51 protein-coding genes, 1 tRNA gene and 1 pseudogene (2 of these 53 cut by a window edge) are annotated in these 56151 nt (G+C 69.4%); 30 read left to right on the top strand and 23 right to left on the bottom strand.

All coding sequences use genetic code 11. The annotated features are described in order from the left end of the window. Nucleotides 1–165, top strand: the end of a protein-coding gene (gene grxD, locus AL346_RS12110) for a Grx4 family monothiol glutaredoxin (protein ID WP_026015135.1). It extends 177 nt beyond the left edge of the window; 165 of the gene's 342 nt are visible here — the last part of the coding sequence; its start codon lies off the left edge, out of view; its stop codon occupies nt 163–165. A gap of 94 nt (nt 166–259) precedes the next feature. After that, on the top strand, nt 260–673 hold the full coding sequence (locus AL346_RS25375) for a hypothetical protein (RefSeq protein WP_019402200.1): 414 nt from the start codon (nt 260–262) through the stop codon (nt 671–673). On the opposite strand, the gene AL346_RS12100 is transcribed toward AL346_RS25375, so the two are convergent. Next, complete coding sequence (locus AL346_RS12100) at nt 670–1320, bottom strand: TlpA disulfide reductase family protein (RefSeq protein ID WP_019402201.1); 651 nt, start codon at nt 1318–1320, stop codon at nt 670–672. The genes AL346_RS25375 and AL346_RS12100 overlap by 4 nt on opposite strands. Here AL346_RS12100 and AL346_RS25045 point away from each other — a divergent pair. The 11 genes from AL346_RS25045 to AL346_RS12045 all read left to right on the top strand — a co-directional run bounded on the left by AL346_RS25045 (nt 1298) and on the right by AL346_RS12045 (nt 11802). Next, nucleotides 1298–1774 carry a lipoprotein gene (locus AL346_RS25045; protein WP_245303200.1) on the top strand — a complete coding sequence of 159 codons (477 nt, stop codon included), beginning with the start codon at nt 1298–1300 and terminating at the stop codon, nt 1772–1774. The genes AL346_RS12100 and AL346_RS25045 overlap by 23 nt on opposite strands. A gap of 31 nt (nt 1775–1805) precedes the next feature. Beyond that, entirely contained in the window at nt 1806–3083 is a 1278-nt protein-coding gene (gene lysA, locus AL346_RS12090; protein ID WP_019402204.1) for a diaminopimelate decarboxylase, read from the top strand. A 125-nt stretch (nt 3084–3208) separates the two neighbouring features. Continuing rightward, a complete protein-coding gene (locus AL346_RS12085; protein WP_019402205.1) occupies nt 3209–5722 on the top strand; it encodes a TIGR02302 family protein in 2514 nt (837 codons plus the stop codon). A 103-nt stretch (nt 5723–5825) separates the two neighbouring features. Beyond that, nucleotides 5826–6011, top strand: a complete 186-nt coding sequence (locus tag AL346_RS12080; RefSeq protein ID WP_019402206.1) for a twin transmembrane helix small protein — start codon at nt 5826–5828, stop codon at nt 6009–6011. 203 nt (nt 6012–6214) lie between these two features. Continuing rightward, nucleotides 6215–6826 (top strand): acyloxyacyl hydrolase, encoded by a 612-nt coding sequence (locus AL346_RS12075; RefSeq protein WP_019402207.1) that lies wholly within the window; start codon nt 6215–6217, stop codon nt 6824–6826. Nucleotides 6827–6832: 6 nt separating this feature from the next. Further along, the gene (locus AL346_RS12070; protein ID WP_019402208.1) at nt 6833–7411 is read left to right on the top strand and encodes a cob(I)yrinic acid a,c-diamide adenosyltransferase; all 579 of its coding nucleotides are present in this window, start codon (nt 6833–6835) and stop codon (nt 7409–7411) included. Nucleotides 7412–7463: 52 nt separating this feature from the next. Beyond that, complete coding sequence (locus AL346_RS12065; RefSeq protein WP_019402209.1) at nt 7464–8177, top strand: rhomboid family intramembrane serine protease; 714 nt, start codon at nt 7464–7466, stop codon at nt 8175–8177. A gap of 156 nt (nt 8178–8333) precedes the next feature. Then, nucleotides 8334–9083: an electron transfer flavoprotein subunit beta/FixA family protein gene (locus AL346_RS12060; RefSeq protein WP_019402210.1), complete on the top strand. Its 750-nt coding sequence runs from the start codon at nt 8334–8336 to the stop codon at nt 9081–9083. Nucleotide 9084: 1 nt separating this feature from the next. Continuing rightward, nucleotides 9085–10029 (top strand): electron transfer flavoprotein subunit alpha/FixB family protein, encoded by a 945-nt coding sequence (locus AL346_RS12055; RefSeq protein ID WP_019402211.1) that lies wholly within the window; start codon nt 9085–9087, stop codon nt 10027–10029. 171 nt (nt 10030–10200) lie between these two features. After that, nucleotides 10201–11082, top strand: a complete 882-nt coding sequence (locus tag AL346_RS12050; RefSeq protein WP_026015138.1) for a 3-hydroxybutyryl-CoA dehydrogenase — start codon at nt 10201–10203, stop codon at nt 11080–11082. Nucleotides 11083–11229: 147 nt separating this feature from the next. Then, nucleotides 11230–11802: an HNH endonuclease gene (locus AL346_RS12045; protein WP_019402213.1), complete on the top strand. Its 573-nt coding sequence runs from the start codon at nt 11230–11232 to the stop codon at nt 11800–11802. On the opposite strand, the gene AL346_RS12040 is transcribed toward AL346_RS12045, so the two are convergent. Together AL346_RS12040 and AL346_RS12035 are read right to left on the bottom strand one after the other, a co-directional pair. Further along, complete coding sequence (locus tag AL346_RS12040) at nt 11803–12324, bottom strand: disulfide bond formation protein B (protein ID WP_019402214.1); 522 nt, start codon at nt 12322–12324, stop codon at nt 11803–11805. A 110-nt stretch (nt 12325–12434) separates the two neighbouring features. After that, nucleotides 12435–13016, bottom strand: a complete 582-nt coding sequence (locus tag AL346_RS12035; RefSeq protein ID WP_019402215.1) for a YqaA family protein — start codon at nt 13014–13016, stop codon at nt 12435–12437. Nucleotides 13017–13177: 161 nt separating this feature from the next. On the opposite strand from AL346_RS12035, the gene AL346_RS12030 reads away from it, so the two are divergent. Then, a tRNA-Leu gene (locus AL346_RS12030) sits at nt 13178–13262 on the top strand. Between the two features lie 50 nt (nt 13263–13312). Here AL346_RS12030 and AL346_RS12025 read toward each other — a convergent pair. The 3 genes and pseudogenes from AL346_RS12025 to AL346_RS12015 all read right to left on the bottom strand — a co-directional run bounded on the left by AL346_RS12025 (nt 13313) and on the right by AL346_RS12015 (nt 14889). Then, the gene (locus AL346_RS12025) at nt 13313–13588 is read right to left on the bottom strand and encodes an Atu4866 domain-containing protein (RefSeq protein ID WP_085953009.1); all 276 of its coding nucleotides are present in this window, start codon (nt 13586–13588) and stop codon (nt 13313–13315) included. A gap of 85 nt (nt 13589–13673) precedes the next feature. Further along, a pseudogene (locus tag AL346_RS12020) lies at nt 13674–14152 on the bottom strand (carboxymuconolactone decarboxylase family protein). 11 nt (nt 14153–14163) lie between these two features. Then, complete coding sequence (locus tag AL346_RS12015) at nt 14164–14889, bottom strand: SDR family oxidoreductase (protein ID WP_019402218.1); 726 nt, start codon at nt 14887–14889, stop codon at nt 14164–14166. Nucleotides 14890–15009: 120 nt separating this feature from the next. Here AL346_RS12015 and AL346_RS12010 point away from each other — a divergent pair, with 120 nt between their 5' ends. Continuing rightward, nucleotides 15010–15900 (top strand): LysR family transcriptional regulator, encoded by an 891-nt coding sequence (locus tag AL346_RS12010; protein ID WP_019402219.1) that lies wholly within the window; start codon nt 15010–15012, stop codon nt 15898–15900. 7 nt (nt 15901–15907) lie between these two features. Here the strand turns inward: AL346_RS12010 and AL346_RS12005 are convergent, their stop codons facing one another. Further along, on the bottom strand, nt 15908–16384 hold the full coding sequence (locus tag AL346_RS12005) for an Lrp/AsnC family transcriptional regulator (RefSeq protein WP_019402220.1): 477 nt from the start codon (nt 16382–16384) through the stop codon (nt 15908–15910). 137 nt (nt 16385–16521) lie between these two features. Here AL346_RS12005 and AL346_RS12000 point away from each other — a divergent pair, with 137 nt between their 5' ends. Continuing rightward, complete coding sequence (locus AL346_RS12000; protein WP_019402221.1) at nt 16522–18930, top strand: transketolase; 2409 nt, start codon at nt 16522–16524, stop codon at nt 18928–18930. A 90-nt stretch (nt 18931–19020) separates the two neighbouring features. Here AL346_RS12000 and AL346_RS11995 read toward each other — a convergent pair whose 3' ends face one another. The 6 genes from AL346_RS11995 to AL346_RS11970 all read right to left on the bottom strand — a co-directional run bounded on the left by AL346_RS11995 (nt 19021) and on the right by AL346_RS11970 (nt 26346). Beyond that, nucleotides 19021–19218 carry a hypothetical protein gene (locus AL346_RS11995; RefSeq protein WP_019402222.1) on the bottom strand — a complete coding sequence of 66 codons (198 nt, stop codon included), beginning with the start codon at nt 19216–19218 and terminating at the stop codon, nt 19021–19023. Nucleotides 19219–19332: 114 nt separating this feature from the next. Next, entirely contained in the window at nt 19333–20256 is a 924-nt protein-coding gene (locus AL346_RS11990) for a 3-keto-5-aminohexanoate cleavage protein (protein ID WP_019402223.1), read from the bottom strand. Between the two features lie 32 nt (nt 20257–20288). Beyond that, nucleotides 20289–21224: a 3-hydroxyacyl-CoA dehydrogenase gene (locus AL346_RS11985; protein WP_019402224.1), complete on the bottom strand. Its 936-nt coding sequence runs from the start codon at nt 21222–21224 to the stop codon at nt 20289–20291. 183 nt (nt 21225–21407) lie between these two features. Next, the gene (locus AL346_RS11980) at nt 21408–23921 is read right to left on the bottom strand and encodes a branched-chain amino acid ABC transporter ATP-binding protein/permease (protein ID WP_019402225.1); all 2514 of its coding nucleotides are present in this window, start codon (nt 23919–23921) and stop codon (nt 21408–21410) included. A gap of 11 nt (nt 23922–23932) precedes the next feature. Then, complete coding sequence (locus tag AL346_RS11975) at nt 23933–24811, bottom strand: branched-chain amino acid ABC transporter permease (RefSeq protein WP_019402226.1); 879 nt, start codon at nt 24809–24811, stop codon at nt 23933–23935. Nucleotides 24812–25092: 281 nt separating this feature from the next. Beyond that, nucleotides 25093–26346 (bottom strand): ABC transporter substrate-binding protein, encoded by a 1254-nt coding sequence (locus tag AL346_RS11970; protein ID WP_019402227.1) that lies wholly within the window; start codon nt 26344–26346, stop codon nt 25093–25095. Between the two features lie 233 nt (nt 26347–26579). On the opposite strand from AL346_RS11970, the gene AL346_RS11965 reads away from it, so the two are divergent. The 3 genes from AL346_RS11965 (at nt 26580) to AL346_RS11955 (ending at nt 29609) form a co-directional block, all read left to right on the top strand. Continuing rightward, entirely contained in the window at nt 26580–27278 is a 699-nt protein-coding gene (locus AL346_RS11965) for a GntR family transcriptional regulator (protein ID WP_019402228.1), read from the top strand. Nucleotides 27279–27307: 29 nt separating this feature from the next. Then, entirely contained in the window at nt 27308–28084 is a 777-nt protein-coding gene (locus AL346_RS11960; RefSeq protein WP_019402229.1) for an SDR family oxidoreductase, read from the top strand. A 397-nt stretch (nt 28085–28481) separates the two neighbouring features. Next, nucleotides 28482–29609, top strand: a complete 1128-nt coding sequence (locus AL346_RS11955; RefSeq protein WP_019402230.1) for a PLP-dependent cysteine synthase family protein — start codon at nt 28482–28484, stop codon at nt 29607–29609. 124 nt (nt 29610–29733) lie between these two features. Here the strand turns inward: AL346_RS11955 and AL346_RS11950 are convergent, their stop codons facing one another. From AL346_RS11950 to pabB, 5 genes are all read right to left on the bottom strand, one after another. Continuing rightward, a complete protein-coding gene (locus AL346_RS11950) occupies nt 29734–31977 on the bottom strand; it encodes a heavy metal translocating P-type ATPase (protein ID WP_019402231.1) in 2244 nt (747 codons plus the stop codon). A 117-nt stretch (nt 31978–32094) separates the two neighbouring features. Next, on the bottom strand, nt 32095–32883 hold the full coding sequence (locus tag AL346_RS11945; protein WP_019402232.1) for a DUF2189 domain-containing protein: 789 nt from the start codon (nt 32881–32883) through the stop codon (nt 32095–32097). Between the two features lie 118 nt (nt 32884–33001). Beyond that, a complete protein-coding gene (locus tag AL346_RS11940) occupies nt 33002–33871 on the bottom strand; it encodes an aminotransferase class IV (RefSeq protein WP_019402233.1) in 870 nt (289 codons plus the stop codon). After that, complete coding sequence (locus tag AL346_RS11935) at nt 33859–34464, bottom strand: aminodeoxychorismate/anthranilate synthase component II (RefSeq protein ID WP_019402234.1); 606 nt, start codon at nt 34462–34464, stop codon at nt 33859–33861. Before AL346_RS11935 ends, AL346_RS11940 begins: the two co-directional genes overlap by 13 nt. A 3-nt stretch (nt 34465–34467) precedes the next feature. Next, the gene (gene pabB / locus AL346_RS11930) at nt 34468–35865 is read right to left on the bottom strand and encodes an aminodeoxychorismate synthase component I (RefSeq protein ID WP_019402235.1); all 1398 of its coding nucleotides are present in this window, start codon (nt 35863–35865) and stop codon (nt 34468–34470) included. A gap of 547 nt (nt 35866–36412) precedes the next feature. On the opposite strand from pabB, the gene AL346_RS11925 reads away from it, so the two are divergent. The 6 genes from AL346_RS11925 (at nt 36413) to AL346_RS11900 (ending at nt 44321) form a co-directional block, all read left to right on the top strand. After that, nucleotides 36413–38116, top strand: a complete 1704-nt coding sequence (locus AL346_RS11925; protein ID WP_019402236.1) for an NAD(P)H-dependent oxidoreductase subunit E — start codon at nt 36413–36415, stop codon at nt 38114–38116. Continuing rightward, nucleotides 38113–41133 (top strand): formate dehydrogenase subunit alpha, encoded by a 3021-nt coding sequence (gene fdhF, locus AL346_RS11920; RefSeq protein ID WP_053193698.1) that lies wholly within the window; start codon nt 38113–38115, stop codon nt 41131–41133. Before AL346_RS11925 ends, fdhF begins: the two co-directional genes overlap by 4 nt. A 309-nt stretch (nt 41134–41442) precedes the next feature. After that, nucleotides 41443–41919, top strand: coding sequence for an iron response transcriptional regulator IrrA (gene irrA / locus AL346_RS11915; RefSeq protein ID WP_156332862.1), 477 nt, complete (start codon nt 41443–41445; stop codon nt 41917–41919). A 74-nt stretch (nt 41920–41993) separates the two neighbouring features. Further along, entirely contained in the window at nt 41994–42908 is a 915-nt protein-coding gene (locus AL346_RS11910) for a LysR family transcriptional regulator (RefSeq protein WP_019401749.1), read from the top strand. Nucleotides 42909–43072: 164 nt separating this feature from the next. After that, nucleotides 43073–43795, top strand: a complete 723-nt coding sequence (locus AL346_RS11905; protein WP_019401750.1) for a haloacid dehalogenase type II — start codon at nt 43073–43075, stop codon at nt 43793–43795. A gap of 31 nt (nt 43796–43826) precedes the next feature. Beyond that, a complete protein-coding gene (locus tag AL346_RS11900) occupies nt 43827–44321 on the top strand; it encodes an Lrp/AsnC family transcriptional regulator (RefSeq protein ID WP_019401751.1) in 495 nt (164 codons plus the stop codon). A 28-nt stretch (nt 44322–44349) separates the two neighbouring features. Here the strand turns inward: AL346_RS11900 and AL346_RS11895 are convergent, their stop codons facing one another. The 5 genes from AL346_RS11895 to AL346_RS11875 form a co-directional block, all read right to left on the bottom strand. Continuing rightward, on the bottom strand, nt 44350–45201 hold the full coding sequence (locus tag AL346_RS11895; protein WP_019401752.1) for an amidohydrolase: 852 nt from the start codon (nt 45199–45201) through the stop codon (nt 44350–44352). A 69-nt stretch (nt 45202–45270) separates the two neighbouring features. Continuing rightward, nucleotides 45271–47301, bottom strand: coding sequence for a BCCT family transporter (locus tag AL346_RS11890; RefSeq protein WP_053193695.1), 2031 nt, complete (start codon nt 47299–47301; stop codon nt 45271–45273). A gap of 156 nt (nt 47302–47457) precedes the next feature. Continuing rightward, nucleotides 47458–48207, bottom strand: coding sequence for a fumarylacetoacetate hydrolase family protein (locus AL346_RS11885; RefSeq protein ID WP_053193692.1), 750 nt, complete (start codon nt 48205–48207; stop codon nt 47458–47460). Between the two features lie 8 nt (nt 48208–48215). Further along, on the bottom strand, nt 48216–48974 hold the full coding sequence (locus AL346_RS11880) for an SDR family NAD(P)-dependent oxidoreductase (protein WP_019400078.1): 759 nt from the start codon (nt 48972–48974) through the stop codon (nt 48216–48218). Further along, nucleotides 48971–49672 (bottom strand): hypothetical protein, encoded by a 702-nt coding sequence (locus tag AL346_RS11875; protein ID WP_019400077.1) that lies wholly within the window; start codon nt 49670–49672, stop codon nt 48971–48973. Before AL346_RS11875 ends, AL346_RS11880 begins: the two co-directional genes overlap by 4 nt. A gap of 173 nt (nt 49673–49845) precedes the next feature. On the opposite strand from AL346_RS11875, the gene AL346_RS11870 reads away from it, so the two are divergent. The 5 genes from AL346_RS11870 to AL346_RS11850 all read left to right on the top strand — a co-directional run. Further along, nucleotides 49846–50697 (top strand): IclR family transcriptional regulator, encoded by an 852-nt coding sequence (locus AL346_RS11870; protein ID WP_019400076.1) that lies wholly within the window; start codon nt 49846–49848, stop codon nt 50695–50697. Continuing rightward, entirely contained in the window at nt 50694–51515 is an 822-nt protein-coding gene (locus AL346_RS11865) for an ABC transporter permease (protein WP_019400075.1), read from the top strand. Before AL346_RS11870 ends, AL346_RS11865 begins: the two co-directional genes overlap by 4 nt. A gap of 98 nt (nt 51516–51613) precedes the next feature. Beyond that, nucleotides 51614–52612: an ABC transporter substrate-binding protein gene (locus AL346_RS11860; protein ID WP_019400074.1), complete on the top strand. Its 999-nt coding sequence runs from the start codon at nt 51614–51616 to the stop codon at nt 52610–52612. A gap of 29 nt (nt 52613–52641) precedes the next feature. Further along, nucleotides 52642–53439, top strand: coding sequence for an ABC transporter ATP-binding protein (locus AL346_RS11855; protein WP_019400073.1), 798 nt, complete (start codon nt 52642–52644; stop codon nt 53437–53439). Nucleotides 53440–53563: 124 nt separating this feature from the next. Then, on the top strand, nt 53564–56151 hold the 5' portion of the coding sequence (locus AL346_RS11850) for a DNA translocase FtsK (RefSeq protein WP_082312503.1). Its footprint extends 46 nt past the window's final position; the window shows 2588 of its 2634 coding nt (coding positions 1–2588); it begins with the start codon at nt 53564–53566; its stop codon lies beyond the right edge, outside the window.

The raw sequence follows: 56151 nt of genomic DNA, 5'->3' as shown, positions 1-56151 counted from the left end.
CAGGGCATCAAGGACTATTCCAGCTGGCCGACGATCCCGCAGCTCTACGTGAAGGGCGAGTTCGTCGGCGGCTGCGACATCGTGCGCGAGATGTTCCAGTCGGGCGAGCTGCAGGGCCACTTCAGCGACAAGGGCATCGCGGTGCGCGTGCCCGAGAAGGGCTGACGCGCGGCATAGCGAAACGCAACGGGGCACGTCGCACAGCGGCGTGCCCTTTTTCATGTGCCTTTTCCCTGGCTACGACGCGACGGAGGTGCAAATGCCGAAAAGTGCAGCGCTTCCTGCGGCCCTTCTGCTGGCCTTGGCCGCCGCGCCGGGAAGCCTCGCCCGGGACAAGGGCGAGAGCCCCTTCGCCGCGGCCGATGCGCCGCCGGCGAAACCGGCCGCTTGCCACGAGATCCGCGACCTCATCCGCGACGCGCCCGATCCGGAGGAGACGGCCCGCATCGACTTCGGAGCCGTCGGGCCGCTGTCGCTCGTCGAGCATGACGGGGCGCTGGCCTATCTCGGCATCTGCACGGAGCCGGACGTCCGGGTGCTCTGCGTCACCTATTCCACCAACGGCATGCAGCCGGGCGAGGTCGTCGCCGTGACGGGCGGCTACCAGCGGGCGGACGAGGACCTCGTCATCCTCGATCCCTGCCTCGCGGCACGCCCCGGCGAAGGCGGCTAGCGGCCGAGCGCCGCCTTGATGAAGGCCACCGCGTCGTCCGAATGCCACTCGGCCGGGCCGGCGAGCTCGGCGACGGCACAGCCCTCCGGCCCGACGACGAGCGTCGTCGGCATGCCGAAGGCCTTGCCGGCGGACTTGAGCTCCTGGAAGATCTTCGCTTCCGGGTCCCGATAATGGGCGAGGCGCGTGATGCCGGCGTCCTTCAGCCAGGCCTGCGGCTTCTCAGGGTCGCGCGTGTCGATATTGACGGCGACGACCTCGAAATCCGCGCCGCCGAGGTCCGCCTCGAGGGCGTCGAGCGCCGGCATCTCCTGGCGGCACGGCGCGCACCAGGTGGCCCAGAGATTGAGAAGGACGGTGCGGCCCTTGAAATCGGCCAGCGTCAGGCGCTTGCCGTCCGGCCCGTCGAAGGCGAGTGCCGGCAGGGCCTGCGGGGTCGACGGCACCTTCACGGCCGCCACTTCGCCCTTGGCGAGCGGGCGCAGCCGGTCGAGCGTCGCCTGCGCCATCTCGCACTGGGCGGTTGCACCGTCGTTGCCGCCGACGAGCCGGCCCGTCGTGAGGGCAAGCCCCACCCCGAGGACCGCGGCCCCGAGGACGGCTACGACGAACAGCGGCCGGCGGATGAGCGGCGTGGTCTCGGCCATGGGTCTGTCACCTCTCCTCAATCATCTCATGGGCGCATTAGTGCGCGCCGGCGGCGAAATCCAGACCGTCGCCGCTCACGAAGACGTGGCCGATGGGCGCAGGTGGCGGATCGCGCCTTCGGCCGCGCGACAGTACCATCGCCGGCGTTTGGGGCTCGCGCTTCGCGATCCTTCCGCTATAGTGCGCGCCGTTTTCCCGGAGAATGCCTTCGTGCCGTCACCGCTGCCCACCGTCCGTTCCCTTGCCGTCGTCCTCGCCGTCGCGCTTGCGCTTGCCGCCTGCGGCCGACGCGGCGCGCTCGAACTGCCGCCGGACCCGAACGCCCCGGCGCAGGAGGAGAAGACCTCGACCGGCGGTGCGAGCCTGACGCCCTCACCCGTCGGCACGCCGAGGAAACAGCCGGTCGCGCAGCCGCGTCCCAACGAGCCCTTCTTCCTCGACGCCATCCTTTGAAAGAGCGGCCGCTCCGGCGGCCCGTCCGGCCATGCACCACTTCTCCTACCGTGACGACGTTCTCCATGCCGAGGACGTCGACCTCACCCGTCTCGCCGCCGAGGTCGGGACGCCGTTCTACTGCTATTCCACCGAGACGCTGAGCCGGCACTACCGCGTCTTCGCGGAGGCTTTCGCCGGCGAGAAGGCACTCGTCTGCTACGCCGTGAAGGCCAATTCGAATCAGGCGGTGCTCAGGACGCTCGCCGATCTCGGCGCCGGCATGGACATCGTTTCGGCCGGCGAACTCGCCCGCGCGCTCGCGGCCGGCGTGCCGGCGCACAAGATCGTCTTCTCCGGCGTCGCGAAGACGAAGGAGGAGATGGCGACGGCGCTCGACGCCGGCATCCTGTGCTTCAACCTCGAATCGGAGCCGGAGCTCGAGGCCCTGTCCGAAGTGGCGCAGTCGCGCGGCCAGGTCGCGCCCGTCTCGGTGCGCGTCAATCCGGACGTCGACGCGAAGACCCACGCCAAGATCTCGACCGGCAAGTCCGAGAACAAGTTCGGCATCCCGATCTCCCGCGCACGGGAAGTCTATGCCCATGCCGCCACCCTGCCCGGCATCGCCGTGCGCGGGGTGGACATGCATATCGGCAGCCAGATCACCGATCTTGCCCCGTTCGACAACGCAGCAGCCCTGCTCGCCGAGCTGGCGCGCGACCTGATGGCGGCGGGCCACAAGCTGCACCACATCGACTTCGGCGGCGGCCTCGGCATTCCCTATCGCCACGACGATCCGCCGCCGCCGGATCCGAAGGCCTATGCCGAGGTCATCACCCGCCACACCAGGGGCCTCGGCCTCGAGCTCGTCTTCGAGATCGGCCGCATGATCGCCGGCAACGCCGGCATCCTCGTGACGCGCGTGGTCTACGTGAAGCACGGCGAGGGCAAGACCTTCGTCATCGTCGACGCCGGCATGAACGACCTCATCCGGCCGACCCTCTACGAGGCGCACCACGACATCATCCCGGTGGTGCAGGCCCCACATGCGGGACAGATCAAGGCCGACGTCGTCGGGCCGGTGTGCGAGAGCGGCGACTACCTCGCCCTCGGGCGCCGGATGCCGGAGGTGAAGGCGGGCGACCTCATCGCCGTCATGACGGCGGGGGCCTACGGGGCGGTGCAGGCCACCACCTACAATACCCGCCCGCTGGTGCCGGAGGTGCTGGTGCGGGGTGGCGATGCCGCCGTCGTGCGGCCGCGCCCGAGCGTCGCGGAGATGATCGCCCTCGACCGAATCCCCGGCTGGCTCAACCACAAATCGGCGTGAGACGGGGTTCTCGTCGCGCCCGGGCATGTTAACCTTCGTGCCGGTGGGGGCATTGTGCCGGAGACGGCGCGTGGAGAACCCGCATGAGCGAAAGCCCGGCACGAGTGCCCGCACGTGCACGGCCCATGATCGATGAACGGCTCCGCGCGCTGACGACGCGCGCCCGGCTGGTCCTGTGGTGGGAAGCGCTGTGGCCCGCCCTGTGGTGGCCGCTCGGCACCGTCATCGTCTTCCTCATCCTGTCGCTCCTCGGCCTCTGGGACATGCTGCCCACGGGCGCGCGGCCCTACGGGGTCGGCCTTGCCGCCCTGGTGCTGCTTGCCTCGCTCGTCCCGCTCTTGCGCATCTCCCCGCCGACGCGGCAGCGCGCGCTCGCCCGCATCGACCGCGATTCGCCGGCGCCGCACCGGCCCGCCGCAGCGCTCGCCGACAGCCTCGCCGGCACGCCGAGCGACCCCGGCACCCTCGCCCTGTGGGACGCGCACCGGCAGCGCGCCGCTGCGGCGATCGATTCGATGCGCGTCGCGCCGCCGCGCCCGGGCATGGCGGCGCGCGACCCCTTCGCCGTGCGCGGCAGCCTCATCGTCGTGCTCGCGGCGGCGCTCATCGCCGCAGGCTCGGACGTCGTGCCGCGCCTGACGACCGCCTTCGACTGGCAGACGCCGCAGGGTACCGGCCCGGCCTTCCGCATCGACGGCTGGATCGACCCGCCGCACTACACGCGCCTGCCGCCGCTGTTGCTCGACCTGCGCGGCGGCGACGTGCGCCAGGCCAAGGCGCCCGTCGGCAGCACGGTCGTGGTGCGGGCGGCCGGCAGTGCCGACCTTTCCGTCTCCGCCGGCCGTGGCCTGGCGAGCGTCGAGAAGCCGGCCGGGGGCGCACCCGCCGGGCTCACCGAGCATCGCTTCACGGTAAAGGCGGACGACGAACTCGTGGTCTCGTCGCAGGCGGGCACCAGCCGGGTGGTCATCGAGGCGACGCCGGACATGGTGCCGACGGTCGCCTTCTCCGGCGAGCCGCAGAACAATTCGCGCGGCAGCATCACCCTCACCTACCGCATGCGCGACGACTACGGCATCGACACCGCCGAGGCGCTCGTCGCGCCGCTCGGACGCGAGGGCGCACGTACGCTGGTGCCGCCGCCGCGCATCCCGCTCGCCCTGCCGATCGACCCGGCGGCGGACGAGGACACGCGCACCACGAACGATCTGTCCGCGAGCCCCTGGGCCGGCGCCACCGTGGCCATGACGCTGGTCGCCCGCGACCACGCGGGCCAGGAAGGACGCAGCGAGACGAAGACCGTCGTGCTACCGCAGCGGCCCTTCACCAAGCCGCTCGCCAAGGCGCTCGTCGAGCAGCGCCGCAACCTCGTGCTCGCGCCGGACGAGCGCAACCGGGTGCAGACGGCGCTCGATGCATTGCTCATCGCCCCGGAAGACTTCACGCCGGAGCTCGGGATCTATGTCGGCCTCGGCCTCGCCTCCACGCGCCTTGCTGCCGCCAAGAGCGACGAAGAGCTCCTCGACGTCGCCGAACTGCTGTGGGCAATGGCGCTGCAGATCGAGGACGGCGGCATGTCGCAGGCCGAGCGCGATCTTCGCGCCGCCCAAGAGGCGCTGCGCCAGGCGCTGGAGCGCGGGGCGGACGAGGAGGAGATCAGGCGCCTGACGGACGAACTGCGCCAGGCGATGAACAACTTCCTGCGCGAATTCGCCCAGCGCATGCAGCAGAATCCCGGACAGACCAACCAGGCGCGGCCGGACGCCAATGCGCGCACCGTGACGCCGCAGGACCTCGACAACCTCCTCAACCGGCTCGAGGAACTGGCCCGGCAGGGCGCCACGGCGGACGCGCAGCGCCTGCTCGACGAACTGCGCAATATCCTGGAGAACCTGCAGACCGCGCGGCCCAACCAGGGCGGCGACCAGTTCTCGCAGGAAATGAACCGCTCCCTCAACGAGCTCGACGAGATGATGCGCGACCAGCGCAACCTGCGCGACGACACCTATCGCCAGAGCGCGCCGTGGTCGCAGCAGAACAGAGGCGGACAGCGCCAGCGCGGCCAGCAGGGCCAGCGGGGCGAGAATCAGGGCCAGCAGGCGCAGCCGGGACAGGACGGCCAGCGGGGCGAGGACGGCCAGGGGCTCACCGACCGGCAGCAGGCGTTGCGCGAGCGGCTCGAGGAGTTGCGGCGCCGGATGCGCGACTTCGGCCTTGAGGACGAGCCCGGCTTCGGCGAGGCCGAGGAGGCGATGCGCGAGGCCGAAGGCCAGCTCGGCCAGGGGCAGAGCGGCGATGCCGTCGATGCCCAAGGACGGGCGCTCGATGCCCTGCAGCGCGGCGCGCAGGGCCTCGCCCAGCAGATGCAGGGCAACGGCCAGCCGCAGCAGGCCGACGGCTCCGACGGGCCGCCCCAGCAGGGCGCGACGGGCCCCGGCGGGCCGCGCAACGAGGATCCCCTCGGCCGGCCGACGCGCAATCGCGACTGGTCGGACGGCCGCGTGCGCATTCCGGGCGCGGACGAATCAGCGGCGGTGCGGGCACGGCGCATCCTCGACGAGCTGCGCCGGCGGCTCGGCGATCCCACGCGGCCGAGCGAGGAAATCGACTATCTGGAGCGCCTCCTGCGACGCAATTGACCGACGAAGGCCGATCCCGGACGCAGCGGCGAGACGATCGGTCGCTGCGCCTCGCCGCGCGGGCGGGGTTGGAGGCGGCGCAAGGGAGCTCTAAAGCACAGACATGACCGCCAATACACTCGTCTCCGTGGCCGTCGGCATCGTCGCCGTGGTCCTCGTCCTCGGGCTCTTCAACATGCTGCGCGGGGGCAGCCCCGAGCGCTCGCAGCGCCTGATGCGCCTGCGGGTGCTGCTGCAGTTTCTCGCCATCATCATCATCATGCTCGTCGTGTGGATGCGCGGCTTCTGACGGCGACCGCAGCAGATCTGCAACACTGGCGTAAGACTTTGCTAACCATGTCCGGTTCAGGGTTGCCCGGCGATCAGCTCCGCTTTATGCCATTTCATCACGATCAGGCATGCCTCTGAGCGGGAGGGGTGCTGGTTCGCTCCTCGCTGGCAGGCTCCGTCCCGGGTCGCCTGTCATTTCTGGCATTCGCGACGTTGGTGCCGATGATCCTGCTCCGCTCCATTCGGGCTGCTCTTCTCCTGCCGGCCGTGTTCCTCTGGGGCCTTCCGGCGCAGGCCGCCGATCTCCTCGAGCCGCCCGCCCCGGCCATCTACCAAGCTCCGGATACGTCCCACAGCCTGTCGAGCTTCGTCTCGCAGCTGCGGCTCGGCGTGCTCGCGCACGACCCGGGCGGCAAGGAGGACGGCTCGGTCGACATCATGGGCGAGATCGTCTTTGCCAAGCCCTGGTCGAATCCCGATCCGCTCATCGACATGCTGCTGCCCGCCTTCAACGCCGGCGTCAGCGTCAACACCGGCGGCAAGACGAGCTATGTCTTCGCCGGCCTCAACTGGCATGCCGACATCACGGACGCGCTGTTCATCGAACTCGATTTCGGCGGCGCCGTGCACAACGGCAAGGTGGGCGACGTGGTGCCGGACGGGCGCGACGCCCTCGGCTGCCGGTTCCTGTTCCGCGAGGCGGCGTCCATCGGCTATCGCTTCGACGCCAACTGGAGCGTGCTGGCCACCGTGGAGCATCTTTCCAACGGCGGGCTGTGCGACGACAATCGCGGCCTCACCAATGTCGGTGCGAAGCTGAGCTACCATTTCTGAGGGGCCATGGTCCGCCTCAACCGCATCTATACCCGCACCGGTGACGACGGCACCACGGGCCTCGCCACGGGCGCGCGGCGGCCGAAGTACGACCTCAGGGTCGAGGCCTACGGCACGGTGGACGAGGCGAACGCCTGCATCGGGCTCGCCCGCCTGCACACGGGCGCGGATGCCGAGCTCGATGCCATGCTCGCGCGCATCCAGAACGACCTGTTCGATCTCGGGGCCGATCTCTCGACGCCGGACGACGGCAAGCCGCTGCCCTACGAGCCGCTGCGCATCCTCGACGCGCAGGTGGCGCGGCTCGAAGGTGAGATCGACCAGCTGAACGCGCATCTGTCGCCGCTGCGCTCCTTCGTCCTGCCCGGCGGCAGCCCGGCGGCGGCGGCGCTGCACCTTGCCCGCACCGTCTGCCGGCGGGCCGAGCGCCAGGCGACCGCGCTCGCCGCGCGCGCGGACGAGCCGGTGACGCCGGCGGTCGTCAAATATCTCAACCGCCTGTCGGATTTCCTCTTCGTCGCCGCACGCTACGCCAACGACAAGGGCGCGGCGGACGTGCTATGGATACCCGGGCAGAACCGCTGAGCGTACCGGGAGCGGCGCTGCCGCCGATCGTCCCCGGGCCGGAGCGCTCCACATGTTTGTGCCGCTGCACGATGGCGTGCCGATGCGCAATCTCAGGGCGCCTTACGCCACCTATGCGCTCCTCGTCATCTGCATCCTCGGCTACCTGCTGATTCTCGCCGATCCTGACATCCTGCCGGCGGACTGGGCGATCGCCGGGCTCGGCGTCATTCCGGGCGTGCTCTTCGGCGCCCTTTCCCTGCCGGAGGGGCTGCCGCTGGTGCCGGAGCCGGCGACGCTGCTGACGAGTCTCTTCCTGCACGTCTCCTTCCTGCACCTCGCCGGCAACATGCTGTTCCTCTGGGTCTTCGGCGACAACGTCGAGGACGCGATGGGGCACGCCCGCTTCATCCTGTTCTTCCTCCTGTGCGGCACCGCGGCGGGCCTAGCGCATGCCTTCGCCGTCCCCGGCTCGGAACGGCCGCTCGTCGGCGCCTCGGGCGCGGTCTCGGGCGTCGTCGCGGCCTATCTCATCCTGCATCCGCGCGTCCGGCTGTGGGGCCTCTTCTTCGCGCGCATCCCGCTTCGGCTGCGGGCCTACTGGGCCATCGGCGTGTGGTTTGCCTTCCAGCTCTTCCAGGCCCTCACCGCGTCGGACGATTCGGTCGGCTGGTACGCGCATATCGGCGGCTTTGCGATGGGGGCCGTGCTGGTCGTCATGTTGCGCCGCCGCGACCAGCCGCTGCTCGGCATCGCCGACGGGCCGCGCGAGACCGGAGACGCCTAGCCGCTCGTCGGCGTTGACAAGCCCGAACGGCGCTCGTTACGGTCCCCCGCCACGCAAGTTGCCTGTTGATGCGGCAGGCGGTCGCGCAGCTTTGCTGCACCGCCACATGACGGCAGGGCGTCCCATGTCGGTCCTCGGTCGAAAGGACTCAAGTCGATGAAGATCCTGGTGCCCGTGAAGCGGGTCGTAGACTACAACGTCAAGATCCGCGTCAAGGCGGACGGCTCGGGTGTCGAGCTCGCCAATGTGAAGATGTCGATGAACCCCTTCGACGAGATCGCCGTCGAGGAGGCCATCCGCCTCAAGGAGGCGGGCAAGGCGAGCGAGATCGTCGTCGTGTCGATCGGCCCGCAGCAGGCGGCCGAGACCATCCGCACCGGCCTTGCCATGGGCGCCGACCGCGGCATCCTCGTCAAGACCGACGTCGCCACCGAGCCGCTCGGCGTCGCCAAGGTGCTGAAGAAGGTGATCGAGCAGGAAGCGCCCGGCCTCGTCATCATGGGCAAGCAGGCGATCGACGACGACGCCAACCAGACCGGCCAGATGCTCGCCGCCCTCCTCGGCTGGTCACAGGGCACCTTCGCCTCCAAGGTCGTGATCGGCGACGGCTCCGTGGACGTGACGCGCGAGATCGACGGCGGCCTGCAGACGCTGACGCTGAAGCTGCCGGCCATCGTGACGACGGACCTGCGCCTCAACGAGCCGCGCTACGCTTCGCTGCCGAACATCATGAAGGCGAAGAAGAAGCCGATCGACGAGACGAGCCCCGAGACGCTCGGCGTCGACGTGTCGCCGCGCCTCAAGGTGCTGAAGACGGCGGAGCCGCCCGTGCGCCAGGCCGGCGTCAAGGTGGGCTCGGTCGCCGAGCTCGTGCAGAAACTCAAGGACGAGGCGGGAGTTCTCTAAGATGACGACGCTGCTTCTCGCCAAGCACGACAACAAGACCCTCAACGACGCCACCGCCAAGGCGCTCACCGCGGCCAAGGCGCTCGGCGCGCCGGTGCACGTCCTCGTCGCCGGCGCCGGCTGCGGCGCCGTGGCCGAGGCTGCCGCCAAGCTCGAAGGCGTCGAGAAGGTGCTTCTCGCCGATGCGCCGCTCTACGAGCACCGCCTCGCCGAGCCGCTCGCCGACCTCATCGTGTCGCTCGCGGGCGGCTATGACGCCCTCGTCGCGCCCGGCACGACGACGGGCAAGAACGTCATGCCCCGCGTCGCGGCCCTCCTCGACGTCATGCAGGTGTCGGAGATCACCAAGGTCGTCTCGCCGAACACGTTCGAGCGGCCGATCTATGCCGGCAACGCCATCCAGACGGTCGAGACGAGCGAGGCCAAGAAGGTCATCACCGTGCGCACCGCCGCCTTCCAGGCCGCCGGCCAGGGCGGCTCGGCGCCGGTCGAGCAGGTCGCCGCCGGGCAGGATCCGGCCCTCTCCTCGTTCAAGGGCGAGGAACTGTCGAAGTCCGACCGCCCCGAACTCGCCTCCGCCAAGATCATCATCTCCGGCGGGCGCGCCCTCGGCTCGGCCGAGAACTTCACCAAGGTGATCGAGCCCATCGCCGACAAGCTGGGCGCCGCCATGGGCGCCTCGCGCGCGGCGGTCGACGCCGGCTACGCGCCGAACGACTGGCAGGTGGGCCAGACCGGCAAGGTGGTGGCGCCAGAGCTCTACATCGCCGTCGGCATCTCGGGGGCCATCCAGCACCTCGCCGGCATGAAGGATTCCAAGGTCATCGTCGCCATCAACAAGGACGAGGAAGCGCCCATCTTCCAGGTGGCGGACTACGGCCTCGTCGCCGACCTCTTCACCGCCCTGCCCGAACTCGGCGAGGAGCTTGCGAAGATCGGCCGCTGACGCGCGCGCCACGGCAACCGCCGCGAGCGGTTTCCGTGGCGTTCGCCCCGGAGAGTGATTAAAACAGAGCGCGGGACAGCCCCCGGCTGCCGCGCTTGACGGCTTTGGAGAGCCGCCACGCGCGCCGGCCGGCGAAAGTCGGCAGGTATCGACAGGGATGGATTGGACTTCATGTCTCAGCGGATCCGGACAGTAGGCATCATCGGCGCAGGGCAGATGGGCAACGGCATCGCCCATGTCTGCGCGCTCGCCGGTTACGACGTCGCGCTCAACGACTTGAGCGAGGAGCGCATCAACGCCGGGCTTGCGACCATCAACGGCAATCTCTCCCGCCAGGAATCGAAAGGCCAGATCACCGAGGCCGAGAAGCAGAAGGCGCTGGCGCACATCACGCCGGCCCTCACCTACGAGGCCCTCGCCCGCTGCGACATCGTCATCGAGGCGGCGACGGAGAACGAGGAGACGAAGCGCAAGATCTTCGAGGCGCTCTGTCCCGCCCTGCCGCCTGAAACCATCATCGGCACCAACACCTCGTCCATCTCCATCACCCGCCTCGCCTCCACGACCGACCGGCCGGAGCGCTTCATCGGCATTCACTTCATGAATCCCGTGCCGGTGATGCAACTCGTCGAGATCATCCGCGGCATCGCCACCGAGGACCCGACCTTCGAGGCCACGAAGGCGTTCGTCGCCAATCTCGGCAAGACGGCGACGCTGGCCGAGGATTTCCCGGCCTTCATCGTCAACAGGATCCTTTTGCCGATGATCAACGAGGCGATCTACACCCTCTACGAGGGCGTGGGCTCGGTCGAATCGATCGACACCGCCATGCGCCTCGGCGCCAATCATCCGATGGGGCCGCTGCAGCTCGCCGACTTCATCGGCCTCGACACCTGCCTGTCGATCATGCAGGTGCTCTACGACGGCCTGGCCGATTCGAAGTACCGCCCCTGCCCGCTCCTCGTGAAATATGTCGAGGCCGGCTGGCTCGGCCGCAAGACGAAGCGCGGCTTCTACGACTATCGGGGCGAACACCCGGTTCCGACCCGCTGAGGGTGGCCCGCCAAGGCGCGGCTGCGGCAATGACGCAGCCCCTCGCCTCCATCTTGGCGCTTCACAAGCCCGTCACACGGTTTATAGACTATCTCTGCTGACGGATTCGCACGTCACGTGCGAGGTCCCCAACCAGCGGAGGCCCCCGTGACGGTGCACGTGCCTCAATCGACGGTGTCGCCGGATGCCTGTCCGGCCCTGGTGCTCAACGCCGATTACAGGCCGTTGAGCTACTACCCGCTTTCGCTCTGGGGCTGGCAGGACACCATCAAGGCGGTCTTCCTCGAGCGGGTCAACATCCTCTCGCACTACGACCGAACGGTCCGAAGTCCGAGCTTCGAGATGCGCCTGCCCTCGGTCGTCTGCCTCAAGACCTACGTCAAACCGTCACGACAACCCGCCTTCACCCGGTTCAACGTTTTCCTGCGCGATCGTTTCACCTGCCAATATTGCGGCTCCCGCGAAGACCTCACATTCGACCATCTCATTCCCCGGTCGAAGGGCGGGCAGACCACCTGGGACAACGTCGTCACCGCCTGTTCCCCGTGCAACCTGCAGAAGAGCGACCGCCTGCCCGAGGATGTCGGGATGTGGCCCGGCCAGCTGCCCTACGCCCCGAGCGTGCAGGACCTGCACCACAACGGCCGCCAGTTCCCGCCCAACTACCTGCACGACAGCTGGCTAGACTATCTCTACTGGGATACCGAACTCGAGCCTTGATCAGCCGCGCGTCAGCGCCGCCTTCGCGCCGAGCGCCGCCACGGCCGCAATGGCGAGCGAGATCAGCACGTTCCAGCCCGCCAGCGACAGCCCCAGAAAGCGCCAGGCCGCCTCCGTGCAGCTGACGACGCGCACGCCCTGCAGGCTCTGCAGGAAGTCGCCGACCGCCTCGGGGCTCGCCCCGCCCGTGCCGGCGCAGTCGCTCGGCCCGAGCCACCAGCCCCATTCGACGCCCGCGTGATAAGCGCCGAGGCCCGCGCTGACGAGGAAGACGACGGCGAGCAGCAGCAGGCCGACGCCGCTCGCCCGCTCCAGTGCCGGCCGGGGCGGCAGCAGGGCGAGGCCGAGGGCGATGGGCATCGCCACATAATAGGGATTGCGCTGCATGAGGCAGAGCGGGCACGGCCACAGGCCGAAGCCGTGTTCGAAGACGAGCGCGCCGCCGATGGTCGCGGCCGCGGCGAGGAGGACGGCGAGCGCGACGCGCCGCGGGCTCGCCAGAAACTCGGCCAGTGCGTTCATCCGCCTTGTCCTCCGTCGGGCGCCGTCCCGGACGCCTTGTCCTTCCATGTGGCGCAGATGGCCACAGGTCACATCGGGTTGCATCTCACGATCGGCTGAAGCCACCGGCGTCAGAAGAGAAGGACCGCGGCGGCGAAGCCGCCGACGATGCCCACGATGACGATGGACGCCACCAGCGTCAGGTGCTCGTCGAGCAGGCGCCGGATGGGGCCGCCGAAGCGGTGCATCACCCCGGCGACGAGGTAGAAGCGGGCGCCGCGCGTCACGATGGACAGGAGCATGAACCAGAAGAGGTCGTAGCCGGCGAAACCCGAGGTGATGGTGACGAGCTTGTAGGGGATCGGTGTGAGCCCCTTCAGCAGGATGACCCAGTGCCCGTATTCCGCATAGGCGCTGCGGAAGGTCTCCACCTTGTCGCCGTAGCCGTAGAGCTGGATGAGCCACAGCCCGAGCGAATCGTACAGCAAGGCCCCGATCGCATAGCCGAGGAGGCCGCCGGCGACCGAGGTGACCGTGCAGACCATGGCGTAGAACCAGGCCCGGTCCGGCCGCGCCAGCGCCATCGGCACCAGGACGACGTCCGGCGGCACGGGAAAGAACGAGCTCTCCGAAAAGGAAACCGCGCCGAGGGCCCAGGTGGCGCGGGGCCGGCCGGCGAGTGAGAGCGTCCAGTCGTAGAGGCGTCGGAACATCGGCTTCGCTTACCGGGCGGGCGGGCGCTTGTCCATCGGCCAACGAGCCGCACCGGCACAAGCCCCTCATCGATATGTCGTGGCAATCCTTTCTAATCCATTGACCGGTGTTGCGCCGCCGCTATGATCCGCCGCGCCCCGGCTCACGCCGGCGGAAATGTGCGGGCGTGGCGGAATTGGTAGACGCAGCGGACTCAAAATCCGCCGGAGCAATCCTTGTCGGTTCGAGTCCGACCGCCCGCACCAGCTTTCCCTTTCACGCTTTCAGACGGTCGAGCCGGGCGCCGCGTCGGACGCTACTCCTTCCGGTAGAAGATCATCCCGCCGTGATGGAGGACGCCGTCGATGAACTCGCCGTCGGCGGTGAAGCCGGTATCGTCCCAATAGTCGATGTGGTTGCCGCGCACCTCGTAGCGGCCCTGATAGGCGCTCTCGCGGGTGCCGCGCGCCTCGTCATAGCGGCCGTTCGGCAGCAGGTTGTGGCGAATGTGGCCGTCGGCGGTGACCCACATGCCGACGTAAGGGTGGCTCTCGGCCGGCGGGGCCACTGGCTGCTCCGGTTGCGGGGTCATCTGGGCAAGGCCTTTCTGGGCTGGGAGGAGTGCCGCGCCTGCGAGCAGCGCGGCGGCGAAAAGCGTCAGGCGATGGTTCATGGCATCACTCCTCGGGGCTGCGGCCGGAAGCGGCGCGCTCGGCGAACAGCTCCGCCAGGGCCCGGGAGGCGGCGATCGCCCGGGGAAAGCCGGCCGGCACGGTCACCATGTAGATGATCTCCTTCAGCTCTTCCTCGGAGACGCCGATGTTGAGCGCGTAGCCGGCATGGACCTTTATGAAGCCAGGCTCACCCATGGCGGCGAAGGCTGCGACGGCGGCGAGCTGGCGCGTGCGGTTGTCGAGGCCGGGCCGGGACCAGACGTCGCCCAGCGCATAGCCCTCCGTCGCTTCGGCGAGGAACGGGAACTCCCGCCGCATGCCCTCCAGCACGGCCTGCGGGGCACCGTTGTTCAGGCCCTGACGACGGCATCGCCGCGCCGCAGGCGCTCCTGCGTCGTCTCGGCAATCGCAGCCCCCGGGGCCGCGGCGAGCAGGAACGCCGCGGCGACCGGCCCATACGTCGAACGTGCAGCAAAGGTCATTCTCGCCTCCCTCACCTGGTCGCCGTCGGGCGGACGACGATCTCGTTGACGTCGACATCGTCCGGCTGCTCGATTGCGTAGCGGACGGCCCGGCCGATGGCGTCGGGCTTGAGGGCGATGGCGCGATAGGTCCTCATCGCCTCGGCCGCCACGGGGTCGGTGATCGAATCGGCGAGTTCGCTCTCGACGACGCCCGGATGGATGCAGGTGACGCGGATGCTGTCGTGCTCCTGCCTGAGGCCGTCCGAGATGGCCCGCACGGCATATTTCGTGGCACAATAGACGGCGGCCGTGGGCGAGACGGCGAGCGCGCCGATGGAGGCGATGTTGATGATGTGGCCGGAGCCGCGGCCGGTCATCTCGGGCAGCACGGCGGCGATGCCGTAGAGCACGCCCTTGATGTTGACGTCGACCATGCGGTCCCACTCGTCGACCTTCAGCGAAGCCATCAGCGAGAGCGGCATGACGCCGGCGTTGTTGACGATGACGTCGACGCGGCCGAAGGTCTCGCGCGCGGCCTCGGCAAAGGCGGCGACATCGGCGCGGTCGGTGACGTCGAGGCGGCGCACCATCGCCGCCCCGCCCGTCGACCGGATCTCTTCGGCGAGGGCCTCCATCCGGTCGGTGCGGCGGGCGCCCAGCGCGACCTTGGCGCCGGCAGCGCCGAGCTCCCGGGCAATGGCGGCACCGATGCCGCTCGATGCGCCGGTGATGAGGACGACCTTGTCGAGGGACATGCAAATCTCCCGTTTCCGTTGGTGTTCGGCCGCCATGCGGCGGTTGCCACCAAGGTAGGACTGCCCCATTGTTGCGATAACATGCTCATTCGTTGCCATTGCGGAAAGAAATTCTAACCAATGCAGCCGGACCTCAATGCCCTCGCCGTCTTCGCGCTCGTGGCGGAGGAGCGCAGTTTTCGGGCTGCGGCGGACCGCCTGGGCGTCACCCGCTCGGCGGTCAGCCAGACCATCCGGCGGCTCGAGGAGACGCTCGGCATCGCCCTCGTGCAGCGCACGACGCGCAGCGTCAGCCTGACGGAGGCGGGCGAGCGCCTCCATGCGCAGGTGGCCCCGGCGATCGCCGACATGCGCTCGGCCGTCGAGGCGACCGGGAACCTGCGAGCGGGGCCGCGCGGCCAGTTGCGGCTCGCCGTCTCCTCGATCGCGGAGCGCTTCCTGTCCGGGCCCTTCCTGGCGCGCTTCGCCGAGGACAATCCCGAGATCCAGCTCGACATCACGGTGACGGATGAGGAGTTCGACATCGTCGCCGAGGGCTACGACGCCGGTGTCAGGCTGGGCGAGGTGATCGAGCAGGACATGATCGCCGTGTCGATCGCCGGGGACGAGCGGCAGCTAGCGGTCTGCGCGCCGGCCTATCGCGACCGCTTCGGCCTGCCGTCGCATCCGGCCGCGCTCGCCCGCCACCGCTGCATCGGCTGGCGCCCGGCCCCGCGGGTCGTGCCCTACCGGTGGGAGTTCGCGGAGGACGGCAAGGAGTTCAGCGTCGCGGTCGCGCCGGAGATCACGACGAACGACATGGCGCTGATGATCAAGCTCGCCCTCGCCGGCGCCGGGATCACCTTCGGCATGGAAGAGAGCTTCCGCCCCTTCATCGAGCGGGGCGAGCTCGTCCCGGTCCTCGAAGGCTTCTGCCCACGCTTCGCCGGCTTCTATCTGTACTACCCGAGCCGCCGCAACGTCGCCCCGAAGCTGCGCGCGCTCATCGAGCACGTGCAGCGCTTCCGGTGAGCGGCCATCAGCGCAGCGGCAGCACGTGGGTGTGCTTGACCTGCTCCAGCGCAAAGCTCGACTCGATGGAGGCAACCCCGTCGAGGCGCGTCAGCTTCTCCTTGAGGAAGCGCTCGTAGGCCGGCAGGTCGGCGCAGACCACGCGCATCAGGTAATCGCGCTGGCCGGTCATGAGGTAGCATTCCATCACCTCGGGCCAGCGGGACACGGTGGCGGCGAAGCGGTCGAGCTCCTCCTCGCGCTGGCGCTCGAGCTTGATGGAGATGAAGACGCTCACCGGCAGGTCGACGGCTGCCTGGTCGACCACCGCCACATAGCCACGGATGACGCCGGCCTCCTCGAGCAGGCGCACGCGGCGCAGGCAGGGCGAGGTGGTGAGGCCGACCCGCTCCGCCAGCGCCTGGATGGTCGTGCGCCCGTCCGCCTGCAGGGCGGCGAGAATGCGCCGGTCGATGTCATCGAGGACGACGTGGCGTTTTTTCATCGCAGAAGCCAGTTCTTCTCTCTATAATTGCCATGATTTGAACGTGCGCTGGCAAATTTGGCAAGTTATGCCACGTTGCGCGCCCTAGGCTAACCCTGTCGCGGCCGCTGCCGCCCAGAACGACAGAGGGACTGCCCATGACGGACGAGCGCCTCGCCCATCTCTCCGCGCTGGAGAAGAAGGTGCTGTGGCTGGCGACGTGGACCATTCACAACGCCAACCACCTGCGGGACAACGAGGACGGGCTCAAGATCGGCGGGCACCAGGCCTCCTCCGCCTCGCTCGCCACCATCATGACGGCGCTCTACTTCTCGGCCTTGAGGCCGCAAGACCGGGTGGCGGTGAAGCCGCACGCGAGCCCCATCTTCCACGCCATCCAGTATCTCCTCGGCCACCAGAGCAAGGAGAAGCTCGCCGATTTCCGCGCCTACAAGGGCGCGCAGTCCTACCCCTCGCGCACCAAGGACATCGACGACGTCGACTTCTCCACGGGCTCGGTCGGGCTCGGCGTGGCGCAGACGCTGTTCGCCTCGCTGGTGCAGGACTACGTCAAGGCGCACGGCTGGGCGAAGGACTGGCCGGAGGGGCGCATGGTCGCCCTCATCGGCGACGCCGAGATGGACGAGGGCAACATCTTCGAGGCCTTGCTCGAGGGCTGGAAACAGGGCCTCCGCAACTGCTGGTGGATCATCGACTACAACCGCCAGAGCCTCGATGCCGTCATCCGCGAGGGGCTGTTCTCGCGTTTCGAGGCGCTATTCTCGGCCTTCGGCTGGGAGGTGGTGACGCTGAAATACGGCTCGCTGCTGGAGGAGGCCTTTCGCGAGAAGGGCGGCGAGGCGCTGCGGCGCTGGATCGACACCTGCCCCAACCAGCTCTATTCGGCGCTGACCTTCCAGGGCGGCGCGGCCTGGCGCAAGCGCCTCCTCGACGACATCGGCGACCAGGGGCCGGTCACCGCGCTCATCGAGCGGCGCAGCGACGAGGCGCTGGCACGGCTGATGACGAACCTCGCCGGCCATGACCTGCCCTCGCTCATCGCGGCCTTCGAGGCGGCGAAGGCGCACGACAAGCCGGTCGTCTTCATCGCCTATACGATCAAGGGCTTCGGCCTGCCGCTCGCCGGGCACAAGGACAACCATTCCGGGCTGATGACGCCGGCCCAGATGGAGGGCTTCCGCAAGGCGATGAACATCCGCCCGGGGCACGAGTGGGACCACTTCGAGGGCCTCGGCGTCGATGCGCGCAAGCTGCAGGCCTTCCTCGACGCCGTGCCGTTCAACGCCCGCGGGGCGCGGCGGCTCACCGCTCCGCGCGTGCCCGTGCCGGCGGAGCTGCCAGCGCCGAAGCAGGCGGAGATATCGACCCAGCAGGGCTTCGGCCTCGTGCTCAACGAGCTCGCCCGCTCGGACACGGCGCTCGCCGAGCGCATCGTCACCACCTCCCCGGACGTGACCGTGTCGACCAATCTCGGGCCGTGGGTCAACCGGCGCGGGCTCTTCGCGCGCGAGGCGATGGCCGACACCTTCCGGCAGGAGCGCATTCCCTCGACCTTCAACTGGGACTTCTCGCCCAAGGGCCAGCACATGGAGCTCGGCATCGCCGAGATGAACCTGTTCATCATGCTCTCGGCGCTCGGCCTGTCGCACAGCCTGTTCGGCGAGCGGCTCCTGCCCGTCGGCACGCTCTACGACCCCTTCATCGCCCGCGGGCTCGATGCGCTGAACTATGCCTGCTACCAGGATGCGCGCTTCCTGCTCACGGCGACGCCCGCGGGCATCACGCTGGCGCCGGAAGGCGGGGCGCACCAGTCGATCGCGACGCCGCTCATCGGCATGGCGCAGGACGGGCTCGCGGCCTTCGAGCCCGCCTTCGTCGACGAGCTTTCCGTCATCATGCGCTTTGCCTTCGACTACATGCAGCGCAGCGGCGAAGCCGCGGACGAGGACGGCAGCGCCGCCCGCTCATGGCTGCGCGACGAGACCGGCGGCTCAGTCTACCTGCGCCTGTCAACGCGGCCTCTCGCCCAGCCGCAGCGCACGATGAGCGCGGATCTTGCCCGCGACATCATCGACGGGGCCTACTGGCTGCGCGAGCCGGGGCCGAATGCGGAGATCGTCGTCGCCTATGCCGGCGCCATCGCGCCGGAAGCCATCGCCGCGGTGGGCCTGATGGCGGAGGACCGGCGCGACGTCGGCCTGCTCGCCGTCACCTCGGCCGACCGGCTCAATGCCGGCTGGACGGCGGCCAGCCGGGCCCGGGAGCGCGGCCTCGTGCACGCGCGGAGCCATGTCGAGCGGCTGTTCGAGAAGCTGCCGCCGCATTGCGGCATCGTCAGCGTGCTCGACGGCCACCCGGCGACGCTCGCCTGGCTGGGCGCCGTCGGCGGCCATCGCACCCGCTCGCTCGGGGTGGAGCATTTCGGCCAGACAGGCAGCCTCGCCGATCTTTACCGGCACTACGGCATCGACACGCAGGCCATCGTCGCGGCCGCCGAGACGCTGGCACCCGGCCGGCCGATCCGGCACCTCAGGGCGCTCGGCTGAAACGAAAGAACCCGGAGGTCGGCGCGACCCCCGGGTTCTCGAATCTCGAATATTGCCGACGGTGGATCGGCCTTCCAGCCGCGCGCGGGATCAGTAGCCGCGGCCGTTGCCCAGCACGTCACCGCCGAAGCGATCGTCACGTGGCAGCGGCGTTTGCATCAACTGATCCTCGACATATTTCGGCGTGCCGGACGGGATGTCTCCATCCACGCCCGAGCGTGACAGATTGCAGGCGGCGAGCGTGAGGGCAAAGCCCGTAGCAGCAAGCGCCACAACGAAGCGCGGCATGGAACCTCCTTGAGTCTTAGGTGGCGCCATTCGACATGAGCGCCCTGCCGGGCGCAAGCAAGAAGAGGCAGGCCGCACAACTTCGCCACAGCCATAAGGCTTTGCTGCAACACTTCAGAAGCCGACCTGATCGCCGCCCTTGAGGTCGAGGATCTGGCGCGCCTCGTCCGGCGTCGCGATCTCGAGGCCGAGGCCCTCGACGATCTGGCGGGCAAGGCGCACCTGTTCGGCATTCGATTCAGCGAGCCTGCCGGGCCCGGCCCAGAGGGAATCCTCGAGCCCCACGCGCACGTTGCCGCCCATGGCGGCGGCCATCGCTGCGATCGGCAGCTGGTTGCGGCCGGCGCCGAGCACGGACCACTGGTACCTGTCGCCGAAGAGCCTGTCGGCCGTGCGCTTCATGTGCTGCACGTCCTCCGGATGGGCGCCGATGCCGCCGAGGAGGCCGAAGACCGTCTGGACGAAGAGCGGCGGCTTGACGAGGCCGGCGTCGAGGAAATGCGCCAGGTTGTAGAGATGGGCCGTGTCGTAGCACTCGAACTCGAAGCGTGTGCCGGCATCCGACAGCGTGCGCAGCACGTATTCGATGTCCTGGAAGGTATTGCGGAAGACGATGTCCTTGTTGCCGAGGTGCTTCTCCTCCCACTCGTGCCTGAAGTCCTTGAAGCGGTTCAGCATGCCGAAGAGGCCGAAGTTCATGGAGCCCATGTTGAGCGAGGCGACCTCGGGCTTCCACGTCGCGGCGGGCTTCACGCGCTCCTGGACGGTCATGTAGGGCGCGCCGCCGGTCGTGAGGTTCACGACGCAGTCGGAGCGCTGCTTGATGATCTTGAGGAAGGGCTCGAAGGCCTCGGCCGACTGGTCGGGCTGGCCGGTTTCAGGGTTGCGGGCGTGCAGGTGGACGATGGCCGCCCCCGCCTCGGCGGCGCCGATGGCGGCGTCCGCGATCTCCTCCGGCGTCACCGGCAAGGCGGGCGACATGGAGGGCGTGTGGATGGCGCCGGTGACGGCGCAGGTGATGATGACTTTGCGGGCCATGATGGACACTCCGACTGGTCGGGAAAAAAGGATCAGGGGTCGCCGGGCTGGCTCTTCTTGTGGGCGGCGAGCGCGGCCAGGCGCCGGTTGCGCCATTCGCTGCGCGCGGCGATGCGGGACGGATCGCCCGAGCCGTGCCAGGCGGCGAGGACCTTCTCGACGTTCTCCGGGTCGTAGACCTCCGGGCGGGCCGGGTCAGCCGCGAGGCGCTTGTAGAAGCCGGTGTAGCGTGCGCAGTAATCGGCCATGCCGCCGGGAGCATTCAATTCGATGGTCTCGAACGGGCCGATGAAGGACCAGCGCAGGCCGAGCCCATCCTTCACCGTGTGGTCGAGGTCCTGCGGCGAGACATAGCCCTCCTCGACCAGGCGGAAGGCCTCGGCCAGCAGCGCGCCCTGAAGGCGGTTGAGGATGAAGCCGTCGATCTCGTTCCTGACCGTGACCGGCACCTGGCCGACGGCCTCATAGATGGCGCGGGCACGTTCCATCGTCTCGGACGCCGTCCAGGGCGCGCCGCACAATTCCACCACCGGCACGAGATGCGGCGGATTGACGGGATGGGCGACGAGGCAGCGCGCCCGGCCGGGCAGATCCTCGGTGAAGAGCGAGGCGACGATGGCCGAGGTCGAGGAGGCGAGAATGGCATCGGGCCGCGCCAGCCGGTCGAGATCGGCATAGATGGCGCGCTTGGCTTCCACCTTCTCCGGCCCGTTCTCCTGCACGATGTCCGCCTCGCCCACCGCTTCGGCAAGGGAGGCGGCGACGTGCGCCCGGGCGGCAACCGCCGCCGCATCGTCGACGAGCCCGTGGCGGGCAAGCTCCCCGCATTCCCGGGCGATGAGCGCCGGCGCCTCGGCGAGGGTCGGCCGATGCGGATCCCACAGGCGCACGTCCCAGCCGGCACGAGCAAAGACGATGGCCCAGGCCCGGCCGATGAGGCCTGCTCCCACGATGGCGGCGGTCGGCATGTGTCAGGTTCTCCCAAACGTCTGTTCTTTCAGGCGGAACGCCGCAGCGAGGCGCCGTCTCTTCGCTCCCCCTTGCGGGGAGAGGCAGGGATGGGGGGTCGTGACGAAAGAGCTCCGTTCTGCATGCTACCCCCCTCCCTACCCTCCCCCACAAGGGGGGAGGGAATAGCGGCACGCTCCCCTCTACAGCCACAGCACCTTGCGGCGCAGGTCGAGGTCCTCGCGCAGCGCCTTCGACGGGCCGGCGTGGATGACCTCGCCGCGCTCCAGCGCCACCGTCTGGTCGGACAAGGCGAGCGCCAGATCGAGGTGATGGTCGACGATGATGATGGCCACCTCCTTGCGCAGGCGATCGAAGCTCTCGAAGAGCTGCTCGACCACCGCCGGGGCGAGGCCCTCGAAGGGTTCGTCGAGCAGGAGCACGCGCACGTCGCCCGATAGCGCCCGCGCCACCGCGACCATCTGCTGCTCGCCGCCGGAGAGGTAGTCCGCCGGCGTGTCGAGCCGCTCGCGGATGCGCGGGAAATAGTCGTAGATGCGCTCGAGATCCCAGTGGATGCCGTTGCCGGTGCGGCGCTTGAGGCGGCCGAGCTCCAGGTTCTCTGCCACCGTCATGCCGGCGAAGAGCCCCCGCCCCTGCGGCACATAGCCGATGCCGAGGCGCGCCACCTCCGCCGAGGGGCGGCCGAGGAGTTCCTCGCCCGCGAGGCTGATGGAGCCGCGCGCAGCCGGGGCGATGCCGACGAGGGACTTCAGCAGCGTCGACTTGCCGGCCCCGTTGCGGCCGAGCAGCGCCACGATCTCGTTCTCGTGCACGGTAAAGCCGACGCCGTTCAGGATATGGCTCTTGCCGTAATAGGTGTGGACGTCGTCGAGCGTCAGGATCGGCTCAGGGCGCGCCGCCGTCTCGCGGGGCCTGGCCGCGACATGGGCGGCGCCGGAGCCGATATAGACCTCCTGCACCCTCGGGCTCGAACGCGCGTCCTCCACCGTGCCGTCGAGCAGCACGCGCCCGTCGTTCATCACCGTCACATGGTCGGCGAGCTTGAAGACGCGGTCGATGTCGTGCTCGACGAGCAGCACCGGGACGTCCGCCGAGAGGCGCTTGATGATGTTGCCGATGCGCTCGCGCTCGGCCGTCGCGAGGCCGGCGAGCGGCTCGTCGAGGAGCAGCATGCGCGGGCGCGTCGCGAGCGCCAGCCCCATGTCGAGCAGGCGCTGGCCGCCGTAGGAGAGCGAGCCGGCTTCGGCGCGCTCGATGCCGGCGACGCCGAGATAGCGCACGACCTCGGTCGTCTCGCCGTTGATCTCCGCGATGGCGCGCGCCTCCCGGAAGACGTTGAAGCGCTCGTGATGGCGCGCCTGAACCGCAAGGCGGATGTTCTCCTCGACGCTGAGCGCCGGGAAGAGATTGGTGATCTGGAACGAGCGGCCGATGCCGGCCCGGCAGATGGCCTCCGGCGCCATGCCCGCAATCGAGCGGCCGGCGAGCGTGATCGTGCCTTCGTCCGGCACGTACATGCCGGACAGGAGGTTGAAGGCCGTCGTCTTGCCGGCGCCGTTGGGGCCGATGAGGGCGTGCAGCGTGCGGTCCTCGACGGCGATGTCGAAGCCCTGGACCGCCTTGATGCCGCCGAAGTGCTTGACGACGCCGCGCGCCTCAAGAAGCGCACTGTTGAAATGCTCGGCCGGCTTCAGGAACTCCGGCAGCGGCAGGTTCTCCACCTTGCGCGCCGCCATTGCCGCGGCCTCCTCCGTCTTCTTGCGGAAGGGCGCGAGAAGGCGCTCGCCGATACCGACGAGGCCGGTGGGCGAGAAGACGATGAAGGCGACGAAGATGAGGCCGAACCAGAACAGCCAGTTCTCGGTGTAGATCGACAGGAACTCGCGGAAGAGGATGAAGAACAGCGCCCCGAGCGCCGGCCCGAGGAAGCTGCGCATGCCGCCGATGACGACCATGGCGAGCAATTCGCCGGAGAAGGCCACCGAGATCGGCTCGGCCGAGGTCATCCGGTTCTTGTAGAGCAGCAGCATGCCGGCAAGACCGGTGATGACGGCCGAGGCGACGAAGGCGATGAGCTTGTAGCGGTTCGTCGCATAGCCGAGGAAGCGCGCGCGCTGCTCGTTCTCGCGGATGGCGACGAGGACGGTGCCGACGGGCGAGTTGTGGAAGCGCCACAGCAGCAAGACGACGAGGAAGCCGACGGCGGCTACGAACCAGTACCAGGCGGTCGAGCTCTCGAAATCGATGCCGAACCATTGTGGGCGCGTGATGCCGCCGAGGCCGTTCTCGCCGCCGGTCACCTCCGTCCAGCGGAAGGCAACCACGTGCAGCATGGCGGCGAGCGCCAGGGTCATCAGCGAGAAATAGACGCCGCGCCGGCGCAGGATGAGATAGCCGAATACCGTCGAGACGACGAGGACGGCGCCGAGGCCGAGGAGGACGGGCGCCACGAACGAGCCCGGAAAGAGCTCGCGCTGGGCGATGCCGGCGACATAGGCCGCCATGCCGAACCAGGCGCCGTGGCCGAAGGAGATGAGCCCCGTGTGGCCGGCGAGGATGTTGAGCGCCATGCAGGCGATGGCGAAGATGACGACCTCCGCCGCTGACGTCATGGTGAGGCCGAGCGCGAGCAGCACGGAGGGCAGGACGATGAGCCCGACGGCCGCGATGGCGAGCGAGGAATACTTCTGCATTGTGCTGCGCCTCACTCGAAGCGGGTGATGCGCTCGCCGAACAGGCCGCGCGGCCTGAACAGGAGGACGAGGAACATGAGGAGGTAGATGGCGGCCGTGGAGCCGGCGGAATAGCCGACCGCCACCATCAGCCCCTTGACGAGGCCGACGAGCACCGCCGCGACGACGACGCCCCAGAAGGAGCCGAGGCCGCCGATGACGACGACGACGAAGGCCGGCGTGATGATCTCCGCACCCATGGCGGGATGGACGGAATAGATCGGCGCGAGCAGCACGCCCGCAAGGCCCGCAAGGCCGATGCCGAGCGCGGCAACCGCCGACATGTAGGGCTGCAGCGAGATGCCGAGCGCGCCGACCATGTCCGGGTTCTGCACGCCGGCCCGCACTACGCGGCCGAAGGCGGTCTTCTGCAGGAGGAACCAGAGCCCGGCGATGCAGGCCACCGCGACGACGAGCAGCATCGAGCGGTAGTAGGAATAGATGAAGTCGCCGATGAACACCTGCCCGCGCAGGGCCGGCGGGATGGAATAGGATAAAGGCGGCGCGCCGAAGATCATGCGCAGCGCCTGCTCCGCGACCATGGCGAGTCCGAAGGTGAGCAGGAGCGAATAGATGGGATCCGTGCGGTAGAAGCGCGTGAACAGGACACGCTCGATGAGGACGCCGAGCAGCGCCACCGCAACCGGCGAGACAACGAAGGAACCGCCGAAGCCGATATAGGGCGACAGGACGATCGTGAGATAGGCGCCGATGGCATAGAAGGCGCCGTGCGCCAGGTTGACGATGCCGCCGAGCGAGAAGATCAGCGACAGGCCGAGCGCGATGAGCAGGTAGTACACACCGTCGAGCAGGCCGTTCAGCACCTGCTGCAGGAAGAGCGTGAAGGTCACGAGGTCATGCTCCGGCGGTCGTTAACGGCTGGGCGGCGGGGCGTGTCATACCCTGAACTCTCTATCGGCATTGGCGTCCCGTCGGCCCTGATCCTCCCCTCCCGGGGAGTTGGCGCTGCGAAGCAGCGACGGAGGGGCCCACCCGCGGACACCGCAAGCGGATATCCCGGCCATAACCCCTCCTGTCTCGGTCCTTCGGACCGATCCACCCGCCCCTAAAGGGGAGGGATCATCGCGCCACCACGCTTAACCAGCCCACGGCGAGGCGGTTGCACCCCTCCTCATGCCGGGAAGGTGCAGGCGTTCTCCTCGCGCGTCGCGGCGATCGCATCGAGCGGCTCGTCGGGGCCGGGGACAGGGCCGGACGAGGTGAAGATATCCCACTGGTTCTCAACCTTGTCCGCCGGCAGGGCTGTCACGGCATACATCTCATGCATGAGCTGGTGGTCGAAATCGCGGAAATAGCCCTCGCGCGTCTTCAGCACGTCGAACTTGGCACCCTTCTCCCAATGCTCGACGAGCTGCAGCGATTCCGTCGATTTCAGCTCGTTCATCGACTGGGCGATGATCTTGAGCGCGATGTAGTCGCCCCAGGCCTGGTTCTCCGGCGGCTTGCCGTATTTCTTGACGAAGGCCTCGGTGAAGGCCTTCGAGCCCGGCGTCTCGAGGAGATGGTGCCAGACCACCGGCCAGGTGCCGACGAAATTGCCCTTGCCGGCCGCCCAGGCGAGCGCCGTATCGAAGCCGAAGCCGCCGATCGGGAAGGTGAGGCCGAACTCGGCATATTGCTTAAGGAAGTTGGTGATCTGCGCGCCGGCGAGGTTGAGCACCACGAGGTCGGGGCTCGCCGAGCGGATCTTGATGAGATAGGCGGAGAAGTCGGTCGCGTCCGTCGGCACGAGGTCGTCACCCGCGAACTCGCCGCCGTTCGCCTCCATGAAGCGCTTGGCGACCGAGAGCAGGTCGTGGCCGAAGGCATAGTCGGCGGTGAGCGAATACCACTTCTTGCCCTTGACCAGCCCCTCCTGCATGAACGAGCGGCCGACCGATTTCACATACATGGAATTCTGCGATTCCACATGGAACATGAAGCGCTTGCAGTCCTTGCCGCGCAATGCGTCCGAATTGCCGCCGGTGTTGACGAAGAGCGTCTTCGTGCGCTGGGCGACCTGGGCGATGGTGAGGCAGGAGGCCGAGGAGATCTCGCCCACGATGCAGGTCACCTTGTCGCGCTCCACCATGCGCTCGGCCTTGGTGGAGGCCGTCTGGGGATTGACCGAATCCTCCTTCAGGATCTCGACCTTGCGGCCGAGGATGCCGCCCGCGGCGTTGATCTCCTCCACCGCCAGATCGGCCGCCATGACCGCATATTCACCGAGCGGCCCGAGGAAGCCCGTGCGCGGGGTGAGATGGCCGAAGCGGATGACGTCGGACTGGGCACGCACGATGGCCGGCATGCCGAGCCCGGCGACGAGCGCGGTGCCGGCCGCCCCCTTCAGCAGACCGCGACGGGACAGATGATCCTTGACTGTCATGACCTCCCCCTTGGGCTTTGGCCGCTTCCTGCGGCGTGGTTTTCCATCCCCCGATCAACCTGCCGCCCGATGCGCTCACCCGGTGGCCGATCGATCGTCTCCAATCACTTGGGCCTGAAGCCCCGCAGGCGTCGCATCTCTGAGCGGATGCGTTCGGCGCTTGCCGTGATCTGTGATCACAGTTAGATTTTCCCATGTCTCGGCTGATGTCGAGTCCTTTTTTGAGGTTACCCTTGCCGCTCGCCCCCGCCCTCAACGAGATCGCGCCGCTTGCCCGCCAAACCCTGGGTGACCGGACCTATGCGCAACTGAGCGAGCTTCTCGTCTCCGGCCGCCTCGCGCCGGGCGACAAGCTCTCGCTGCGCGGCGCGGCCGAGGCGCTCGGCGTCTCGATGATGCCGGTGCGCGAGGCGGTGAGCCGTCTCGTGGCGGACGGGGCGCTCGAAGTGGCGCCCAACCGGGCCGTGCGCGTGCCGATCATGACGACCGAGCAATTCCGCGACCTGGCGCGCGTGCGCATCGAGATCGAGGGCTATGCCACCGAACAGGCGGCGCTGCTGCGCGACGACGAGGATCTGGCCGCCATCGGCCGCTGCGAGGAGGCCTTCCGGCTGGAGAGCCATGCCGAGAAGCCCGACGCGCCACTGTCGGTCGAGCTCAACAAGAACCTGCATTTCGCGATCTACGGGGCGGCGCGCTCGCCGATCCTCGTCGAGATCATCCGCGGGCTGTGGCTCAAGGTCGGGCCGATCCTCAACCTCGACCTCAGGGCCAATCCGGACCGGCTGACGAGCGGCGGGGCCCGGGAGCGGCACGCCGCGGCGCTCGCCGCCATCATCGCGAAGGACGGCGCGGCGGCCCGCGCCGCCATCGCCGAGGACATCCGCAACGCGGCGGACTTCATCATCTCCCGCGGGCAGCTCGCGGACTGACGCACCAAAGGGACGGAACGGAGAGGGCAATGGATCTCGACATCAAGGGCCTGCGTGTACTCGTGACAGCGGGCGCGAACGGCATCGGCCTCGAAATCGCCCGCGCCTTCGTGCGCGAGGGAGCCCGCGTGCACGTGTGCGACGTCGACACGGCGGCGCTCGACGCGCTCGCCACGAGCGACCCGGCCCTGACCCGCTCCACCTGCGACGTAGCGGATCGGGCCTCGGTCGCACGGCTGTTCGATGAGGCCCTCGCCGCGCTCGGCGGGCTCGACGTGCTCGTCAACAACGCCGGCATCGCCGGGCCGACGGGCAAGGTCGACGAGATCAACCCGGAGGACTGGGACCGCTGCGTCGCCGTGTGCCTCACCGGCCAGTTCAACTGCGCGCGCCTCGCCGTGCCGCACCTGAGGAAGAGCGGCAACGCCTCCATCGTCAATCTCGCCTCGGTGGCGGGACGCCTCGGCTTTGCGCTGCGCTCGCCCTATGCCGCCGCCAAATGGGGCGTCATCGGCTTCACCAAGTCGCTTTCCATCGAACTCGGGGCGGACCGCATCCGCGTCAACGCCATCCTGCCCGGCCTCGTCGCCGGCGACCGGCAGCGGCGCGTGCTCGAGGCCAAGGCCCAGCAGCGCGGCCTGAGCTTCAAGGAGATGGAGGAGCGCGCCTTCTCCTTCACCTCGATCAAGGATTACGTCACCCCGCAGCAGATCGCCGACCAGATCGTCTTCTTGGCGAGCCCGCGCGGACGCACCATCTCCGGCCAGGCCATCTCGATCTGCGGTGACACCCAGATGCTGAGCTGATCCTGCCTCGCTCGGTGCTTTGCCTGCCGCCGCATTGTGCAGCTGCGAAATGAGCTGACGCCTTTTCGGGCGCCTACGGCATTATTCAGGTCGAGCAGGCGCACGGAAACCCGGCTCTTTCCAGCCGCGTCGCAGTTGGCACGGTTGATGCTTTTTCTTTCCGCGAAGACCCAGAGGGGGTCTGACAAGCGCCACAACGGGCGCAGCCTTCAGCCGCCGCCGGTCGGATTCGACGCATCCGGCCGGCGGTTTTTTATCGATCGTGGCGTATGATGCACTGCAGAAGCGCAAGGATGACCCGCCGCAGCGCTCCGGGTGAGAATGCCATTCCCCCGAGCGGGGCGGACGGGCGCCACAAAGCAATCCCTTTGCGCGGGCCGGCAACTAGTCTTGCCGCATGAGAATCCATCCTGCCGACGATCTCCCGTCCGCCCCCGCGGCGGGCATCTGCAGCCGCGCCTGGCTCAACGAGGCGATTGCCCGCATCGAGGCGGATTTCAACCGCTCGGCCGACACGCATCTGGTGCGGCTCGACCTGCCCAGGGCACCGGGCATCACGCTCTATCTCAAGGATGAATCGAGCCATCCCACCGGCAGCCTCAAGCACCGGCTCGCCCGCTCGCTCATCCTCTACGGCCTGTGCAACGGCCGCATCGGCCCCGCGACGACGCTGGTCGAGGCCTCGAGCGGCTCGACCGCGGTGTCGGAAGCCTATTTCGCCCGGCTGCTCGGCCTGCGCTTCATCGCCGTGATGCCGCGCTCGACCTCCCCGGAGAAGGTGGCGGCCATCGCCCTCCACGGTGGCGAAAGCCATTTCGTCGACGACCCGAAGGCCGTCTACGAGACGGCCCGCCGCCTCGCAGACGAAACCGGCGGCCACTATCTCGACCAGTTCACCTATGCGGAGCGGGCGACGGACTGGCGCGGCAACAACAACATCGCCGAATCCATCTTCACGCAGATGCGCCTCGAGCCCGCGCCCATCCCGGCCTGGCTCGTCTGCGGCGCCGGCACCGGCGGCACCTCGGCGACGCTCGGGCGCTACATCCGCTACCAGAAGCACGCGACGCGCCTGTGCGTGGCCGATCCCGAGGGCTCCATCTTCCACCGCCATTATGCCGACCGCAGCCTCAGGGAGCTCGAGCGCTGCGACTGCATCATCGAGGGCATCGGCCGGCCGCGCGCCGAGCCGTCCTTCGTGCCCGAGGTGGTGGACCGGATGATCGCCGTGCCGGATGCGGCCAGCATCGCGGCCATGCAGGTGACGAGCGAGCTCCTCGGCCGGCGCGTCGGCGGGTCCACCGGCACCAACATGTGGGCCGTCGCCACCATCGTCAGCGAAATGATGACCGCCGGCCGCAGCGGCTCCGTCGTCACGTTGCTGTGCGACGCGGGCGAGCGCTACAGCTCCACCTACTACGACCCGGCCTGGCTCGCCGAGCGCCGGATCGACACCGCCCCCTGGCGCGAGAAGATGCTGCGCTTCCTCGACGGCTGCGGCCTCGCGCTGACGCAGCCCTGCTGACGGGCTCCCCTACCCCTGTGGGGGGTGAGGGTCGTGACGCAGGCGCACTGCGGCCCGCCAAGCTGCCCCCTCCCTGCCCTCCCCCGCAAGGGGGGGAGGGAAAGGGCGGCGTACCTTCTCGGCGTCACGCCCTCCGGAAGAACGCAAGTAGCCTCAGGGCATTCAGCGTGACGAGCACGGTCGCGCCGGTATCGGCCAGGATGGCCATCCACAGCCCCGTCGCGCCGAAAACCGTGGTGACGAGGAAGAGCGCCTTGAGCCCGAGGGCGACGGCGATGTTCTGGCGCACATTGGCCATGGTGGCGCGCGCGAGGCGCAGCAGCACCGGCACGTCGCGCACCCGGTCGTGCAGCAGGGCCGCATCGGCGGCTTCGAGCGCCACATCGGTGCCGCCGCCCATGGCGATGCCGACATGGGCCCGCGCCAGGGCCGGCGCATCGTTGATGCCGTCGCCGACCATGGCGATGCGCCGCCGGGCGGCGATCTCGCCGATGGCCGCGGCCTTGTCCGCCGGCAGCATGCCGCCCCTTGCCTCGACACCCAGCGCGCCGGCGATGGCTGCCGCCGTGCGCGGATTGTCGCCGCTCAGCATCAGGCTGCCGACGCCGAGCGCGCCGAGCTCCGCGACTGCCTCGGCCGCATCGGCCCGCGGCTCGTCGCGCAGGGCGAGCAGCCCGGCCGCCTCGGCGCCGATGACGATGACGACGACCGTCTTGCCCTCGGCTTCCAGCCGCGTGATCGACGCGCGCAAGGCGTCGTCGAGCGACGCCCTTTCGGCGGCGAAGGGCGGCGCGCCGATGAAGACGCGTGTGCCGTCGACCGTTCCTTCCATGCCCTTGCCGGGCAGGGCGCGCACATCCGAGGCCGGCGGCGGCTGGACGCCGTCCTTGCCGGCGCGTGCCGCGACCGCTGCAGCGAGCGGATGGCTGGAGTGGCTCTCGACCGCCGCGGCGAGGGCGAGGAGGCCGGCGGCGTCGCGGCTGGCGAGGGGCACGATGTCGGTGACGACCGGCCGGCCGACGGTCAGCGTGCCCGTCTTGTCGAAGGCCACGGTCTCGATGCCCGCCAGCCGCTCGATGACGGCGCCGCCCTTGACGAGCAGGCCGTTGCGCGCTGCTGAAGACAAGGACGAGGCCATGGCCGCGGGCACCGAAATGACGAGCGCGCAGGGGCAGCCGATGAGCAGCAGCGTCAGGCCGCGGTAGATCCACGTCATCCAGTCCCCGCCGGCGACGAGCGGCGGCGCAACGGCCACCGCGGCAGCGAGCGCGACGATGAGCGGCATGTACCACCGCGCGAAATCGTCGATGAAGCGGGCGGTGGGCGCCTTGGCGTCCTGCGCCTCCTCGACGAGGCGCACGATGCGCGCGATGAGGTTGTCGGCGGCGCCCGCCTCCACCGTCACGCGCAGCGCCGCCTCGGCGTTGATGGCACCGGCGAAGACCTTGTCCCCCGGTCCCTTGGCGACCGGCACGGATTCGCCCGTGATCGGCGCCTCGTCGAGGCTCGAGCGCCCCTCGATGACGACGCCGTCGGCGGGCACCCTGTCGCCGGGCCGCACCACGACGACATCGCCGATGGCGAGGGCTTCGGCCGGGACGCCTTCGAGCCGGCCACCAGTCTCGCGCAGGGCCGTCTGCGGGACGAGGGCGGCAAGGGCGCGGATGCCGGAGCGGGCCTTCTCGGCCGCCACGCCCTCCAGCACCTCGCCGACGGAGAAGAGGAAGACGACGATGGCCGCCTCCTCCACCGCGCCGATGACGAGCGCGCCGATGACGGCAACCGTCATCAGCATGTCGATGGTCATCGGCGCGCCGGCCACGGCCTTGCGCAGCGCGGCCCGGGCGATGGGCGCGGCGGCGACGAGGCTCGCCACGATGAAGGCGGCATCGGCGAGGCGCGCATCGGCCAGGCTGACGCCGTAGGCGACGACGAGGAGAAGCCCGGCCGCAATGGCGATGCGACCCTTGCCGGTCGCCCACCAGGACGGTGACGCGGCCCGGCGGGGCTCGGCCGGCGTCGCTGCGCCCGGCGTCGCCGGTGACGCGAGGCGCGCGGCGCGATAGCCGAGGCGGCCAAGCAGCGCTTCGATCTCGCCGGTGCTCGTGCCGTTGCCCAGGTCCAGCGAGACGGTCTCGCGGGCGAGCGAAACGGAAACGCCCGAGACGCCCGGCAGCCGCGACAGCGCCTTGTCGATGGTCGCGACGCAGCTCGCGCAGTCCATCCCCTCGACGCGCCAGGTGAAGGCCGCCGGCGAGGCCCCGCCGAAGGGGGCCCCGTGGTCGTGCTCGCCATGAGCGTGGTGATGGCCGCAGCAGCCGCCTGCTTCTTGCGGAAGATGCGCAGTGGAATGGGTGCCGGTGTGCATGAACCTGCCCGTCCGTTTCTGGTCAGGCAGGCACCATAATTCCTGTAGCGACTACAGGGTCAAACGGCATCCGGCGCTTTTCGATCGCAGGGCGCGCATGGCCGCCCTGCGGTCCGCTCAGACCACCAGCTTGCGGTAGAGATGCCACGTGGCGTGGCCCAGCACCGGCAGGACGACGGCGAGGCCGACGAAGGCCGGCAGCGCACCGGCTACAAGGCTGAGGGCGACGACGAGACCCCAGACGAGGATGGGGATCGGGTTGACGAGCGCCGCCTTGATCGAGGTCGCCACCGCCACGGCCGCGCCCACGTCCCGGTCGACCAGCATGGGGAAGGAGACGGCGCTGAGGAGCAGCACGACGAGGGCGAAGCCGAGCCCGACGATATTGCCGATCACGATGAGGCGCAGCCCCTCGGGCGTGCCGAGGATGGTGGCGAAGAACTCGTTCATGGGCTTTGGCGCATCGATGCCGAAGATCGACTGGTAGATGGCATGGGCGGTGGCGACCCAGACGAAGAAGATCGCCATCAGCGCCACTGCCAGCGCGCCGATTGCCCAGATGGAGGGCGAGCGCAGCACGTCGAAGGCGTGCTTCCACGAGGTGTCGAGGCCCTGCTCGCGCCGCTTGCTCATCTCATAGAGGCCGATGGCGGCGAAGGGACCGATCAGCGCGAAGCCGGTGATGAGCGGATAGACCAGCGGCATCAGGTTGTTGTCGTAGGTCGCCCGCCCGAGCAGCAGCCCCATCACGGGATAGATGATGATGAGGAAAGGCAGGTGGCTCGGCATTTCCCGGAAGTCCTCGAGCCCACGTGCGAGCGCCTGCCAGAGGTCACCGACCGTGATCTTGCGAACCGCGGGAACGTGGACGTCGTCGTTGGGCCCGGAAATGACATGGAAGACCATGGCTCTGCCTCCGCAAACCGTGGCGGTCGCGAGGCCCGAGATGGCGCTGCCCCCTTCTGCGCTGGTCACGTCGAGCTGCGACCTGCTGACGCAGCATAATCCCTTGCGGGCCTCCGTGTCATCCCACGGCGGAACCGGCTGCGAAGGGATCGCGGCCGCAGGCTGCGGAGATGGCCTCGCGGACCAGCCCGCGCAGGGCCGCCGCCGTCTTTTCCGCGCGGCGTGGCAGGGGGCGCCCATCGAGTGCCGCCACCGCCATGACGAGGCGCAGGCTGTTGGTGGCGAGAACGGCATCGGCCTCGAAGAGGTCCTCCGGCGCGAGCGGGGCTTCGCGCGCTGCAAGTCCCGCCTTCGCCGCCTGCGCGAGGAGGAAGGCCCGCAGCGTGCCGGGCAGCACGCCGTCACGGACGGGCGGGGTCAGGAGCCCGCTTCCCTGGATGATGAAGAGATTGGCCATGCTCGTCGCGGCCACGCGCGCCCCCGTGTTGAGGACAAGGGCATCGTCGGCGCCCCGGGCCGCGGCCTCCTCCAGCGCCAGCACGTTGTCGAGATAGGCGAGCGTCTTCATCCGCGACAGCGGCGAGGTCTCGTTGCGGCGGATGCCGACGGTGGCGAGCGCGATCTCGGTGAAGGCCATCGACGGCTGCCACGGCGCCATGGTGACGAGGAGGTTCGGCGCCGCATCGGCGGGAATGCGCAGCCCGCGGGCACCGGGGCCGCGCGTCACGGCAAGGCGCAGCGCACAATCGCCGGCGGCGGCTTCGGCCAGCAGCATGGCAACCGCGCGGACAAACGCTTCGCGCTCCACTGGCAGGCGAAGCTCGGCCGCGGCAGAACAGAGCCGGTCGAGGTGCGCGTCGAGCATGAAGGGGCGGCCGGAGACGACGAGGATGGTCTCGAACAGGCCGTCGCCAAGCGTCAGGCCGCGGTCGCGCAGGTCGAGCGCGGCCGTGGTGCCTTCATGGATCTCGCCGTTCAGGACGAACATATGCCCTCCCCGTTGGCGGCGAACCGCTCGGCGGCGGCGAGAAAATTGGCGAGCAGCGCCTTGCCCTGCGGCGTCAGCACGGATTCGGGATGGAACTGGATGCCGTAGGTCGGATGCGCGCGGTGCGCGAGCGCCATGATCTCGCCTTCGGGCGAGCGGGCCGTCACGCACAACGGCCCGGCTTCATCGTCGAGCGTGACGATCAGGGAATGGTAGCGCCCGACGGCGAGCGGCTGCGGCAGGCCGGCGAAGAGCCCCTCCCCTTCGTGCAGCGCCGGCGCCGCACGCCCGTGCATCGGCACCCGGGCGCGCACCACCTGCCCGCCGAAGACCTCGCCGATGCACTGGTGGCCGAGGCAGATGCCGAGGAGCGGCACCCGCCCGGAAAAGGTGCGCACGACCTCGCAGGAGACGCCGGCCTCCGTGGGCGTGCACGGCCCCGGCGAGAGGACGATCGCGGCGGGACGCATGGCGGCCAGCCCTTCGACATCCACCGCATCGTTGCGCACGACCGTCACCTCGCGGCCGAGCTCGCGCAGGTAGCGCGCGATGTTGAAGACGAAGGAATCGTAATTGTCGATGACGACGATCATGGCTCACGCCGCCTCGCCTGCTGCCAAACCGGCGAAGGCCTCGAAGATACGACGGGCCTTCACCATCGTCTCTTCATATTCCGCCGGCGGGTCGGAGAGCATGGTGATGCCGCCGCCCGCCTGCACCACGGCCCTGCCGCCGGCGAGCGTCACCGTGCGGATGGCGATGTTGAGGTCCATGTCGCCGGAAAAGCCGATGAAGCCGATGGCCCCGCAGAAGACGCCGCGGGCGTGGCGCTCGAGCTCGGCGATGATCTCCATGGCGCGGATCTTCGGCGCACCGGAGATGGACCCGCCCGGAAAGGTCGCGGCGATGAGATCGACGGCATCGCGCCCGGCCTCGAGCTCACCCGTCACCGTCGAGACGAGGTGATGCACGTTGGCATAGCTCTCCAGCGCACACAGCGCCGGCTCCAGCACGCTGCCCGGCCGGCAGACGCGCGAGAGGTCGTTGCGCAGAAGATCGACGATCATCAGGTTCTCGGCCCGGTCCTTCTCGGAAGCCGCGAGCGCCGCCGCGAGGGCCGCATCCTCCTGCGGATCGGCGCTGCGCGGGGCCGTGCCCTTGATCGGTCGGGTCTCGACGTGGCTCCCGTCGAGGCGCAGGAACCGCTCGGGCGACGACGAGGCGACCTTGACGTCGCCGTAGTCGAGCCAGGCGCCGAACGGCGCCGCATTGACCGAGCGCAGGCGCCGGTAGAAGGCCCAGCCGTCGAAGCCCGGCGGCAGGGGGGCCTCGAACCGCTGGGCGAGGCAGGCCTGGAAGATGTCGCCCGCCAGGATGTAGTCGATGGTGCGACGCACGAGCGCGAGATAGTCGTCACGCGGGAAGTCCGCGACCCAGGCATCGGAGGCGATTGCCGGATTGCCGCGCACCGGGGGCGCCGGCTGCCGCAGCCGGTCGAGAAACGCCTCCGCCCGCTGCCCGGCCCGCCGCTCACGCAAGGCGGGGTCGGTCTCGGGCCAGCCGGTGGAGACGAGGAAGGCGCGGGAGGCGGCGAGGTCGAAGGCAAGGACGGCGTCGTAGAAAGGCAGCACCGCCTCGGGCACCGCGCCGGCCCCGGCCGCCGGCGGGGGCAGCCTCTCGAAGGCGCGCGCGAGATCATAGGCGAGGAAGCCGGCCGCCCCGCCCTGGAAAGGCGGCAGGTCCGCCAGCCTGTCCTGCCGGAAGGCGGCAAGGCGCGCCTTCAGCGCCGGGACGAAAGGCTCGCCGAGCGGCTCCCCATCCCAGAAGCAGCGCCCGTCGCGCACCGAGAAGATGCCGAACGGATCGGCGGCCACATAGGCGTAACGGCCGAGGCCGCCGTCGCGGGCGCTGTCGAGGAAGGTCAGGTGCCCGAGCGGCGCGAGGCGCGCCGCCGCGTCCACAGGATCAAGGCCGTCGAGAACACGTATCTGCATGGGCCCTGCCCGACGTCCCCCAGCCTGGTTCCTGAGCCGGCATTTATGATCGCGCGCCGGCGGTCCGCAAGCCCCGGCTGTCGGAGAACGGGCGTGGATGCCTGCGACGAGCGCACGGCTGCCCGGTCGAGGTTCGACCGCTTGGCTTCAACGCGTCGATCTCGCGTGTGAAACGGGTGCCGCCACCATTGGGGGCGTGGACAGGACACACGGCGCTGACATGGTCTTCCGCCCGTCTCCGCCGCCATGCCCGCGCTTGTCGCGGGCATCCATGCCACCCACGCCTGCGCGCCGCCGGAAGGCGTGGATGGCCGCGACAAGCGCGGCCATGACGGGCGGGGAGGTTGTGGCCCCTTTCCGTTTTCATCCGCGCCAGCCGGACGGCCGTGTAGGCGCGGGCATGGCGGTGGGACCTGCACTCCCCCGGCAGCATCGGTCGCCGCTCCCGCAAGAAATCGTGATCTCGCCCCGGCGGCGTGCTACCAGTCTGGAATCGCACCAGAAAAGCGATCCGGCCTGCGACCCGGACGGCGGAGAGCGACAGGGAATGAGCGACGACGAAGCGGTGATGGCGAGGCCCCGCGGCAAGGGCCGGGCAAGTGTCGGCAAGGGCCGCCCGCTCGACGAGGCCGCGCTCGGCGAGGTGCGCGCCATCATCACGGAGACGCCGCTCCAGCGCGACCGACTGATCGAATATCTGCATCTCCTGCAGGACCGTTTCGGCGCGCTGCGCCCGCGCCACCTCCATGCGCTCGCCGCGGCCATGGGCCTCGCCCAGGCCGAGGTCTTCGAGGTCGCGAGCTTCTACCACCATTTCGATGTCATCGCCGACGATGCGCCGGACCTGCCGCCGGTCACCGTCCGCGTCTGCGACAGCGTCTCCTGCATGCTGGCCGGCGCCGAGGACCTCGTCGCGGCACTCGCCGACACGGTCGATCCGCAAGAAGTGCGCGTCGTGCGCGCGCCCTGCATCGGCCGCTGCGCCACGGCGCCTGCGGCGCAGGTGGGACAGCGGGCGGTCGATCACGCCACGGTCGCGACGGTCGCCGCGCTCGCGGCCGAAGGTGCGACCGACGCGAAGGTGCCGGAGTACGAGACGCTGAGCGCCTGTCTCGAGGCTGGCGGCTACCGCGCCTTCGTCTCCTGCCAGAGCGGGGCGAAAAGCCGCGAGGAGACGATCGCCGCGCTGTCGGACGCCGGCCTGCGCGGGCTCGGTGGCGCGGGCTTCTCGGCCGGGCGCAAATGGGCGGCCGTGGCGGCGCAGCCGGCTCCACGGCTCATGACGGTGAACGCCGACGAGGGCGAGCCCGGCACCTTCAAGGACCGCTGGTGGCTGGAGCGCACGCCGCACCGCATGCTGGAGGGCATGCTGATCGCCGCCTGGGCGGTGGGCGTGGAGCGCATCTACATCTACCTGCGCGACGAATATCCGGCGGTGCGCGAGATCCTGAAGCGCGAGATCGCGGCGCTCGAAGGCGCGGGGCTCGTCGCCCCCGGCTTCATCGTGCTGAGGCGCGGCGCCGGCGCCTACATCTGCGGCGAAGAATCGGCGATGATCGAGTCGATCGAAGGCAAGCGCGGCCTGCCGCGCCACCGGCCGCCCTATATCGCCGAGGTCGGCCTCTTCGGCCGCCCGACGCTCAACCACAATGTCGAGACGCTCGCCTGGATCCCCGACATCCTGTCGCGCGGCGCCGACTGGTTCACCGCCGAGGGTCGGCGCGGGCACAAGGGCCTGCGCTCCTTCTCCGTCTCCGGCCGCGTGCGCGAGCCGGGCGTCAAGGTCGCGCCGGCGGGCATCACGGCGCGCGAATTGATCGAGGAGTTCTGCGGCGGCATGGCCGAGGGGCACGATTTCGTCGCCTATCTGCCCGGCGGCGCCTCCGGCGGCATCCTGCCCGCCGCCCTCGCCGACGTGCCGCTCGACTTCGGCTCGCTCGACCCGCACGGCGCCTTCGTCGGCAGCCATGCCGTCGTCGTGCTCTCCGACAGGGACGACCTCAGGGCCGTCGCGCTCAACCTCATGCGCTTCTTCCGTGCCGAGAGCTGCGGCCAGTGCACGCCCTGTCGCGCCGGCGCCGACAAGATGGTGCGCCTCATCGAAGCCGGCGAGTGGGATCGCGACCTGATGGAGGACCTCTCCGCCGCGATGCGTGACGCTTCCATCTGCGGCCTCGGCCAGGCGGCGCCCAATCCGGTGCGCTCGATCCTCGCCTTCTTCAACGGCACGGCGGCGGGAGCGGCACGATGAGCGAGACGAAGGCCCCCATCCGCTTCACGCTCGACGGGCGCGAGATCACGGCCCTGCCCGGCGAAACCGTGTGGCAGGCGGCAAGGCGCGCCGGCACCGACATTCCCCACCTCTGCCACCTGCCCGAGCCGGGCTACCGGCCGGACGGCAACTGCCGCGCCTGCATGGTGGAGATCGAGGGCGAGCGCGTGCTCGCCGCCTCCTGCATCCGCAAGCCGACGCCGGGCATGGTGGTGCACTCGGCCTCACACCGGGCCGAGAAGGCTCGCGCGATGGTCTTCGAGCTGCTCCTCGCCGACCTGCCGGCGCGCGAGGCGGCGCCCGATCCGGATGCCCCGTTCTGGCAATGGGCCGAGCGCATCGGCGTCACGGCGAGCCGCTTCGCGAACGGGCGCGCGGTCTCCCCCGTCCAAGTTGCCGAGATCGTAGCCCACGAGAACAGCGGCGCCGATCCCTCCCCTCCAGGGGAGGGTGGATCGGTCCGAAGGACCGAGACGGGTGGGGTCGAGGCCGGGAACGGCAGTTCCGGCGCCAACCGCATACCCCCTCCGTCGCCGCATCCGCGGCGCCACCTCCCCCATGCGGGGGAGGATCAGGCCCTTCCGCTGCGGGCGGGGGACGGCTCGGCGCTGCCCAACCACGCCCTTCTCGCCCAGCCCCTGCACGATGCGAGCCACGCGGCCATCGCCGTCAATCTGGATGCCTGCATCGCCTGCGGCCTGTGCGCGCGGGCCTGCCGCGAGGTGCAGGTCAACGACGTCATCGGCATGGCCTTCCGCGGGCTCGACACGCGCCCGGTCTTCGATATCGCCCAGCCGATGGGCGGCTCCACCTGCGTCGCCTGCGGGGAATGCGTGCAGGCTTGCCCGACGGGCGCGCTCCTCGAGAAATCGCTGATGGACGCGGCGGCACAGCAGCGCACGGTGGTGGCGGACCGGCATGTCGACAGCGTCTGCCCGTGGTGCGGCGTCGGCTGCCTGACGCGCGTCGCCGTGAAGGACGACATGATCGTGCAGGTGGACGGGCGCAACGGCCCGGCCAACGAGAACCGCCTGTGCGTCAAGGGCCGCTTCGGCCACGACTACATCCGCCATCCGCACCGGCTCACGGTGCCGCTGGTGCGGCGCGAGGATGCACCGAAGCGCGGCGACATCGTCGTCGATCCCGCCAACCCGTGGGCGGTCTTCCGCGAGGCGACGTGGGAGGAGGCGCTCGACCGCGCGGCCGGCGGGCTGAAGCGCATTCTCGATGCGCACGGGCCCAGCGCCCTCGCCGGCTTCGGCTCGGCCAAGGGCTCCAACGAGGAGGCCTATCTCTTCCAGAAGCTGGTGCGGCAGGGCTTCGGCACCAACAATGTCGACCATTGCACGCGGCTGTGCCACGCCTCCTCCGTCGCGGCGCTGATGGAGGGCGTCGGTTCCGCCGCCGTCTCGGCGCCGTTCAATGCGGCGCTGGAGGCCGACTGCATCCTCGTCATCGGCGCGCGGCCGGCGCAGAACCACCCTGTCGCCGCCACCTATTTCAAGCAGGCGGCGAAGGGCGGGGCGACGCTGATCGTCGCCGACCCGCGCGGGCAGGACCTGATGCGCCATGCGACGCACGCCCTGCGCTTCAAGCCGGGCACCGATGTCGCCCTGCTCAACGCCATGCTCAACGTCATCGTCGACGAAAGGCTCTACGACGAGCAGTACATCCAGGGTCATGTGGACGGCTTCGCGGCGCTGAGGGAGAAGGTCGCCGCCTTCACGCCCGAGGCGATGGAGCCGGTCTGCGGCATCCCGGCCGAGACCATCCGCACCGTGGCGCGCACCTATGCGCGCGCCGAGCGCTCCATCATCTTCTGGGGCATGGGCGTGTCGCAGCACGTGCACGGCACCGACAATTCACGCTGCCTCATCGCGCTCGCCCTCATCACCGGCCAGATCGGGCGACCGGGCACGGGCCTCCATCCGCTGCGCGGGCAGAACAACGTGCAGGGTGCCTCCGACGCCGGGCTCATTCCCATGGTCTTGCCCGACTACCAGAGCGTGGCGGATGGCGACATCCGGGCCCGCTTCGAGGACCTGTGGAGCCGACCGCTCGATCCGGTGCGCGGGCTCACCGTCGTCGAGATCATCGACGCGATCCACGAGGGCAGCATCCGGGCCATGTACATCATGGGTGAGAACCCGGCGATGTCGGACCCGGACCAGATCCACGCGCGTGAAGCGCTGGCCAGGCTCGAGCACCTCGTGGTGCAGGACATCTTTCTCACGGAGACCGCCTGGCACGCCGACGTCGTGCTGCCGGCCTCCGCCCACGCCGAAAAGCTCGGCACCTACACCAATACCAACCGGCAGGTGCAGCTCGGCCGGCCGGCCGTGCCGCTGCCGGGCAAGGCGCGGCAGGACGTCGCGCTCATCATCGAGATCGCCAACCGCCTCGGCCTCGGCTGGACCTATGCCGATGTCGGCGAGGTCTACGAAGAGATGCGCTCGGTGATGCCGTCGCTCGCCCATATCTCGTGGGAGCGCGTCGAGCGCGAAGGCTCGGTGACCTATCCGGCGCCGGCCGACGATGCGCCGGGGACGGAGATCCTCTTCGCGCAGGGCTATCCGACGAAGGACGGGCGGGCGCGGCTGGTACCGGCGGACCTGTCCCCGCCCGACGAACTTCCGGATGCCGAGTTCCCCCTCGTACTGACGACGGGGCGGCTCCTCGAGCACTGGCACACCGGCTCCATGTCCCGCCGCTCGAGCGTGCTCGACGCCATCGAGCCGGAGGCGATGGTCGCCATGCATCCAGGCGAGATCGGCCGACGCGGCCTCGCAGCCGGCGAGATGGTGCGCGTCGAGACCCGGCGCGGCACGATCACCCTGCGCCTGATGGCCGACCGGCAGGTCGCGGAAGGCATGATCTTCATTCCCTTCTGCTACGGCGAAGCACCGGCGAACGTGCTCACCAACCCGCAGCTCGACCCCTTCGGCAAGATTCCCGAGTTCAAGTTCTGCGCCGCGCGCATCACGCCTGCAGGCTGATGACATGCGTCACCTGCGGCTGCGGCATGGCGCCGCCGGCAGGCTCGAACCTGCCGGCGACAATCTCGTTGTTATTGCAGGGACAAGGCCCCTCTATTTAATTTAGAATGATTAAAAACTTAAATGACTATGCCAAAGCGCCCGATATTCGGCGTTTGACTTGGCGAAACATGTTCTAGTATGGAGCTTCCATCGGCCGATATCGGCGAAATTGAGTGTTTCCGGAATTGCATCGGAGGTAGCGTCATGGCGGATCAGCAGCGGATGTTCGGTGATCGCGGCGCGGCCGGCGACATCAACCTGCGCGCCATGCTCGACCGCGCCCCGCGTTCGCCCATGGCGGGCTGCGCCTTCCACGACATGCGCGAGCGCCTGCGCAAGGTCGGCCTGCGGCCCACGCGCCAGCGCCTGATGCTCGGCTGGCTGCTCTTCGCCAAGGGCCACCGCCACGTCTCCGCCGAGATGCTCTACGAGGAGGCGACCCGCGCCAAGGCGGCCGTGTCGCTCGCCACGGTCTACAACACGCTGCACCAGTTCACGGAAGCGGGGCTCCTCAAGCAGCTCGCCCTGGACGGCACCAAGAGCTATTTCGACACCAACGTCACCGATCATCACCATTACTTCATCGAGGACGAGCAGGTGCTGGTCGACATCCCGCCCGGCGAGCTCGACGTGCGGGTGGTGCCGAACGTGCCCGCGCATTTCGAGCTGCGCGACGTCGAGGTGATCGTGCGCGTGCGCCGGCGCGACCGCCTGGCCCTGGCGCGCACCAGCGGCGAAGCCTGAGCGCGATTGACGCCTCCCGCGTGATGGATTGAACTGCAAGGCATCTTGCGAAGAGATGCCTTGGGTCAACCGTCATGAACAGCAGCGATCTCGCCTTCTTCCTCGCCGCGGCCCGGCATGGCGGCATCGGGCGCGCCGCGGCGGCGCTCAACACGGTCCAGTCCAACGTCACGGCCCGCATCCGCGCCCTCGAGGCGGAGATCGGCGAGGCGCTGTTTACGCGGCACAGCCGCGGCGTGCGCCTGACACCGGCCGGAGAGCGCCTCATGCCCTATGCCCTGCGCGTCGGCCAGCTGCTCGCGGAAGCGCGCGAGGCGGTGCGCGACGACGGCGCCGACCCTTCCGGCGCGCTGCGCATCGGCTCGCTGGAGACCACGGCGGCGCTGCGCCTCCCGTCCGTCCTTGCCGCCTTCGCCCGCGCCTGCCCGCGGGTCGACCTGCATGTGGAGACCGGGACCAGCGAGGCCCTGATCGGCAAGGTGCTCGACGGCGACCTCGCCGCCGCCTTCGTCGTCGGGCCGGCGGCCCATGCGGCGCTCGTGGCGGAGCCGATGGTGGAGGAGGAACTCGTCCTCGTCACCGCCCCCTGGCAGGGCCCGCCCCGCTGGCTGTCGCCCTCTCCCGACGCCACGCCAGCGGCCGAACAGGCAAAGCTCATCGTCTTTCGCACCGGCTGCAGCTATCGACGGCGCTTCGAGGCGCTCATCGCCACGGCCGGCGTCGTCGAGGTCCGCCATCTCGAGTTCGGCACGCTCGACGGCATCATCGGCTGCGTCGCGGCCGGGGTCGGCATCAGCCTGCTGCCCCGCGCCGTGGTGGAGCCGGCCCGCGCCGCGGGGCGGATTGCGACGCACGCCCTGCCCGCCGGCAGCGCCCGCGCCGTGACCGTGCTGGTGCGGCGGCGCGACGCCCATATGCCCGCCGCGCTCGTGCGCCTCGCCGACTGCGCGCGAAGCGCCATGTCCCCGGCCAGCCGCGATGCGGCGTGAGCGGGCAATGGACCACGCAGCAGTTGATGCCAATTCGGGCCGAGCTTCAGCACATCCTGCCGGAGAGGTGGCATAGCCGCGGAGGGCATGCGCCGGCCCACGCCTCTAACCTTCGTCAATCGTCAACCGGAGCTCGCACCGGCGGGCAGAAAGCGGAGTGCCCCATGAAACTGACCGACTTCAAGGTGCTGACCTTCGACTGCTACGGCACGCTGATCGACTGGGAGAGCGGCATCCACACGGCGCTGCAGCCACTCGTCGAGAAGGGCGGGCGCGCCCGCGCACGCGACGAGGTGCTGGAGACCTTCGCGCGGCACGAGAGCAGCCAGCAGGCCGAGACGCCCGACATGCTCTATTCCGACCTTCTCACCCGCGTGCATCGGCGGATCGCGGACGAATGGGGCATCGCTGCGAGCGCCGAGGATGACCGGCGGTTCGGCCTTTCCGTCGGCGACTGGCCGGCCTTCCCGGATTCGGCCTCGGCCCTCCAGTACCTGCAGAAGTTCTACAAGCTCGTCATCCTCTCCAACGTCGATCACGCCAGCTTCGCGCGCAGCAACGAGAAGCTCGGCGTCACCTTCGACGCCGTCTATACGGCTGAGGACATCGGCTCCTACAAGCCGAACCCGCGCAACTTCGCCTATATGCTGGAACAGCTCGCCGGCCTCGGCTACGGCAAGGCGGACATCCTGCACACGGCCCAGAGCCTCTTCCACGACCATGTGCCGGCCAAGACCGTCGGCCTCGCCTCGGCCTGGATCGACCGGCGGCGCAACGAGGGCGGCTGGGGCGCGACGATGCCGCCGGACGGCGACGCCCGCTACGATTTCCATTTCGCCAGCATGGCCGAGATGGCAAAGGCCCATCAGGACGCCCTGCGCGGCTGAGCCCCGCGCTTTTCCCGGAGACCACGAGCCGATGACCGGCGCCCCGAAGCTCGACCGCATCGACCTCAACATCCTCGTTGAGCTGCAGAAGAACGGACGCATGACCAATGTCGCGCTGGCCGAGGCGGTCGGGCTGTCGCCGAGCCCGTGCCTGCAGCGGGTGAAGCGGCTCGAGGCGGCACGCTACATCGCCGCCTACGGCGCCACGATCAATCTCGCCAAGCTCGGCCAGACGGTCATGGTCTTCACGGAGATGACGCTGCACGACCACCGGCGGGAGGATTTCGTGCGCTTCGAATCCTTCATCCGCACGGTCGACGAGGTGATGGAATGTCACCTCGTCAGCGGCGGCTACGACTATCTCGTCCGGTTCATCACCCGCGGCGTGCTGCACTACCAGGAGGTGATGGACCGGATCATCGAGCGCAACGTCGGCATCGCCAACTACTTCAGCTACATCGTGCTGAAGTCGCCCTTCGTGCGCACGGAATATCCCCTCACCACCCTCTTCCGCGAGGAGGACTGACGGCAGCAGGGACGGCTCCCCGCCCGTCTCATCCCGCCAGCTGGTAGACCTGCGCGGCATTGCCGCCGAAGACCCGCGACCGTCCGTACTCGCCGAGCGGCGCGAGCAGCTCCTCGGCGGTGAGCACCACGCGCGCGTAATCGGCGGCGAGCAGGCAGACCGGCCAGTCGGAGCCGAAGATGAGGCGCTCGGAGCCGAAGAGGGCGATGGCGCGCGCGACATAGGGCGCCAGGTCCTGCGGCGTCCAGCGGTCCCAATCCGCCTCCGTCACGAGGCCGGAGACCTTGCACCAGACGTTGGGGCGCGCCGCCAGTTCGGCCATCAGCGCGCTCCAGGGCTCCATCGCGCCCTCGGCGATGCGCGGCTTGGCCATGTGGTCGAGCACGAAGCGCACGTTCGGGTTGGCGTCCACGCAGCGGAGCGCGGCGGGCAGTTCGCGCTCGCGCACCAGAAGGTCATAGGCGAGACCCTCGTGGCCGACCGCGGCGATGCCCGCGATCACATCCGGCCGGGCGAGCCAGTCCGCGTCGTCCTCGTCGTGCGCCTGGTGGCGGATGCCCTTGAGAAAGGCGCCGCCCGGAGCCCGGCGCAGCTGCCCGACGGCGCCCGCGACGTCCGGCCCCGTCAGGTCGACCCAGCCGACGACGCCGGCGATGAAGGCGTTGTCCTGCGCCTGGGCGAGGAACCTGCGCGTCTCCTCCATGTCGGAGCGCGTCTGGACGAGGACCGTCCGCGTGATGCCGGCGGCGGCGATGAGCGGGGCCATGTCCTGCGGACCGAACGGCCGGCGGATGGGGGCGAGCGCGTCCGGCGCCATCCAGGGATAGTCCGCTTCCTGCGGATTCCAAAAGTGATGGTGGGCGTCGATGCGTCCGCTCATGGTCCTCTCGCTGGCTCCGGGGCTGGCGCTGCGGGGTTGTCGCACCGCGCCGGCCCGGGGGCAAGGCGGTTAGCCGGCGCCCCGCTGCTCGATCGTATGTTCGGGCGCCCCGGCGTAGAGCGCGGCCTTCTGCGACTGCACCTGGCGCTGGTAGCGCTCGAACTGGGCGAGCACGTCGATGATGACCTGCTCCCGCGTCATGCCCATGATGTCATAGCCGCGGCTGCCGTCACTGAAGAAAGTGCGGGCCTCGTGGCGCTCGTCCGCCTGCGCCGCGTCGAGGGCTGAAAAGACGGGAAGGCGCTGCGACATCCGGCTCACCCCGTAGACGAAGTCGCGCACGTCCTCGGCCGGCACGACAAGGCTCACGCAACCCTCCCCGTCGCGCTCGACCCGCGCCTCGAGGTCGCGCCCGCGCATCTCCTCGGCCACGGCCTCGAAGGCCGGCACCGCGACCGTCTCGACGAAAGTGGCGACCTCCGCGCGGCCCGGCACGTTGAGGAGAAGGCCGAGCCGCTTCTGCCACGAGAGGCCCGCCGCAGGATAGGAGGCCGCCGGACGCTGGTATGCGGCCCGCCGCGCGAGATCCGCGTTCATGCCGCGGAACAGGCCCCAGCAGAGGATGAGCATGATGACGGAGAAGGGCAGCGCGCTGGCGATGGTCGCCGTCTGCAACGCCGAAAGGCCGCCCGCCAGAAGGAGGACGATGGCGACGATGCCCTCCATGGCGCACCAGAAGACACGCTGGATGGCGGGCGTGTCGGTCGCGCCGCCGGCGGCGATCGTGTCGACGACAAGCGAGCCCGAATCCGAGGAGGTGACGAAGAAGACCGACACCAGCGCCACCGCGATGGTCGACGTCACCACGCTGAGCGGCAGATAGTCGAGGAACCGGAACAGGGCCACCGAGACGTCCGCGGCAACCGCATCGGCCAGCGCGCCGTTGGCCACCGTGGTGTCGATGATCATGGCCGAATTGCCGAAGACCGTGAGCCACAGGAAGGTGAAGCCCACCGGCACGAAGAGGACGGCGGTGACGAACTCGCGCACCGTGCGCCCGCGCGAGATGCGGGCGATGAACATGCCGACGAAGGGCGACCAGGAGATCCACCAGGCCCAGTAGAACAGCGTCCAGGCGTCGATCCACGGCCGCGGCTCATAGGCGTAGATGTTGAAGGTCTTGAGCAGGAAGCGGTCGAGATAGAGCCCGATGTTCTGCACGAAATCGCGCATCAGCTGGGCCGTGGGCCCGATGAAGAGCACGAAGAACATCAGGAGGACGGCGAGCGTGAGGTTGAGCTCGCTCAGCCGGCGCACGCCCCTGTCGAGCCCGGTGACGACCGACAGCGTGGCGACGGCGGTGATGCAGACGATGAGCACCACCTGCACCGTCTCGTTCACCGGCAGGCCGACGAGATAGCCGAGCCCGGCGTTGATCTGCAGCACGCCGAAGCCGAGCGACGTCGCGATGCCGAACACCGTGCCGGTGATGGCGAAGATGTCGACGATATGGCCGATGGGTCCCGTGATGCGCTCCTTGAGCAGGGGATAGAGGCCCGAGCGCAGGGTCAGCGGCAGGTTGTAGCGGTAGCTGAAATAGGCCAGCGACAGCCCGACGACGGCATAGATGGCCCAGGCGTGGATGCCCCAGTGGAAGAAGGTGATGAGCATCGCCTCGCGCTGGGCGGCAATGGTGCGCGGCTCGGCCTCCGGCGGCGCCGAGAAGTGCATCATCGGCTCGCCGACGGCGAAGAACATGAGGCCGATGCCCATGCCCGCCGCAAAGAGCATGGAGACCCAGGTCAGATAGGGGAAATCCGGCTCGGCCTCGTCGGGCCCCAGCTTGAGCATGCCGTACCGGCTGAAGCCCAGGATGAGGATGCAGGCGAGGAAGATGGCCACGGACAGGATGTAGAACCAGCCGAAGGTGCCGAGCACCGCGCTCTGCAGGAGCTTGAAGAAGGCTTCGGCGGCTGTCGGCGCCGCGGCACCGAGCACGACGAAGGCGAGAATGATGGCGGCGGCGCCGAAAAACACGGGTGGATTGATGTTGAATGTCGATGCGCGACCGTTTCCGGCCTGCGGCTCTTGTTCAGCCATGGCAATCCCCTCTCCTCCCGCGCGAGCAGTGCAAAGGCACTACACAACGTCAACGCGCATGCGTAGCCGCTGAACTATGCTACACGCGCACGTCATTTTTTGGGAGAAAAGCGGATACTTGTGCGTAACGGTGTAGAAACGACCCGACGCCTCGTGTCAGGCCGTCAGAACGAGGCGGCCGAGGCGTTCGATGCTCGCTTCGAGGGCGTAGGGGCGCGCGCAGTGGAGAAGGCCAACAAGGCTGCCGGTGGTGACGATCTGGCCTGCACGCAGCCCGCCCAGTGCGTCGCACTGGGCGTTCGCCCAGGCGAGCAGCGGCGCAAGGGGATCCCTCGCCGGATGACCACCGGTCGCGTCGTGGATGACGGTACCGTCGCGCGACACACGGCAGTGCAGGTCCGGTAGCCCGTCGAGCGATGCGAGCGGCACGGGCTCGCCCGCCACGAAGCCGCCGTTGCCGAGATTGTCGGCCAGGAAGGCCGGAAACGGCGCGGTCGCCCCCTCGGCGAGGCGGCTCGCAACGATCTCGATGCCGATGAGCACACCACCCACCGCCGAGATGACCTCGTCGCGCACATACCCTCCGGCCCGGGGCGGCAGGTCACGACAGAGCCGGAAGGCGATCTCGACCTCGATGGCATCGGGACCACTGCCGCCGGTCAGGCGGTGGCCCGGCGGGAGGAGCGGGCCGAGCAACGGCGCAGCCACGGGCGTGCCATCCGCGAGGGCCACCTTCCAGCCGGCAATCTCCGCACCCTGACGGTGGGCGACGAGCGCCTGCACGGCATAGCCCTCGGCCGCATCGCGCGGCAGGTCTTGTGCCACGCAGGCGGCGGGCACGGCGCGCCGGCGGGCATCGAGAAGCGCCTCGGCAAAGGTGGCGAGGCGTGGGATCTCCGGCGGCATCGGCGTCCTCAATAGGTGGCGCGGCCGCCGGAGATGTCGAAGACGCCGCCGGTGGAGAAGGAGCAATCGTCGGATGACAGCCACAGCACCAGCCGGGCGATCTCCTCGACGGCGACGAAGCGGTGCATCGGAATGCGGGCGAGGATCTCGGCCCGCCGTTCGCTCGTCAGCTCCTTCGCCATGCTGGTCTCGGCGGCGGCGGGCGTGATGCAGGTGACGCTGATCGCTTCCTCGGCCGTCTCCTTGGCGACGCTCTTCGTCAAGGCGATGAGCCCCGCCTTGGAGGCGCTGTAGGCGCCGGCGCGCGGCATGCCCTCCTTGCCCTGGATGGAGGCGACATTGACCACATGGCCGCGCATCGGCCGCGCGGCCTGGCCGCGCATCAGCGCGACCACCGCACGCATCACGAGATAGGCCCCGACGAGGTTGACCTCCAGGACGCGGCGGAAATCGTCTGGGTCCGTCTCCCACACCGGCTTCACCTCGCCGAGTATGCCGGCGTTGTTGACGAGGATGTCGATGCGGCCCCACTGCGCGTGGCACTGCCGCGCCGCCTCGTCCACCGCCCCGGCATCGGTGATGTCGACCACGCGGCGATCCGGCTTGCCGCCGAGCTCCGCCGCGGCCGCTGCGAGCGCCGCCGCGTCGCGATCCCACAGGCTGACGCGCGCGCCCGAGGCGATGAGGGCCGAGGCGACGGCCCGGCCGATGCCGCCGGCCCCGCCGGTGACGATGGCCGTGCGGCCGGCAAGGTCGTAACGGATCATGCGCCCTCTCCCGCGAGCGGACGCTGGCACACCGCCTGCAGCCGGTAGAGCCCGAGTTGCGGCGTCCCGACCACGCCAGGCGCGAGCAGCTGATTAAGAGTCAGCTGGTCCTGGCAGAAGGCGGCGAAGGGCGCCTCGTCGCCCCAGCCCTCGACCACCACGATCCAGCGCGGGATGCGGTTGGGCTCGGCGCGCGCCTTGCGCTCGGCATTCTCGACGGCGCTCGCCTCGGCATCGGCGACGAGCAGGTGCACACCGGCGATACCCGGCTGTGCGGCAAGGCCCGGCAGGAGCCGGTCGCGCATCGAGGCGAGATGGGCCTCGGCCGATGCATCCTCCACGTCATAGCGGACGGTGGCCGCGAGGCCGCCCTCGCCGCGGCCGAGGCTGACGGCAACGCGGCAGATGGAGCGGGCGACCGAGCGGAAGTGCTTCACCGCCTTCAGCGTCCACGGCGTCGGCGCGTTGAGGCGGGCCGCGTAGTCCGGGCCGGTCACGGTCGCGTGGTCGCGCGCCTCGTAGAGGTTGAAGAATTCAAGGTCGGCCGCGCTGGCGACGTAGCGGCGCCCGCGCAGGAAGCCCGGGATGGCGACGCGCTCGGGCATGTGCTCGATGCCGTGCCAGGCATAGAACTCCTCCCGCCCCTCGGGCGCGATGTCGTGCCAGATGGCGACTGCCCCCCGTCCAGCAAGGCCCATCGTCTCTTCCTCCCGTCGGCTCGCCCCCGCGCCATGGAGCGCTCGGCATGCCCGCCGCGCCGCGGATTGACTTGCCGCGCCGGCTGCCGCTATAGCTAGCAGACAACAAAACTGGAACGCAATTCCAAATTGGTTTATCGTTCCACCCAAAGGGAAACGGACCCGGGACCCGCATGACCGTCGCTGCCGTCGATCGCTGCCTCAGCCTCATCGAGGCTCTTGCCGGAGAGCCGGAGCCGATCGAGCTCGGCGTGCTCGCGGAGCGCATCGGCATGCCCAAGAGCGCGACGCACCGCATGCTGACCACCCTCGTGGAGCGGGGCTATGTCGCGCAGGATCCGGCAACGCAGGGCTACGGCCTGACGCTGCACCTCTCCATCCTCGCCTTCCGCAATCTCGATGCGCGTGGCCTGCCGGATGTCGGCCAGGTGGTGCTCGACCGGCTGGCGCGGCGCACAGGCGAATATTGCCGCCTGTCCGTCGTCGAGGGCGAGCGCCTCGTCTGGGTGGCGCGGGCGCAAGGCGCGACCGCCGGGCTGCGCTACGAGCCGGACATGGGCCAGGAGGTCGTGCTGCACACGACGGCGACCGGCAAGGCCTGGCTCGCCACCTTGCCCGAGAGCGAGGCGCTGCGCATCGTCTGCGCCCGCGGCTTCGAGACCGGAACGGCGCTCGGCCCGCGGCGCCTGAGAACCGTCGACGAATTGCGCCGCCATCTCGACGAGACACGGGGGCGCGGCTATGCGCTCGCCGTCGAGGAGGGCGAGCCCGGCACCGTGGCCCTCGCGGTCGCCTTCCGGGCGGACGAGGACCCGACGGCGCCGGCCGCCGGCACGCTTTCCGTCGCCGGCCCGCTCGTGCGCCTCGGCGCGGACCGGCACGAGGCGATCGCCGCCGCGCTCTTCGAGGCCGCGCGCGAGATGGCGCAGCTGTGGCCGCTGCGCAAGCGCCAGCCGCGCCGGCTGGCCGCCGTCGCGCCGGCCGACGAGCGCAACATCCCACCGCATCAGCTGAGGGCCGGATGATGGTCGCCGACACGCAACATGCCGCCCTGCCCGCCGCGCAAGGTCCCGGCCTTGCGGCGCGTGCCCGCGGCTGGCTCGCCGCCGCGGCCTGGCCGCTCGCGAGCTTCGCCGTCCTGCTCCTCCTCTGGGAGTGGGCAGTGCCGGTGCTGGAGATCCCGGAATACATCCTGCCGGTGCCGTCGGCCTTCCTCGCCAAGCTCGTCGAGGCGCATGCGCTCATCTTCGAGCACACGCTAGTGACGGCGAAGGAGATCCTCCTCGGCTTCCTGATGGCGACGGTGATCTCGATCCCGCTCGGCTTCCTCATCGTCTCGGTGCGGCTGCTCGAGAAGGCGGTCTATCCGATCATCGTCTTCTTCCAGCTGGTGCCGAAGATCGCCATCGCGCCGCTCTTCGTCGTCTGGTTCGGCTTCGGGTTGTTTCCGAAGGTGCTGCTCACCTTCCTGCTCTGTTTCTTCCCGACGCTGGTCGCCAGCATGAGCGGCTTCCGCGCCCTCGACGAGCGGGTGCTCTATCTCACGAAGTCCATGGGCGCGAGCGGCTGGCAGACCTTCCGCTACGTGCGCGTGCCGGCGGCGCTGAGCTACATCTTCTCCGGGCTCAAAGTGTCGATCGTCTTCGCGGCGACAGGGGCCATCGTCGGCGAATTCGTCGGCGCCAATGCCGGGCTCGGCTATCTCCTGCTGCGCGGCACGAGCTTCCTCGACATGCCGCTCATCTTTGCCTGCCTCGTCGCGCTCAGCGTCATCGGCATCCTCTTCAGCTACGCCGTCGAGATGCTGGAGGGCCTGCTGATGCCCTGGCAGCGCAAGGGCTGAGACGCGGGGCCGGGAGGCCCGCACACCAACCGCCCGCACGAGACGGGCGGGCACACAACACGATCGAACGGCAAGACCCGATCGAAGGGGAGGACAGGATGAAGAAGGCAATGCTGATCGCCGCAGCCGCCGCGCTGGCGCTGGGCATGGGGCAAACCGGGGCCGGGGCGCAGGAGAAGCTCACCCCGATGAAGCTGACGCTCAACTTCCTGGCGGCGGGGCCGAATGCCGGCTTCATGTATGCCAAGAAGCTCGGGCTCTACGAGAAGGCGGGCATCGATCTCACCATCGAGGAGGGCAAGGGCTCCGGCACCACGGCACAGCAGGTGGCGACGGGGCAGACCGACGTCGGCTTCGCCGACGCGCCGGCCGCCATGCAGCTGCGCACCAAGGGCGCGCCGGTGAAGATCGTCGCCCCCATCCTGCAGACCAACGGCTTCGCCATCATCTCGCTGAAGGAAATGGGCATCAACACGCCGCAGGACCTGATCGGCAAGACCCTCGCCGTCCAGCCCGGCACGGCGCAGACAACGCTGCTCGAGGCCATCCTCGCCGCCAACAACATCGACAAGACGAAGGTCAATATCGTCAACATCGATCCCGGCGCCTTCGTCGGCGCCGTGCTCGAGAAGAAGGTGGACGCCATCCTCGGCGGGGCCGACTACCAGTCCATCCAGATGCGCGACCGCGGCTTCGAGGTGACGGACCTCTTCTACCGCGACGTCGGCGTGCCCACCGTCGGCCTGTCGATCATCGCCCGCGACGACCGCATCGAGAAGGATGCCGACCTCTACAAGAGGTTCGTGGCCGCGAGCCTCGCCGGCTGGGCCGCGGCGCGCAAGAACCCGGACGAGGCGGCCGCGGCGGTGCTCGAGCAGTTCCCGTCGGTGACGAAGGAGCAGATCGGCAAGCAGTTCGACGTCGTCTTCAAGCTGATGTGCGCCCCCGGCGCCAAGCGCCTCGGCGAGGTGCCGGAAAAGAACTGGGAGACGACCTACACGCTGTTGACGACCTATCTCGGCCTGCCCAAGGACAAGCCGATCACCGACTACTACACCACGGCCCTCCTGCCGGCCGACGCCCCGGCCTGCGAGTGACGGTCCCGGACCCGCGGCAGGTGAAGACGATGAATGCCCCGATCGCCGACAGGACGAAAGCCGCCGACGCCGCCTCCATCGAGGGGAGGAACGTCGTCAAGACCTTCGGCGGCTTCACGGCCGTTGATGATGTCTCCTTCGCCATCGGCAAGGGGGAGTTCGTCAGCCTCATCGGCCCCTCCGGCTGCGGCAAGAGCACCCTGATGCTCATCGCAGCCGGGCTGCAGCCCCTGTCGACGGGCGCGATCGTCGTCAACGGCGTGCCCCTCGACAGGCCGCTGACGGACATCGGCATCGTCTTCCAGGACCACCTGCTGCTCGACTTCCGCACGGCGCTCGACAACGTGCTGCTGCAGGCCGAGATCCGCGGCCTGCCGATGGAGCCGGCGCGGGCGCGGGCGATGGAGCTGTTCGAGAAGCTCGGCATCGCCCATGCCGCGGACCGCTATCCCAAGCAGCTCTCCGGCGGCATGCGGCAGCGCGTGTCGATCGCCCGCGCGCTGATCCACGATCCTTCGGTGCTCATGATGGACGAGCCTTTCGGAGCGCTCGACGCCATCACCCGCACGCAGATCCGCCACGACCTCGAACTCTTGTGGATGGAGACGGGCAAGACCGTGCTCTTCATCACCCACAGCCTCGAGGAAGCCATCGGGCTGTCCGACCGGGTGCTCGTCATGTCGCCGTCGCCGGGCCGGATCGTCGACGAGATCAAGGTGGAGCTGCCACGCCCGCGCCCGGCGCATCTCGGCGACTATCCGAGCTTCAACATCTACGCCGACCGCATCCATGCCCTGTTCCGCCAGTTCGGCGTCATCAAATACTGACGGGCTCCCGCGCCGCACTGCAAGCGATGGCGCAGCGCCTGCCACCCGGTGTTTTAGCGGCCGTTAACCGTGATCCGGGTAGGAATCGACCTGACAGAGTCACCAGAAGAATCTGCAGGCGTCGATGCGTAAACGGGAACTGACTTCACGAAACAGCGAAACGGACGCCGCAGATGTCCTGCCCAACCCGCTCAGGGCCGCAGGCCGGCTGAGGCGCAACCGCCTGCCGGAGGAACCGGCGACGACGGCGCCCAAGCTGACGCCACATCCGGCGACAATTGTGCTGCCGACCCACGTGCGCTATGCGCGCACGCCGGACAAGCTGCGCCAGATGGAAGCGGCCCTCGCGGCGGAAGCGGCGATCGCCGCCGAACCGGCGCCCGGCGCGCCGAAGGCCGGCACGACGCGGGTCAAGTTCGGCCGCACGCCGGACCACCTCATCCAGCAGGTGTGGAAAGGCATTCTGCCGACCGTGCCGCCACGCGAGGACGGGCCGGCCGGTGTGCCGGTCGCCACCGAGGTACCGGCCGCGGACGGCCATGCGCCTGCGGCCGCGGCGTTGATCGGGGAGCCGCTTGCGGCCGAAACGCCTTTCGCCGAAGCCCACGAACCTGCGGAAGGCGAGGACGTCCCCTTCATCGCCATTTCCGATCACGCCTTCTTCGAGTTCGGCTGCAGCCCCGCCGTGCTTCCGGCGGCACCGGCCGACCGGGAGATCGCTGTCGAGCAGGAGGTTGTCTCACCGCCGGCGGCTTACGCGCCGCAGGCGTATGCGGCCGAAGATCATGAGCCTGAGACCCATGAGGCCGGGGCCGAGCTAGAGTCCGAGGAGCAGGCGGCCCCGACCGCCGTATCCGCTGATACGGTCGAGGCGTGGTGGAGCCACGCCTACAGCGTGAACCTGCGGCTTGTCGGCAGCACGGGGATCGAGCGGGCCTTCACGGCGGCCCCCACGCAGGCCCGCGAGCCGGCCGTCGAGGAATGCCTTCCCGAAGAGCCGGCCCTCCAGGTTGCCCCCGCCCCCGAGCCGCGCGCTCCGGAACCGCGTGCTCCGGAGGCGCCGAAGGCCAATGCCATCGCCGTCCCGCCGGGCAACGACAACCGGGTGGTGAGGCAGGAGGTGGCGCGCCCGCCCGTCGCGGCACCGAAGCCAGCGGCGGTGCCCGCGCCGGCACCCGCGCGCCAGCCCGCTCCTCCGCCTGCCGCGGAGGCCTTCGAACTCCCGCCCATGACGCTGCTTGCCGAACCTCCGGTCTCGACCGGCACGGGTGATGCGCCCGAGTTCATCGAGCAGAACGCGGCACTCCTGGAGAGCACGCTGGAAGACTTCGGCGTCAAGGGCGAGATCATCAATGCCCACCCGGGCCCCGTCGTGACGCTCTACGAGCTGGAACCGGCGCCCGGCACCAAGTCCTCGCGCGTCATCTCGCTCGCCGACGACATCGCCCGCTCGATGAGCGCCGTCTCGGCCCGCGTCGCCGTCGTGCCCGGCCGCAACGCCATCGGCATCGAGCTGCCCAACGCCAGGCGCGAGACCGTCTACCTGCGCGAGCTCCTCGCCTCCCAGGACTTCGAGCAGACGCGGCTCAAGCTCGCCCTGTGCCTCGGCAAGACCATCGGCGGCGAGCCGGTCATCGCCGAGCTCGCCCGCATGCCGCACCTGCTCGTCGCCGGCACCACCGGCTCGGGCAAGTCCGTCGCCATCAACACCATGATCCTGTCGCTCCTCTACCGCCTCCGGCCCGAGGAGTGCCGCCTCATCATGGTCGACCCGAAGATGCTGGAACTGTCCATCTACGACGGCATCCCGCACCTCCTCACCCCCGTCGTCACCGACCCCAAGAAGGCCGTCGTCGCCTTGAAGTGGGCCGTGCGCGAGATGGAGGAGCGCTACAAGAAGATGTCGAAGCTCGGCGTGCGCAACATCGACGGCTTCAACGCCCGTGTCGCCGAGGCGCGGCAGAAGGGCGAGGTCATCACGCGCACAGTGCAGACCGGCTTCGACCGCGAGACCGGCGAGGCGGTGTACGAGGACGAGGTCATGGACCTCGCGCCGCTGCCCTACATCGTCGTCATCGTCGACGAGATGGCCGACCTGATGATGGTGGCGGGCAAGGAGATCGAGGGCACCATCCAGCGCCTCGCCCAGATGGCGCGCGCCGCCGGCATCCACGTGGTGCTGGCCACCCAGCGCCCGTCGGTCGACGTCATCACCGGCACCATCAAGGCGAACTTCCCGACGCGCATCTCCTTCCAGGTGACCTCGAAGATCGACAGCCGCACGATCCTCGGCGAGCAGGGGGCGGAGCAGCTGCTCGGCCAGGGCGACATGCTGTACATGGCCGGCGGCGGGCGCATCACGCGCGTGCACGGGCCGTTCGTGTCGGACGAGGAGGTGGAGAAGGTGGTGGCGCACCTGAAGGCGCAGGGGCGGCCGCAATATCTCGACGCCGTCACGGCCGACGAGGAGGGCGCGGCACCGGAGGCCGACGGCGCCGTCTTCGACAACACGTCGTTCGGCGCGCCGGGGGGAGACCTCTACGACCAGGCGGTGGCCATCGTGCTGCGCGACAAGAAGGCCTCGACCTCCTACATCCAGCGCCGCCTGCAGATCGGCTACAACCGCGCCGCCTCGCTCATGGAGCGCATGGAGAACGAGGGCATCGTCGGACCCGCAAACCACGCCGGAAAACGCGAGATCCTGATCGACGG

It is taken from the genome of Chelatococcus sp. CO-6, assembly GCF_001271345.1.
Classification (GTDB): Bacteria; Pseudomonadota; Alphaproteobacteria; order Rhizobiales; family Beijerinckiaceae; genus Chelatococcus_A; species Chelatococcus_A caeni.
Note: the sequence above shows the minus strand (reverse complement) of the source record. Positions and strands in the feature narration are given on the sequence as shown.

What these genes read in the sequence shown, in the direction of transcription:
- AL346_RS11995 (WP_019402222.1), bottom strand. Translation starts at nt 19,218, where the DNA reads ATGCCGCGCTTCGTTGTGGCGCTTGCTGCTACGGGCTTTGCCCTCACG.
- AL346_RS11980 (WP_019402225.1), bottom strand. Translation starts at nt 23,921, where the DNA reads ATGCAGAAGTATTCCTCGCTCGCCATCGCGGCCGTCGGGCTCATCGTC.
- AL346_RS11895 (WP_019401752.1), bottom strand. Translation starts at nt 45,201, where the DNA reads ATGAGCGGACGCATCGACGCCCACCATCACTTTTGGAATCCGCAGGAA.
- AL346_RS12035 (WP_019402215.1), bottom strand. Translation starts at nt 13,016, where the DNA reads ATGTTCCGACGCCTCTACGACTGGACGCTCTCACTCGCCGGCCGGCCC.
- AL346_RS12070 (WP_019402208.1), top strand. Translation starts at nt 6,833, where the DNA reads ATGGTCCGCCTCAACCGCATCTATACCCGCACCGGTGACGACGGCACC.
- AL346_RS12015 (WP_019402218.1), bottom strand. Translation starts at nt 14,889, where the DNA reads ATGTCCCTCGACAAGGTCGTCCTCATCACCGGCGCATCGAGCGGCATC.
- AL346_RS12060 (WP_019402210.1), top strand. Translation starts at nt 8,334, where the DNA reads ATGAAGATCCTGGTGCCCGTGAAGCGGGTCGTAGACTACAACGTCAAG.
- fdhF (WP_053193698.1), top strand. Translation starts at nt 38,113, where the DNA reads ATGAGCGAGACGAAGGCCCCCATCCGCTTCACGCTCGACGGGCGCGAG.
- AL346_RS11885 (WP_053193692.1), bottom strand. Translation starts at nt 48,207, where the DNA reads ATGCCGCCGGAGATCCCACGCCTCGCCACCTTTGCCGAGGCGCTTCTC.
- AL346_RS11985 (WP_019402224.1), bottom strand. Translation starts at nt 21,224, where the DNA reads ATGCCGACCGCCGCCATCGTGGGAGCAGGCCTCATCGGCCGGGCCTGG.
- AL346_RS11865 (WP_019400075.1), top strand. Translation starts at nt 50,694, where the DNA reads ATGATGGTCGCCGACACGCAACATGCCGCCCTGCCCGCCGCGCAAGGT.
- AL346_RS25375 (WP_019402200.1), top strand. Translation starts at nt 260, where the DNA reads ATGCCGAAAAGTGCAGCGCTTCCTGCGGCCCTTCTGCTGGCCTTGGCC.
- AL346_RS12000 (WP_019402221.1), top strand. Translation starts at nt 16,522, where the DNA reads ATGACGGACGAGCGCCTCGCCCATCTCTCCGCGCTGGAGAAGAAGGTG.
- AL346_RS11860 (WP_019400074.1), top strand. Translation starts at nt 51,614, where the DNA reads ATGAAGAAGGCAATGCTGATCGCCGCAGCCGCCGCGCTGGCGCTGGGC.
- AL346_RS12025 (WP_085953009.1), bottom strand. Translation starts at nt 13,588, where the DNA reads ATGACCCCGCAACCGGAGCAGCCAGTGGCCCCGCCGGCCGAGAGCCAC.
- AL346_RS12100 (WP_019402201.1), bottom strand. Translation starts at nt 1,320, where the DNA reads ATGGCCGAGACCACGCCGCTCATCCGCCGGCCGCTGTTCGTCGTAGCC.
- AL346_RS11870 (WP_019400076.1), top strand. Translation starts at nt 49,846, where the DNA reads ATGACCGTCGCTGCCGTCGATCGCTGCCTCAGCCTCATCGAGGCTCTT.
- AL346_RS11990 (WP_019402223.1), bottom strand. Translation starts at nt 20,256, where the DNA reads ATGGCCCGCAAAGTCATCATCACCTGCGCCGTCACCGGCGCCATCCAC.
- lysA (WP_019402204.1), top strand. Translation starts at nt 1,806, where the DNA reads ATGCACCACTTCTCCTACCGTGACGACGTTCTCCATGCCGAGGACGTC.
- irrA (WP_156332862.1), top strand. Translation starts at nt 41,443, where the DNA reads ATGCTCGACCGCGCCCCGCGTTCGCCCATGGCGGGCTGCGCCTTCCAC.
- AL346_RS11950 (WP_019402231.1), bottom strand. Translation starts at nt 31,977, where the DNA reads ATGCACACCGGCACCCATTCCACTGCGCATCTTCCGCAAGAAGCAGGC.
- AL346_RS11855 (WP_019400073.1), top strand. Translation starts at nt 52,642, where the DNA reads ATGAATGCCCCGATCGCCGACAGGACGAAAGCCGCCGACGCCGCCTCC.
- AL346_RS12005 (WP_019402220.1), bottom strand. Translation starts at nt 16,384, where the DNA reads ATGAAAAAACGCCACGTCGTCCTCGATGACATCGACCGGCGCATTCTC.
- AL346_RS12040 (WP_019402214.1), bottom strand. Translation starts at nt 12,324, where the DNA reads ATGAACGCACTGGCCGAGTTTCTGGCGAGCCCGCGGCGCGTCGCGCTC.
- AL346_RS12065 (WP_019402209.1), top strand. Translation starts at nt 7,464, where the DNA reads ATGTTTGTGCCGCTGCACGATGGCGTGCCGATGCGCAATCTCAGGGCG.
- AL346_RS11910 (WP_019401749.1), top strand. Translation starts at nt 41,994, where the DNA reads ATGAACAGCAGCGATCTCGCCTTCTTCCTCGCCGCGGCCCGGCATGGC.
- pabB (WP_019402235.1), bottom strand. Translation starts at nt 35,865, where the DNA reads ATGCAGATACGTGTTCTCGACGGCCTTGATCCTGTGGACGCGGCGGCG.
- AL346_RS11955 (WP_019402230.1), top strand. Translation starts at nt 28,482, where the DNA reads ATGAGAATCCATCCTGCCGACGATCTCCCGTCCGCCCCCGCGGCGGGC.
- AL346_RS11905 (WP_019401750.1), top strand. Translation starts at nt 43,073, where the DNA reads ATGAAACTGACCGACTTCAAGGTGCTGACCTTCGACTGCTACGGCACG.
- AL346_RS11945 (WP_019402232.1), bottom strand. Translation starts at nt 32,883, where the DNA reads ATGGTCTTCCATGTCATTTCCGGGCCCAACGACGACGTCCACGTTCCC.
- AL346_RS12055 (WP_019402211.1), top strand. Translation starts at nt 9,085, where the DNA reads ATGACGACGCTGCTTCTCGCCAAGCACGACAACAAGACCCTCAACGAC.
- AL346_RS11875 (WP_019400077.1), bottom strand. Translation starts at nt 49,672, where the DNA reads ATGGGCCTTGCTGGACGGGGGGCAGTCGCCATCTGGCACGACATCGCG.
- AL346_RS25045 (WP_245303200.1), top strand. Translation starts at nt 1,298, where the DNA reads ATGAGCGGCGTGGTCTCGGCCATGGGTCTGTCACCTCTCCTCAATCAT.
- AL346_RS12080 (WP_019402206.1), top strand. Translation starts at nt 5,826, where the DNA reads ATGACCGCCAATACACTCGTCTCCGTGGCCGTCGGCATCGTCGCCGTG.
- AL346_RS11890 (WP_053193695.1), bottom strand. Translation starts at nt 47,301, where the DNA reads ATGGCTGAACAAGAGCCGCAGGCCGGAAACGGTCGCGCATCGACATTC.
- AL346_RS11925 (WP_019402236.1), top strand. Translation starts at nt 36,413, where the DNA reads ATGAGCGACGACGAAGCGGTGATGGCGAGGCCCCGCGGCAAGGGCCGG.
- AL346_RS12085 (WP_019402205.1), top strand. Translation starts at nt 3,209, where the DNA reads ATGATCGATGAACGGCTCCGCGCGCTGACGACGCGCGCCCGGCTGGTC.
- AL346_RS12075 (WP_019402207.1), top strand. Translation starts at nt 6,215, where the DNA reads ATGATCCTGCTCCGCTCCATTCGGGCTGCTCTTCTCCTGCCGGCCGTG.
- AL346_RS11900 (WP_019401751.1), top strand. Translation starts at nt 43,827, where the DNA reads ATGACCGGCGCCCCGAAGCTCGACCGCATCGACCTCAACATCCTCGTT.
- AL346_RS11880 (WP_019400078.1), bottom strand. Translation starts at nt 48,974, where the DNA reads ATGATCCGTTACGACCTTGCCGGCCGCACGGCCATCGTCACCGGCGGG.
- AL346_RS11940 (WP_019402233.1), bottom strand. Translation starts at nt 33,871, where the DNA reads ATGTTCGTCCTGAACGGCGAGATCCATGAAGGCACCACGGCCGCGCTC.
- AL346_RS12050 (WP_026015138.1), top strand. Translation starts at nt 10,201, where the DNA reads ATGTCTCAGCGGATCCGGACAGTAGGCATCATCGGCGCAGGGCAGATG.
- AL346_RS11935 (WP_019402234.1), bottom strand. Translation starts at nt 34,464, where the DNA reads ATGATCGTCGTCATCGACAATTACGATTCCTTCGTCTTCAACATCGCG.
- AL346_RS11970 (WP_019402227.1), bottom strand. Translation starts at nt 26,346, where the DNA reads ATGACAGTCAAGGATCATCTGTCCCGTCGCGGTCTGCTGAAGGGGGCG.
- AL346_RS12010 (WP_019402219.1), top strand. Translation starts at nt 15,010, where the DNA reads ATGCAGCCGGACCTCAATGCCCTCGCCGTCTTCGCGCTCGTGGCGGAG.
- AL346_RS11960 (WP_019402229.1), top strand. Translation starts at nt 27,308, where the DNA reads ATGGATCTCGACATCAAGGGCCTGCGTGTACTCGTGACAGCGGGCGCG.